General features: G+C 70.6%; 50 protein-coding genes and 2 pseudogenes (2 of these 52 running past the window's edge). 36 read left to right on the plus strand and 16 right to left on the minus strand.

What is annotated here, in order from left to right:
• The 6 genes from rpsA to aroD all read left to right on the plus strand — a co-directional run.
• A protein-coding gene (gene rpsA, locus BN4251_RS10740) for a 30S ribosomal protein S1 (RefSeq protein WP_087485111.1) crosses the window boundary here: on the plus strand, window positions 1–765 show its 3' portion. Its footprint begins 720 nt before the window's first position; only the last 765 of its 1485 coding nucleotides appear in the window; its start codon lies off the left edge, out of view; its stop codon occupies window positions 763–765.
• Window positions 766–863: 98 nt separating this feature from the next.
• Window positions 864–1694, plus strand: coding sequence for an HAD-IIA family hydrolase (locus BN4251_RS10745; protein WP_087485112.1), 831 nt, complete (start codon window positions 864–866; stop codon window positions 1692–1694).
• Window positions 1695–1757: 63 nt separating this feature from the next.
• The gene (gene aroC, locus BN4251_RS10750; RefSeq protein WP_087485113.1) at window positions 1758–3005 is read left to right on the plus strand and encodes a chorismate synthase; all 1248 of its coding nucleotides are present in this window, start codon (window positions 1758–1760) and stop codon (window positions 3003–3005) included.
• The gene (locus tag BN4251_RS10755; RefSeq protein WP_087485114.1) at window positions 3002–3544 is read left to right on the plus strand and encodes a shikimate kinase; all 543 of its coding nucleotides are present in this window, start codon (window positions 3002–3004) and stop codon (window positions 3542–3544) included. The genes aroC and BN4251_RS10755 overlap by 4 nt, the downstream gene beginning before the upstream one ends.
• Window positions 3541–4623: a 3-dehydroquinate synthase gene (gene aroB / locus BN4251_RS10760; protein WP_087485115.1), complete on the plus strand. Its 1083-nt coding sequence runs from the start codon at window positions 3541–3543 to the stop codon at window positions 4621–4623. The genes BN4251_RS10755 and aroB overlap by 4 nt, the downstream gene beginning before the upstream one ends.
• Before the next feature lie 8 nt (window positions 4624–4631).
• The gene (gene aroD, locus BN4251_RS10765) at window positions 4632–5531 is read left to right on the plus strand and encodes a type I 3-dehydroquinate dehydratase (protein WP_170931938.1); all 900 of its coding nucleotides are present in this window, start codon (window positions 4632–4634) and stop codon (window positions 5529–5531) included.
• A 7-nt stretch (window positions 5532–5538) separates the two neighbouring features.
• Here aroD and BN4251_RS10770 read toward each other — a convergent pair whose 3' ends face one another.
• Entirely contained in the window at window positions 5539–6456 is a 918-nt protein-coding gene (locus BN4251_RS10770; RefSeq protein WP_170931939.1) for a trimeric intracellular cation channel family protein, read from the minus strand.
• Between the two features lie 74 nt (window positions 6457–6530).
• Here BN4251_RS10770 and coaE point away from each other — a divergent pair, with 74 nt between their 5' ends.
• Both coaE and uvrB read left to right on the plus strand, forming a co-directional pair.
• A complete protein-coding gene (gene coaE / locus BN4251_RS10775; protein WP_087485117.1) occupies window positions 6531–7166 on the plus strand; it encodes a dephospho-CoA kinase in 636 nt (211 codons plus the stop codon).
• A gap of 50 nt (window positions 7167–7216) precedes the next feature.
• Complete coding sequence (gene uvrB, locus BN4251_RS10780) at window positions 7217–9319, plus strand: excinuclease ABC subunit UvrB (protein WP_087485118.1); 2103 nt, start codon at window positions 7217–7219, stop codon at window positions 9317–9319.
• A gap of 5 nt (window positions 9320–9324) precedes the next feature.
• Here the strand turns inward: uvrB and BN4251_RS10785 are convergent, their stop codons facing one another.
• From BN4251_RS10785 to BN4251_RS10795, 3 genes and pseudogenes are all read right to left on the minus strand, one after another.
• The gene (locus BN4251_RS10785; RefSeq protein ID WP_087485119.1) at window positions 9325–9648 is read right to left on the minus strand and encodes a HipA domain-containing protein; all 324 of its coding nucleotides are present in this window, start codon (window positions 9646–9648) and stop codon (window positions 9325–9327) included.
• Between the two features lies 1 nt (window position 9649).
• Window positions 9650–9817, minus strand: a pseudogene (locus BN4251_RS18990) (HipA N-terminal domain-containing protein); the annotation flags it as partial.
• Between the two features lie 87 nt (window positions 9818–9904).
• On the minus strand, window positions 9905–10351 hold the full coding sequence (locus BN4251_RS10795; RefSeq protein ID WP_087485120.1) for a pyrimidine dimer DNA glycosylase/endonuclease V: 447 nt from the start codon (window positions 10349–10351) through the stop codon (window positions 9905–9907).
• 170 nt (window positions 10352–10521) lie between these two features.
• Between BN4251_RS10795 and BN4251_RS10800 the strand changes: the two genes are divergently transcribed.
• A complete protein-coding gene (locus BN4251_RS10800) occupies window positions 10522–11256 on the plus strand; it encodes a hypothetical protein (protein WP_170931940.1) in 735 nt (244 codons plus the stop codon).
• On the opposite strand, the gene BN4251_RS10805 is transcribed toward BN4251_RS10800, so the two are convergent.
• Window positions 11231–12985, minus strand: coding sequence for a bifunctional 3'-5' exonuclease/DNA polymerase (locus BN4251_RS10805; RefSeq protein WP_170931941.1), 1755 nt, complete (start codon window positions 12983–12985; stop codon window positions 11231–11233). The genes BN4251_RS10800 and BN4251_RS10805 overlap by 26 nt on opposite strands.
• Entirely contained in the window at window positions 12982–13659 is a 678-nt protein-coding gene (locus BN4251_RS10810) for an MBL fold metallo-hydrolase (protein WP_087485122.1), read from the minus strand. Before BN4251_RS10810 ends, BN4251_RS10805 begins: the two co-directional genes overlap by 4 nt.
• Window positions 13660–13731: 72 nt before the next feature.
• Here BN4251_RS10810 and uvrA point away from each other — a divergent pair, with 72 nt between their 5' ends.
• The 9 genes from uvrA (at window position 13732) to secG (ending at window position 25278) form a co-directional block, all read left to right on the plus strand.
• Complete coding sequence (gene uvrA / locus BN4251_RS10815) at window positions 13732–16599, plus strand: excinuclease ABC subunit UvrA (protein WP_087485123.1); 2868 nt, start codon at window positions 13732–13734, stop codon at window positions 16597–16599.
• A 13-nt stretch (window positions 16600–16612) separates the two neighbouring features.
• Entirely contained in the window at window positions 16613–18541 is a 1929-nt protein-coding gene (gene uvrC, locus BN4251_RS10820; RefSeq protein ID WP_087485124.1) for an excinuclease ABC subunit UvrC, read from the plus strand.
• Window positions 18542–18585: 44 nt separating this feature from the next.
• On the plus strand, window positions 18586–19479 hold the full coding sequence (gene rapZ, locus BN4251_RS10825; protein WP_087485125.1) for an RNase adapter RapZ: 894 nt from the start codon (window positions 18586–18588) through the stop codon (window positions 19477–19479).
• Window positions 19476–20597, plus strand: a complete 1122-nt coding sequence (locus tag BN4251_RS10830; protein WP_087485126.1) for a gluconeogenesis factor YvcK family protein — start codon at window positions 19476–19478, stop codon at window positions 20595–20597. The genes rapZ and BN4251_RS10830 overlap by 4 nt, the downstream gene beginning before the upstream one ends.
• Window positions 20581–21579, plus strand: coding sequence for a DNA-binding protein WhiA (gene whiA / locus BN4251_RS10835; RefSeq protein ID WP_087485127.1), 999 nt, complete (start codon window positions 20581–20583; stop codon window positions 21577–21579). The genes BN4251_RS10830 and whiA overlap by 17 nt, the downstream gene beginning before the upstream one ends.
• Window positions 21580–21684: 105 nt before the next feature.
• A complete protein-coding gene (gene gap, locus BN4251_RS10840; protein ID WP_087485128.1) occupies window positions 21685–22689 on the plus strand; it encodes a type I glyceraldehyde-3-phosphate dehydrogenase in 1005 nt (334 codons plus the stop codon).
• A gap of 143 nt (window positions 22690–22832) precedes the next feature.
• Window positions 22833–24035: a phosphoglycerate kinase gene (locus BN4251_RS10845; protein ID WP_087485129.1), complete on the plus strand. Its 1203-nt coding sequence runs from the start codon at window positions 22833–22835 to the stop codon at window positions 24033–24035.
• Window positions 24032–24805 (plus strand): triose-phosphate isomerase, encoded by a 774-nt coding sequence (gene tpiA, locus BN4251_RS10850; RefSeq protein WP_087485130.1) that lies wholly within the window; start codon window positions 24032–24034, stop codon window positions 24803–24805. Before BN4251_RS10845 ends, tpiA begins: the two co-directional genes overlap by 4 nt.
• 230 nt (window positions 24806–25035) lie before the next feature.
• On the plus strand, window positions 25036–25278 hold the full coding sequence (secG, locus tag BN4251_RS10855; RefSeq protein WP_170932023.1) for a preprotein translocase subunit SecG: 243 nt from the start codon (window positions 25036–25038) through the stop codon (window positions 25276–25278).
• 89 nt (window positions 25279–25367) lie between these two features.
• Here the strand turns inward: secG and pgl are convergent, their stop codons facing one another.
• The 4 genes from pgl to tkt form a co-directional block, all read right to left on the minus strand.
• Window positions 25368–27086 (minus strand): 6-phosphogluconolactonase, encoded by a 1719-nt coding sequence (gene pgl / locus BN4251_RS10860; protein ID WP_087485132.1) that lies wholly within the window; start codon window positions 27084–27086, stop codon window positions 25368–25370.
• On the minus strand, window positions 27083–28636 hold the full coding sequence (gene zwf / locus BN4251_RS10865; protein WP_087485133.1) for a glucose-6-phosphate dehydrogenase: 1554 nt from the start codon (window positions 28634–28636) through the stop codon (window positions 27083–27085). Before zwf ends, pgl begins: the two co-directional genes overlap by 4 nt.
• Before the next feature lie 72 nt (window positions 28637–28708).
• Window positions 28709–29824 (minus strand): transaldolase, encoded by a 1116-nt coding sequence (tal, locus tag BN4251_RS10870; protein WP_087485134.1) that lies wholly within the window; start codon window positions 29822–29824, stop codon window positions 28709–28711.
• 155 nt (window positions 29825–29979) lie between these two features.
• A complete protein-coding gene (tkt, locus tag BN4251_RS10875; protein ID WP_087485135.1) occupies window positions 29980–32076 on the minus strand; it encodes a transketolase in 2097 nt (698 codons plus the stop codon).
• Between the two features lie 300 nt (window positions 32077–32376).
• Here tkt and BN4251_RS10880 point away from each other — a divergent pair, with 300 nt between their 5' ends.
• The 12 genes and pseudogenes from BN4251_RS10880 to BN4251_RS10940 all read left to right on the plus strand — a co-directional run bounded on the left by BN4251_RS10880 (window position 32377) and on the right by BN4251_RS10940 (window position 43561).
• Window positions 32377–33327, plus strand: a complete 951-nt coding sequence (locus BN4251_RS10880; protein ID WP_087485136.1) for a heme o synthase — start codon at window positions 32377–32379, stop codon at window positions 33325–33327.
• Window positions 33324–34310: a tyrosine recombinase gene (locus BN4251_RS10885; protein ID WP_087485137.1), complete on the plus strand. Its 987-nt coding sequence runs from the start codon at window positions 33324–33326 to the stop codon at window positions 34308–34310. Before BN4251_RS10880 ends, BN4251_RS10885 begins: the two co-directional genes overlap by 4 nt.
• A gap of 179 nt (window positions 34311–34489) precedes the next feature.
• Window positions 34490–35362, plus strand: a complete 873-nt coding sequence (locus BN4251_RS10890; RefSeq protein ID WP_087485138.1) for a ParA family protein — start codon at window positions 34490–34492, stop codon at window positions 35360–35362.
• The gene (locus tag BN4251_RS10895; RefSeq protein WP_087485139.1) at window positions 35359–36267 is read left to right on the plus strand and encodes a pseudouridine synthase; all 909 of its coding nucleotides are present in this window, start codon (window positions 35359–35361) and stop codon (window positions 36265–36267) included. Before BN4251_RS10890 ends, BN4251_RS10895 begins: the two co-directional genes overlap by 4 nt.
• Window positions 36264–37373, plus strand: a complete 1110-nt coding sequence (locus BN4251_RS10900) for a prephenate dehydrogenase (RefSeq protein ID WP_087485140.1) — start codon at window positions 36264–36266, stop codon at window positions 37371–37373. Before BN4251_RS10895 ends, BN4251_RS10900 begins: the two co-directional genes overlap by 4 nt.
• Before the next feature lie 20 nt (window positions 37374–37393).
• A complete protein-coding gene (der, locus tag BN4251_RS10905; RefSeq protein ID WP_087485141.1) occupies window positions 37394–39640 on the plus strand; it encodes a bifunctional cytidylate kinase/GTPase Der in 2247 nt (748 codons plus the stop codon).
• Window positions 39641–39694: 54 nt separating this feature from the next.
• Window positions 39695–40291 carry a TM2 domain-containing protein gene (locus BN4251_RS10910; protein WP_087485142.1) on the plus strand — a complete coding sequence of 199 codons (597 nt, stop codon included), beginning with the start codon at window positions 39695–39697 and terminating at the stop codon, window positions 40289–40291.
• A 34-nt stretch (window positions 40292–40325) separates the two neighbouring features.
• Window positions 40326–40619 (plus strand): hypothetical protein, encoded by a 294-nt coding sequence (locus tag BN4251_RS10915; protein WP_245810301.1) that lies wholly within the window; start codon window positions 40326–40328, stop codon window positions 40617–40619.
• A gap of 104 nt (window positions 40620–40723) precedes the next feature.
• On the plus strand, window positions 40724–41140 hold the full coding sequence (locus BN4251_RS10920) for an NUDIX domain-containing protein (protein WP_212647612.1): 417 nt from the start codon (window positions 40724–40726) through the stop codon (window positions 41138–41140).
• Window positions 41137–41763, plus strand: coding sequence for a hypothetical protein (locus BN4251_RS10925; RefSeq protein ID WP_087485143.1), 627 nt, complete (start codon window positions 41137–41139; stop codon window positions 41761–41763). Before BN4251_RS10920 ends, BN4251_RS10925 begins: the two co-directional genes overlap by 4 nt.
• A gap of 377 nt (window positions 41764–42140) precedes the next feature.
• A pseudogene (locus BN4251_RS10935) lies at window positions 42141–42506 on the plus strand (carbohydrate ABC transporter permease); the annotation flags it as partial.
• 116 nt (window positions 42507–42622) lie between these two features.
• On the plus strand, window positions 42623–43561 hold the full coding sequence (locus BN4251_RS10940) for an SDR family oxidoreductase (RefSeq protein ID WP_087485144.1): 939 nt from the start codon (window positions 42623–42625) through the stop codon (window positions 43559–43561).
• 16 nt (window positions 43562–43577) lie between these two features.
• Here BN4251_RS10940 and BN4251_RS10945 read toward each other — a convergent pair whose 3' ends face one another.
• Entirely contained in the window at window positions 43578–44474 is an 897-nt protein-coding gene (locus BN4251_RS10945; RefSeq protein ID WP_087485145.1) for a formyltetrahydrofolate deformylase, read from the minus strand.
• A gap of 56 nt (window positions 44475–44530) precedes the next feature.
• Complete coding sequence (locus BN4251_RS10950; protein WP_087485146.1) at window positions 44531–46735, minus strand: MMPL family transporter; 2205 nt, start codon at window positions 46733–46735, stop codon at window positions 44531–44533.
• Between the two features lie 97 nt (window positions 46736–46832).
• Between BN4251_RS10950 and BN4251_RS10955 the strand changes: the two genes are divergently transcribed.
• The 4 genes from BN4251_RS10955 (at window position 46833) to BN4251_RS10970 (ending at window position 51563) form a co-directional block, all read left to right on the plus strand.
• Window positions 46833–47438: a MarR family winged helix-turn-helix transcriptional regulator gene (locus BN4251_RS10955; protein WP_087486341.1), complete on the plus strand. Its 606-nt coding sequence runs from the start codon at window positions 46833–46835 to the stop codon at window positions 47436–47438.
• A gap of 270 nt (window positions 47439–47708) precedes the next feature.
• Window positions 47709–48968, plus strand: coding sequence for an aspartate aminotransferase family protein (locus tag BN4251_RS10960; RefSeq protein WP_087485147.1), 1260 nt, complete (start codon window positions 47709–47711; stop codon window positions 48966–48968).
• Window positions 48968–50173, plus strand: coding sequence for an ectoine hydrolase (gene doeA / locus BN4251_RS10965; protein ID WP_087485148.1), 1206 nt, complete (start codon window positions 48968–48970; stop codon window positions 50171–50173). Before BN4251_RS10960 ends, doeA begins: the two co-directional genes overlap by 1 nt.
• A gap of 13 nt (window positions 50174–50186) precedes the next feature.
• Entirely contained in the window at window positions 50187–51563 is a 1377-nt protein-coding gene (locus tag BN4251_RS10970; protein WP_087485149.1) for an NAD-dependent succinate-semialdehyde dehydrogenase, read from the plus strand.
• Between the two features lie 237 nt (window positions 51564–51800).
• Here the strand turns inward: BN4251_RS10970 and BN4251_RS10975 are convergent, their stop codons facing one another.
• Entirely contained in the window at window positions 51801–52898 is a 1098-nt protein-coding gene (locus tag BN4251_RS10975; RefSeq protein WP_140398429.1) for a tyrosine-type recombinase/integrase, read from the minus strand.
• 487 nt (window positions 52899–53385) lie between these two features.
• Here BN4251_RS10975 and BN4251_RS10985 point away from each other — a divergent pair, with 487 nt between their 5' ends.
• Complete coding sequence (locus tag BN4251_RS10985) at window positions 53386–53604, plus strand: helix-turn-helix transcriptional regulator (protein ID WP_087485152.1); 219 nt, start codon at window positions 53386–53388, stop codon at window positions 53602–53604.
• Between the two features lie 58 nt (window positions 53605–53662).
• Window positions 53663–54679: a tyrosine-type recombinase/integrase gene (locus BN4251_RS10990; RefSeq protein WP_087485153.1), complete on the plus strand. Its 1017-nt coding sequence runs from the start codon at window positions 53663–53665 to the stop codon at window positions 54677–54679.
• 49 nt (window positions 54680–54728) lie between these two features.
• On the opposite strand, the gene BN4251_RS10995 is transcribed toward BN4251_RS10990, so the two are convergent.
• The 3 genes from BN4251_RS10995 to BN4251_RS11005 all read right to left on the minus strand — a co-directional run.
• Window positions 54729–55058 carry a metal-sensitive transcriptional regulator gene (locus BN4251_RS10995; protein ID WP_087485154.1) on the minus strand — a complete coding sequence of 110 codons (330 nt, stop codon included), beginning with the start codon at window positions 55056–55058 and terminating at the stop codon, window positions 54729–54731.
• A complete protein-coding gene (locus BN4251_RS11000; RefSeq protein ID WP_245810302.1) occupies window positions 55055–57217 on the minus strand; it encodes a heavy metal translocating P-type ATPase in 2163 nt (720 codons plus the stop codon). Before BN4251_RS11000 ends, BN4251_RS10995 begins: the two co-directional genes overlap by 4 nt.
• Window positions 57218–57487: 270 nt before the next feature.
• Window positions 57488–57671, minus strand: partial view of a multicopper oxidase family protein gene (locus BN4251_RS11005; protein WP_087485155.1) — the 3' end only. It continues 1331 nt past the right edge of the window; only the last 184 of its 1515 coding nucleotides appear in the window; its start codon lies beyond the right edge, outside the window; the stop codon is at window positions 57488–57490.

Below are 57671 nucleotides of genomic sequence, written 5' to 3' on the forward strand. Positions count from 1 at the left end.
AAGCACATCGACCACCCGTCCGAGGTCGTCGAGGTCGGTCAGAAGGTCTCCGTCGAGGTGCTCGACGTGGACATGGATCGCGAGCGCGTCTCCCTGTCGCTGAAGGCGACCCAGGAGGACCCGTGGCAGCTCTTCGCCCGCACCCACGCCATCGGCGAAGTCGTCCCGGGCAAGGTCACCAAGCTGGTCCCCTTCGGCGCCTTCGTGCGCGTCGAGGACGGCATCGAGGGCCTGGTGCACATCTCCGAGCTGGCTCAGCGCCACGTGGATCTGCCCGAGCAGGTCGTCACCGTGGACCAGGACGTCTTCGTCAAGGTCATCGACATCGACCTCGAGCGTCGCCGCATCTCGCTGTCCCTCAAGCAGGCCAACGAGGGCGTGGATCCCGAGGGCGATGACTCGACCTTCGATCCGGCTCTGTACGGCATGGCCGCGGAGTACGACGCCAACGGCGAGTACAAGTACCCCGAGGGCTTCGACCCGGAGACCAACGAGTGGCTCGAGGGCTTCGACGCCCAGCGCGAGGAGTGGGAGGGCCAGTACGCGGCCGCCTACGAGCGCTGGACCGCCCACAAGGCCCAGGTCGCCGAGGCCATCAAGGCCGACGAGGAGTCCGCGAACGCTCCGGCCGCCGCGTCCACCAGCTCCTCGGACTCCGCGGCCCCGGCCGCGCAGGCCTCCTACCAGTCGAGCACCTCGGACGAGGGCACCCTGGCCTCCGACGAGGCCCTGGCCGCCCTGCGCGCCAAGCTCACCGGCAACTGATCGGTCGCTGATCCTCGGATCGGCGCACCGGGACGACGGGCGTCACCTTCGGGTGGCGCCCGTCGTCGTATGCCCAGCGGGTACGGCAGACTGGTGCCATGACCGATGCGCTCGAGACTCATCCGATCCACTCCTGGCTCACCGACATGGACGGCGTGCTCGTCCATGAGGATGCCGCGCTGCCCGGCGCCGCCGACTTCATCGCCGCCCTGCAGCAGTACGGCCGCCCGTTCCTGGTGCTGACCAACAACTCGATCTTCACTCCCCGGGACCTGCGGGCGCGGCTCGCCCGCAGCGGCATCGACATCCCCGAGGACGCGATCTGGACCAGCGCCCTGGCCACCGCTCGGTTCCTCGCCGAGCAGGCGCCCGGCTCCGCGGCCTACGTGATCGGTGAGGCGGGTCTGACCAGCGCCATGCACGAGGAGGGCTTCATCCTCGCCGACTCGGACGTCGAGTTCGTGGTGCTGGGGGAGACCCGCACCTACTCCTTCGAGGCGATCACCCGCGCGATCCGGCTGATCAAGAACGGCGCGAAGTTCATCGCCACCAACCCTGACGTCACCGGCCCCAGCGCCGAGGGGCCGCTGCCGGCGACCGGTTCGGTGGCCGCGATGATCACCGCCGCGACCGGGATCCAGCCCTACTACATCGGCAAGCCCAACCCGCTGATGATGCGCACGGCCCTGAACCGCATCGGCGCGCACTCGGAGACCTCGATCATGATCGGGGACCGCATGGACACCGACGTGAAGTCCGGCCTCGAGGCGGGCATGCGCTCGGTGCTGGTGCTCTCCGGCTCCACCCGCGAGGAGGAGATCAGGCTGTACCCGTACCGCCCCACCGTGGTGCTGGACGGGATCGCGGATGTGGTGCCGCTGGTGGCACGCCTCACCCCGCTCGAGTCCGTCGAGCTCGACGAGGACTGATCCTCCGGGGCGGCGCCTGGACAGGCGTCCTGCACCACGGGGCGACATGAGAGAATGACGGCCATGTTGCGCTGGCTCACGGCCGGGGAATCCCACGGCCCCTCCCTCATCTCCCTGCTCGACGGCGTCCCCGCCGGGATCGAGCTGACCAGTGACGATCTGAAGGACGCGCTCGCGCGCCGTCGCCTCGGGCACGGTCGCGGCAGCCGCCAGAAGTTCGAGCAGGATGTGCTGACCATCCACGGCGGCCTCCGCCACGGCCGCACCCTCGGCTCGCCCCTGGCGATCGAGGTCGCCAACTCCGAGTGGCCCAAGTGGGAGAAGGTGATGAGCGCGGACCCGGTCCCGCGCGAGGACTTGCTCATCGACGCCGGCACCGGTGATGAGCGCGAGATCGCCCGCAACCGCCCGCTGTCCCGGCCTCGGCCCGGTCACGCGGACCTCTCCGGGATGCTGAAGTACGGCTTCGACGAGGCCCGCCCCGTGCTCGAGCGCGCGAGCGCCCGCGAGACCGCCGCCCGCGTGGTCGCGGGCCGGGTCGCGGCGGCCCTGCTCGAGCAGGCCGCAGGCATCCGCCTGGTCTCCCATACCCTGCAGGTGGGCTCGGTGCGCGTCCCCGAGGACGCCGAGCTGCCCACCCCCGAGGACCTCGAGGCGCTGGACGCGGATCCGCTGCGCTGCTTCCATCGGGGCACCTCCGAGGCGATGGTCGCCGAGGTCGATGCGGCCAAGGCTGACGGCGACACCCTCGGCGGCGTGGTCGAGGTGCTCGCCTACGGTGCACCGGTGGGCTTGGGCTCCCACATCCAGTGGGACCGTCGGCTGGACGGACGCCTCGCTCAGGCGATCATGTCCATCCAGGCGATGAAGGGCGTCGAGATCGGTGACGGGTTCGCCACCGCCGGGCGCCGCGGCTCCGAGGCCCATGACGAGATCCTCGCTGCCGACGCCGCCGAGGGGGACACCTTCCCGCGCGTCACCAACCGGGCCGGCGGCCTCGAGGGCGGCATCACCAACGGGCAGATCATCCGGGTGCGCGGCGCGCTCAAGCCGATCTCGACCGTCCCGCGCGCGCTGCGCACGGTCGACGTCTCCACCGGCGAGCAGACCACCGCCAACCACCAGCGCTCGGACACCTGCGCCGTGGCCCCGGCCGCGGTGATCGCCGAGGCGGTGGTGGCCCTGACCCTGGCCGACGCGCTGCTGGAGAAGACCGGCGGGGACTCCGTCGCCGAGATCCGCGCCCACCTGGAGGGGACGAACGCTCTGCAGTCGGCACTGACCGACCGCCGACCGGACAGCGCACAGTGACGGGGCCCCTGGCGATCCTGATCGGCCCGATGGCCGCGGGCAAGACCAGCGTGGGACGCTCCCTCGCCGCCCAGCTCGACGTCGAGTTCGCCGACCTCGACGCCCTGATCGTCCAGGCCGACGGGCGCAGCATCCCCGAGCTGTTCGCCGCCGAAGGAGAGCCCGCCTTCCGCGCGCTCGAGGCGGAGACTCTCGAGCGCGCGCTGCGCGAGCACCACGGCGTGCTCTCTCTCGGGGGAGGGGCGCCGATGCACCCGCTCGCCCCCGAGCGGCTGCGGGGACGGCCCGTCGTGCTGCTCGAGGTGGCAGAGCGTGTCGCCGAGCGGCGGCTCTCCCATGGCGTCGGCCGCCCGATGCTCGAGGGCGAGGACCCGATGGCGCGCTGGCGCCAGATCGCCCAGGAGCGCGGCCCCCGCTATCGCGAGCTGGCCGCCTTCCGCATCGACTCGGGCCGCGGCAGCGCTGCGCACGTGGCCCGCACCATCATCCGGACGCTGCAGCTGGATCAGCGGACCGACCCCGACAAGGAGACCGCATGAGCACCACCGTGATCCCCGTGACCACCCCGACCGGAGGCTACGACGTCCACGTCGGCCGTGGGCTGCTCGCCCAGGTGCCCACGCTGCTGCCCGAGCGTGCCCGGCGCGTGGTGATCATCCACCAGCCGAGCCTGCGCCAGGTCGCCGAGCAGCTCCAGGAGTCGATCGGGCAGACCGGCCGCAAGGCCTTCGCCGCGGAGATCCCCGACGGCGAGGAGGCGAAGACCGCCCAGGTCGCCGGGTTCCTGTGGGGAGTGTGCGGTCAGGCCGAGATCGGCCGCACCGATCTGGTGATCGGTCTGGGCGGCGGCGCCGCCACCGATCTGGCCGGCTTCGTCGCCGCCTCCTGGCTGCGCGGGGTGGACGTGCTGCAGATCCCCACGACGGTCGCGGCGATGGTCGATGCGGCCGTGGGCGGCAAGACAGGCATCAACACCTCCGAGGGCAAGAACCTCGTCGGCGCCTTCCACCCGCCGGTCGCCGTGCTCGCCGACCTCGACGTGCTCGGCGGCCTGGGCGCGAACGATGTCGCGGCCGGGATGGCAGAGGTCGTCAAGGGCGGCTTCATCGTCGACGAGCGGATCCTGGAGATCATCGAGGAGGATCCCGCCGCGGCGCTCGATGTCACCTCCGACGCCTTTCGCGAGCTGGTCGAGCGGAAGATCCGGGTCAAGGCTGCGGTGGTCTCCGAGGACCTCACCGAGCAGGGCAATCGAGAGATCCTCAACTACGGCCACACCCTCGCCCACGCGATCGAGCGCAACGAGCGCTACCAGTGGCGCCACGGCGCCGCGGTGAGCGTCGGGATGATGTTCGCGGCCGAGCTCTCGCACCTGTCCGGCAAGCTCTCCGAGGCGGAGGTGGATCGTCACCGCGCGATCCTCACCTCCCTCGGTCTGCCCACCACCTACCGCGACCGCCAGTGGCCCAAGCTCGAGGACTCGATGAAGCGGGACAAGAAGACCCGCGCGGGCCTGCTGCGCTTCGTGGTCCTGGACCGCATCGGTAGCGTGTCCAGGATCGAGGGCCCGGACCCCGCCCTGCTGCTGTCCGCCTACGACGCGATCACCGAGGAGTGAGGATCGAGATGGATCACGAGACCACCCCTGAGCATCCCGCCGACGAGAACACCGCACCGGAGAACGCCGCACGGGAGAACACCGTGCTCGAGCACGGCGACCGGGAGACCGACGTGCGCCGGCGCACCGCCACGGTGCGCGGCATCGAGCTGGGCCGTGCGCGCCCGGAGATCATCGTGCCGCTGGTCGGCAGCGACCTGGACGAACTGCTCGCGCAGGCCCAGAAGGCGGTCGCCACCCGGGCACGGATCATGGAGTGGCGGCTGGACCGCTTCCGGCCCGACCTCGAGGACCCGCTCGATCACCGCGAGGCCGTGCTCGCCGCGCTGCCCGCGCTGCGTGGGGCGCTGGGCCCCGATCGCGGGCTGCTGGTGACCTTCCGAACCTCCCATGAGGGCGGATCCCGGCCGATCACGGACCGTGACCTGGGCATCCTGCTCGAAAGCCTGCTCGGCGGGCGCCGTGCCGGGACGCAGGCCGCCGTGGACCTGATCGACATCGAGACCGCACGCGATGCGGGCATGGTCGAGCGGGTGATCTCCTCCGCGCACCGACACGGCACCGTGGTGATCGGCTCCTTCCATGACATGGAGGCAACCCCCTCGGAGGAGACCCTGGTCCAGATCCTGCGCGAGCAGCGCCGGCTCGGGGCCGACGTCCCCAAGGTCGCGGTCACTCCGCGCACCCCGCGGGACGTGCTCACCCTGCTGTCGGCGAGCCTGACGGTGGCCGAGGAGCTCCGCGGGCCGCACATCGCGATCAGCATGGGCACCCTCGGCGCGAGCAGCCGGGTCGCGGCCGAGACCTTCGGCAGCGCGGCGACCTTCGCGACAGCCGGCGAGGGCTCCGCGCCCGGCCAGCTCGAGGCCGACGACGTCGCGCAGATGCTCGAGCTGCTGCGTCCCTGAGCAGCGCTCAGCGCGGCGAGCCGCCGCCCTCGCCGCCGTCCGTGCCGGATCCGCTCTCACCCTCGCGCTCGTGCTCGACGGTCCCGGGCAGATGCGAGGGATCGGTCTCGTGGAAGATCCGCTCCTCGTAGCCGGCCGCATCGAGGTCATCGGCCAGGGCGTCCTCGGCGAGGTCGTCGGTGCTCGCATCGATCACCGGGATCGTCCCAGTCTCGAGCGCGACGCGCACCCGCTCGTCCTTGCGGGTGCGGCGCACCAAACGCTTCAGCTGCGCCGCGGACATCGTCACCTGCCACTCGCTGTGCGCCGGCAGGGTCCACCGGCGCCAGGCCGCGATGCCGGCCAGCAGGGAGCCGACGGCGACCGCGACCAGCACCAGCGGGGACGGCAGGCCGAGCGCGACCACCAGCCAGGTCAGCACCGCCGTGACCAGCGCGCCGGTCGCGTACAGCGGGCCTCCGCCGAAGATCGCCGGTATCCGCCCCACCAGCACGTCGCGGATCACGCCGCCGCCCACGGCGCTGGTGATCCCCAGCAGGACCGCCGGCAGCACGTCCAGGCCGTAGCCGAGGGACTTCGCCGTGCCGGTCGCCGCCCACAGCCCCATCGCCGCGATGTCCAGCACCGTGACCAGACGGCGCCACCAGGGCCCGTCGGTCGATATGAGGAAGGAGAACGCTGCACCGCCCAGCGCGCAGGCGAGGTAGGCGGGCCCGGCGAAGGCCGCGGGCGTGCCGTAGTCCAGGATCAGGTCGCGGACGATGCCCCCGCCCAGTCCCGCGGCGATGCCGATGAACCCGAAGCCCACCGCGTCGAAGTTCAGGCGGGAGGCGAGAGCGCCCGCCGCGACGCCCATCACGAACACGCCCAGCAGGTCCATGATGCGCAGCACGTCGTTCGTGATCAGCAGCTCGAGAGGGTCCACCCCAGCACCGTACGTCCCGCGCGTCACCTGCGGGAACCGCCCCGTGACGGCTCTTACGGCCCTACCATCGGAGCATGGCTGCGCACATCGCTCCGCTCCGCCTCGGGCTGACCGGCGGCATCGGCTCCGGCAAGTCCACCGTCGCCTCGATCTGGCGGGAGGCCGGGCACCGGGTGATCGACCTCGACGCCCACTCCCGGGCCGTGCTCGACGTCCCCGGCGACGGGGTCGAGGAGGCGATCGCCCGGTTCGGGGAGGGCTTCCGCACCGAGGGCGGCACGATCGATCGGGCCGCGATAGCGCGCCTGGTGTTCGCCGATCCTGCGGCGCGTGCGGATCTGGAGCGGATCGTGCTGGGGCGCGTGGACCAGGCAGTCGCGCGCGAGGAGCAGGAGGCGCGGGATACGGGGGAGAGGCTCGTGATCCACGACAGCCCGCTGCTGCTCGAGAAGGGGCACGAGGCCGACTACCGAGCGGTCATCGCGGTCCTGGCCCGTCGCGAGGACCGCATCGGACGGGTGATCAGGGACCGCGGCAGGGACCGCCAGTACGTCGAGTCCATCATGGCCGTGCAGGTCAGCGACCTCGAACGCATCCGGCGCGCGGACCGCCTGGTGCTCAACACCGCAGACCGCCCCACCCTCGTCGCGCGTGCCCTGCACGCCCTGGACGTGGTGCTCGAGGGCTGCGCGGATTCCGCCCTGCGCTGATGGCCCCCGCGGGCGTGTCGTCCGTCGGCGCCGGGTCGTAGGCTCGACCCATGCGTCCCGTCACCGATCTGGTCCGCGCCGAACATCCCTTCGAGGTCGTCTCGGAGTATTCGCCCTCCGGCGATCAGCCCGAGGCGATCGCCGATCTCGCCCGTCGCATCAACGACGGCGAGCAGGACGTGGTGCTCCTGGGTGCGACCGGCACCGGCAAGTCGGCCACTACCGCCTGGCTGATCGAGCAGGTGCAGCGCCCCACCCTGATCATGGCGCACAACAAGACCCTCGCCGCGCAGCTCGCGAGCGAGTTCCGCGAGCTGCTGCCGAACAACGCGGTGGAGTACTTCGTCTCCTATTACGACTACTACCAGCCCGAGGCCTATGTCCCGCAGTCGGACACCTACATCGAGAAGGACTCCTCGATCAACGCGGAGGTGGAGCGGCTGCGGCACAGCGCCACGAACTCGTTGCTGACCCGGCGCGACGTGGTGGTGGTCTCCTCGGTCTCCTGCATCTACGGCCTGGGCACGCCGCAGGAGTACGTGGATCGGATGGTGCAGCTCAGCGTGGGCCAGGAGCTGGACCGCGACGAGCTGCTCACCCGCTTCGTGGACATGCAGTACGACCGCAACGACGTCGCCTTCGAGCGCGGCACCTTCCGCGTGCGCGGTGACACCGTCGAGATCATCCCGATGTACGAGGAGCTCGCGATCCGCATCGAGTTCTTCGGCGACGAGATCGATGCGCTCTACACCCTCCACCCGATGACCGGCGAGGTGATCCGGCAGGAGGAGCACATCCACATCTTCCCGGCCTCCCACTACGTGGCCGGTCCCGAGCGCCTGTCCCGGGCGATCGGCACCATCGAGGTGGAGCTCGCCGAGCGGCTCGAGGAGCTCGAATCGCAGAACAAACTGCTCGAGGCGCAGCGCCTGCGCATGCGCACCACCCACGATCTCGAGATGCTGCGCCAGATGGGCTCGACCAACGGGGTGGAGAACTACTCCCGCCACCTCGACGGCCGTGCGCCGGGCACCGCCCCGAACACCCTCATGGACTACTTCCCCGAGGACTTCCTGCTGGTGATTGACGAGTCCCACGTGACCGTCCCGCAGATCGGCGCGATGTACGAGGGGGACCGCTCCCGCAAGCGCACCCTGGTGGACTTCGGCTTCCGCCTGCCCTCGGCGCTCGACAACCGCCCCCTGACCTTCTCCGAGTTCACCGAGCGCACCGGGCAGACGGTCTACCTCTCCGCCACCCCGGCCGAGTACGAGCTCGGGAAGTCCGACGGCTACGTCGAGCAGATCATCCGCCCGACGGGCCTGGTGGATCCCGAGGTGATCGTCAAGCCCGTCAAGGGCCAGATCGACGATCTGCGCGAGGAGATCGAGAAGCGGGTCCAGCGGGACGAGCGCGTGCTGGTCACCACCCTCACCAAGCGCATGGCGGAGGACCTCACCGACTTCCTGCTCGAGAACGGGGTGCGGGTCCAGTACCTCCACTCGGATGTGGACACCCTGCGCCGCGTGGAGCTGCTGCGGTCCCTGCGCGTCGGCGAGTTCGACGTGCTGGTGGGCATCAACCTGCTGCGTGAGGGCCTGGACCTGCCGGAGGTCTCGCTGGTGGCGATCCTCGACGCGGACAAGGAGGGCTTCCTGCGCTCGCGCACCTCGCTCATCCAGACCATCGGCCGTGCGGCCCGCAACGTCTCCGGTCAGGTGCACATGTACGCCGACCGGATCACCGAGTCGATGGAGTCCGCGATCGAGGAGACGAACCGTCGCCGCGAGAAGCAGATCGCGTACAACACCGAGCACGGCATCGACCCGACCCCGCTGCGCAAGCGGATCGCGGACGTCACGGACATGCTCGCGCGCGAGGACATCGACACCGAGACCCTGATGGCCACCGAGTACCGCTCCGGCAAGGAGAAGGTGGCGCGGGATCGGGCGCGCGCGAACGCGGTGGAGGCCGTGAAGGGGCGCAGCGTGGACCTCGGGGACGATCCGGTGGGCGCGCTCACCGGCATGATCGATGAGATGACCCAGCAGATGCACCAGGCCGCCGAGACCCTGAACTTCGAGGTCGCAGCCCGGCTGCGTGACGAGGTGCAGGAGCTCAAGAAGGAGCTGCGGGCCGTGCAGCGCTCCTGACGCGCTCAGGACACGACACGCAGTCTCACCCCTCGAGCTCCGTGCGACGATGGCCGAGCTCCCGCAGTTCGCCGTGCAGCGGCCTTCGGCAGTCCGATCGAGGCGGCGAAGGCTTCCCGGTGACGCCGTCGGATCCTCGTCGTACGGCCATCGATCGTCAAAGCGGTGGAGAAGTCCTGATGAACGGCGGTGCAGGGGACGCCGTAGACAGGAGCGACGGTCCATCGCCCCTGCGAGGGGCCGAGGATCGAGACGTTCTTCGCGTGCAGGTCGCCGTTGCCGGTGAGCCATGCGAAGAGGAACTGCAGGTAGAGCGTCTCCCGGCGCATCGGCGCCCACCGCGAGCAGAAGCGTCGGCTCGTCGTCCGCCGCGGTCTCCACCTCACGGCGCAGCACGGCCAGGCGGCGCCCCTCGGGGAGGAGCCCGGCGAAGAACGGCGGCAGCCCTCCGCCCGGCCTGATCGTCGGAGCATCCGTGGGGACGAACTCGTAGTCCACCAGGGAGCGGAAGAATCCTTCCGATTATCGAGCTCGAGAGCCCGACCACCTCGCGGGGCATCCTCTCGATCGGGCGCTGAGCCCGTCTCAGGCGGGTTCTCGCTCCCACGGCTCGACGGGTCCCGGCACGACGGTGAACAGCGGATGCGGCTCCGGTCCGGGCTGCTGCCGCAGCCGGTGGTGGAGGTCGGGGCTGCGAACCTCGAGCTTGGCCAGCAGCTGCCGCCACTCCAGGGCGAGCTGCCCGTCGGTGACCGGGATCCTCTTCGAAGGCGCATCCACGTGCGGCGCGCGATCGATACGAGCGCGGTCGAAGCGGTATCCACGCGCCGTGGCCTCGACGGCCACGGCGTCGAGATAGGCGCCGACGGCGGCGAGCGGATCGCTCTGCGCACGGAAACGTTCCAGCTGCGGATGGCTGCGATAGCCCCGGGTGCGCCCCGCGAGCACCGCCTGAGCCAGCAGCGCTTCCCGCCAGCACCCCGTGAGGCCCTGGCGGTCGAGATGGCGGGGGTGCAGTGACCACAGACGCATCCGCACATACTGCCCCAGTCCCGGCCCTCCCGGCGAACGGCGATCCACCCGCAGGGATGACGCAGAGCCGACGATCGTCGGTGCATGCAGGACCATCCGGCTCGATACCGTCGACACGTCCCGCACCGCTGCGCCACCATGCATCGCACCCCACGCCGAGGAGGACGCTCTTGTCCCGCACCCCGCAGCAACGGATCATCTCTCTCACCACGGGCACCGTCATGGCGACCGGCCTCGGGATGATCCCCCTGCACCGGTTGCCGCGCGCCGTGAAGACCGGCTATATCGTGCTGCCCGCCGCCCTCGGGGCAGGAGCCATGCTCATCGCATTGCGCCGCCACGACTCCCAGCCCCTGGACAGCGACGGAGCCGCATCCTTCGCCGCCTCCTCCTCCCGCAGCAGGTCTCCCGCCGTGCACGCCACGCTGCCGCTCGCAGTCGGCGGCATCATCGCCGGCTCGAGCGTCCTCAGCCTGTGGATGGACAGAGGCATCGAAGAGTTCCTGCACCGCCGCGGCGTGCCCGCCCCGCGGCTGGCGATGGCCCTCGCCTCCGGTGCGCTCTCGCTCGCGATGGGCATCGCCGAGGAACGGCGCGAGGCGCGGGAGGCTCAGCGGACGCTCGAGGAGCGCGTCCTCGCCACGCTGTCCGAGGCCGATCCGATGCGTCTCGAGCCCGGGCACTGTGGGGGAGCCCCCGGTGACGCGTTCCTGCGGGAGGCGGAGATGATCGCCGTGATCCTCCGCCGCGACGGCGCCATCGACGCCGCGATGCTCGACCAGGTGTGGGAGGAATGGTTCGACCGGTCGATGACCGAGCTGGTCGGCGCGACCCGGACCGCGTCCCTGGCCGCGGAGCTCACCGCCGAGGCCGCACAGCTCACTTCTGCGCCGAGCGCTCGCTGATCTCCAGATCGAGCGGGAAGTCGATCGGACTGCCCGGGAACAGCAGCCGCCCCGCCGCCTGCGCGGACTCGCGGATCGCGGCGGCCGCGGCCTCTGCCTGACCCGCCGGGGCATGCACGATCACCTCGTCGTGCAGGAAGAAGGCGAGGTGCGCACGGCGGGAGAAGACCGGCCCGGAGGGGCCTGCCGCATGCTCCACCGGCACCGGCGTGAAGCGGGCGAGCCGCAGCCGCAGCGCCGCCATCCACGACAGCGCCCACTCCGCCGCGGTGCCCTGCACCACGAAGTTCCTGGTGAAGCGGCCGCGATCCCGCGCGGAGCGCCGGGCGGCCTCCTGCTGACCGGCCGAGGCCTCAGGCTGGTTCGCGCTGCGCTGCGCCGCCGTCCACGACTCCTCGACGGCGGGGGAGGAGCGGCCCAGCCAGGTGGTGACCGTTCCGCCGCGTTCCCCGGTCGCGGCCGCGCCGTCCACGAGCGCCATCGCGGCCGGGAAAGTCCGGCGCAGCCGCGGCACCACGCGCCCGCTGTCCCCGGTGGTGCCACCGTACAGTGCCCCGAGCACCCCGATCTTCGCCTCCTGACGCGTGGCGACGATGCCCGCCTCGACGATCCCCGAGTAGAGGTCTTTGCCGGCCCCCGCGGCGATCATCGCCGGATCCGCGGACATCGCCGCGAGCACGCGCGGCTCGAGCTGGGACACGTCGGCGCTGACCAGCCGCCAGCCCGGATCGGCACGCAGGGCAGGCCGCAGCTGCCGGGGGATCTGCAGCGCCCCGCCGCCGCTGCTGGCCCAGCGCCCGGTGACCACCCCGCCGGGCACATAGACGGGCCGGTAGCGGCCCTCGTGCACCCATTCGTCCAGCCAGGTCCAGCCGTTGGCGGTGAGCAGGCGGGACATCTTCTTGTACCGCAGCAGCGGGGCGATCGCCGGGTGGTCGTGACCTTGCAGCTCCCACTGCGAGGTGGAGCTGACTTCGATACCCGCCCGGTGCAGGGCTCGCAGCAGCCGGGGGTGGGAGTCGAGCGGCACCAGCGGGTCGTCGAGGGCGGTGCGCACCTCGGCGGCCGCCTCGACCATGAGCGCGGGAGGGGTGCCGGGGGAGGGTCGCGGCCCGAGCGCCGCGGTGAGGATCCGGTCATGCTCGGCGACATCCCACGGGATCCCGGCCCTCTGCAGCTCCGCGGCGATCAGCGCCCCGGCCGACTCCGCCGCCACCAGCAGGCGCAGCCGCGCAGGATCGTGGGCGGCGTCGATCGCGGTGCGCTGGCGGGCCAGCTCGGCGAGTGTCTCAGCATGGTCGGAGGGCACGGCGCCGGGGCGCCGGGCAGCTGCATCGAGATCGAACAGCGTCGCTCCGGCATCGCGCTCGGGCTCCCGCGGCTCCAGGGGCGTGTCCCAGTCGCTCGCCGCCCGCAGCGCTCCGGCATCGCGCACCAGCTCGGAGTGGGCCAGGATGCGGTGGATCAGTCGCAGGTCGTGGCAGCGTTCGAGAGTCACGCCCGCCGCCAGCAGGCCGGGATACCAGGAGGCCGCATCGCTCCACACCCAGCGCGGGGAGTGCTCGGCCTCCCAGCGGCCGACGAGCGCGGGGAGGGCGGCCGGATCGGCCTCGTCCTGCCCGAGCACGGCCCCGTCCGGCCCGAGGGACGTCAGGCGGGTGCGCCCTCCCTCGCCGTGGCCGAGGACGCACCAGGCGGGCGGCGTCGCGGAGGGGCCGGGTGCGGTCACCAGCCCCGCTCGCGCCAGGCCGGCAGCGAGCCGCGCTCCGCACCGAGGGTGGTGTCGTCCCCGTGCCCGGGGTAGACCCAGGTCTCGTCCCCGAGCCGGTCGAAGATCCGCTGTTCGACATCGTCGATCAGCTGGGCGAAGCGCTGGGGGTCCTGCTGCGTGTTGCCCACCCCGCCGGGGAACAGGGAGTCGCCGGTGAACAGGTGGTCGCCCTCGTCGCCGCCGCGCCAGAGCACCGCGACCGAGCCGGGGGTGTGGCCGCGCAGGTGGATGATCTCCACCCGCTGCTCGCCGAACTCGAGCACGTCGCCGTGCGCGAGGGGCTCATCGATCGGTTCGGCGATGTCCTTCGCGTCGGCGGCGCCGGCGGCGGTGCGGGCACCGGTGGCGCTGATCATCTCCGCGAGCGCGCCCACGTGATCGTGGTGGCTGTGCGTGGTGACGATGAGGTCCAGCGCGTTGTGCTCGGAGCCCGCGGCGATCATGCGGCGCAGCGCGTCGGCATCCGCCGCGGCGTCGATCAGCAGCTGCGCACCGGTGGACCGGCAGGTCAGCAGATAGGAGTTGTTGTCCATCGGGCCCACGGAGATCTTGCGGATCTGCAGTGTGCGGAGGTCCCGCGTCACGGGCTCGCCTCCGGGGTCGACGTGTCCGGTGTACTCGTGATCAGCCATGGGGACAGTATGTCGCCCACCTCTCCTCCGAACAACTGTTCGAAGGTGGGGTCCCGCCCCTAAGATGGCCCGGTGACTGATTCTCTCGTCGTCCGCGGTGCGCGCGAGCACAACCTCAAGAACATCGACATCGACATCCCCCGCGACAAGCTGGTGGTGTTCTCGGGCCTGTCCGGGTCCGGGAAGAGCTCCCTGGCGTTCGACACGATCTTCGCCGAGGGGCAGCGTCGGTACGTCGAATCGCTCTCCGCCTACGCCCGTCAGTTCCTGGGGCAGATGGACAAGCCCTCGGTCGATCTCATCGAGGGTCTCTCCCCGGCGGTGTCGATCGATCAGAAGTCGACCAACCGCAACCCGCGCTCGACCGTCGGCACCATCACCGAGATCTACGATTACCTGCGCCTGCTGTTCTCGCGCACCGGTGAGCAGCACTGCCCGGTGTGCGGCGAGAAGGTCTCGTCCTCCTCGGCCGAGCAGATCGTGGACACCCTGCTCGACGAGCCCGCCGGCACCCGCTTCCAGCTGCTCGCGCCGGTGGTGCAGGGCCGCAAGGGCGAGCACGCGGACCTGCTGAGCTCGCTGCGCTCCCAGGGCTACGCCCGCGCCCGCATCGACGGCGAGAACCGGCGCCTGGACGAGGAGATCACCCTCGACAAGAAGTTCAAGCACACCATCGAGGTGGTCGTGGACCGCCTCGCGGCCAAGCCGGACTCGCGCCGCCGCCTGACCGACTCCGTGGAGACCGCGCTGCGGCTCGCCGAGGGCATCGTGGTGGTCGACTTCGTGGATCTCGACCAGGACGATCCCGGCCGTATCCGTCGGTTCTCCGAGAAGCGGGCCTGCCCCAACGACCACCCTCTCGCCATCGATGACATCGAGCCGCGCACCTTCTCGTTCAACGCCCCCTACGGCGCATGCCCCGAGTGCACGGGCCTGGGACAGCGCCTCGAGGTCGATCCCGAGCTCGTGGTCCCCGACGAGGAGCTCACCCTCTCCGAGGGCGCGATCGCCCCGTGGGCGATGGGGCACTCCGACCGTCACCTCGAGGTGATGGCGGGACTGGCCCAGGAGCTCAGCTTCTCGATGGACACGCCGTGGCGGGCCCTGCCCGAGCGCGCGAAGGAGGCGCTGCTGCACGGCAAGGACCACAAGGTCCACGTCAAGTACCGCAACCGCTTCGGGCGCGAGCGCACCTACTCCACCGGCTTCGAGGGCGTGATGCACTTCCTCGAGCGCCGCCACGGCGACACCGAGTCGGACTGGGCCAAGGATCGATACGAGCAGTTCATGCGTGAGGTCCCCTGCCCCAGCTGCAAGGGCGCCCGGCTGCGCCCCGAGGTGCTGGCCGTGACCGTCGGCGGGCGCTCCATCGCCGAGGTGTGCGAGATGTCCCTGGGCGAGGCGCTCGAGTTCCATCAGGGTCTCGAACTGGGTGTGCGCGAGGCCGCGATCGCCGACGAGGTGCTGCGCGAGATCCGCTCCCGCCTCGGCTTCCTGCTCGACGTGGGACTGGACTACCTCACCCTCGCGCGCGCCGCGGGCACGCTGTCCGGCGGTGAGGCGCAGCGCATCCGCCTCGCCACGCAGATCGGCTCCGGCCTGGTGGGCGTGCTGTACGTCCTGGACGAGCCCTCGATCGGTCTGCACCAGCGGGACAACGAGCGCCTGATCGGCACGCTCGAGCGGCTGCGGGACCTCGGCAACACCCTGATCGTGGTCGAGCACGACGAGGACACCCTCAACGCCGCCGACTGGGTGGTGGACATCGGCCCGCTGGCCGGCGAGCACGGCGGGCGCGTGGTGTACTCCGGCGACGTCGAGGGCCTCAAGCGGGAACCCGGCAGCCTCACCGGCCGCTACCTCTCCGGCGAGCTCGAGATCCCGCTGCCGACGCAGCGCCGTCCGATCGACCGCCAGCGGATGCTGAAGGTCGTCGGCCCGCGAGCCAACAACCTCACCGGGCAGGACGTCTCCTTCCCGCTGGGCGTGCTCACCGCGGTCACCGGGGTGTCCGGGTCGGGGAAGTCCTCCCTGGTCAACGACATCCTCTACACGGTGCTCGCGAAGGAGCTCAACCGCGCCCGCCTCGTGCCCGGGCGGCACAAGCGCGTCACCGGCCTCGAGCACCTCGACAAGGTGGTCCACGTCGACCAGTCACCGATCGGCCGCACCCCGCGCTCGAACCCCGCCACCTACACCGGTGTCTGGGACCGCGTGCGCACCCTGTTCGCGCAGACCAACGAGGCGAAGATCCGCGGCTACACCGCCGGGCGCTTCTCCTTCAACGTCAAGGGCGGCCGCTGCGAGGCCTGCTCGGGCGACGGCACGCTGAAGATCGAGATGAACTTCCTGCCCGACGTCTACGTCCAGTGCGAGGTCTGCAAGGGCCAGCGCTACAACCGCGAGACCCTCGAGGTGAAGTTCAAGGACAAGAACGTCGCCGAGGTGCTCGCCATGCCGATCGCCGAGGCGCTCGAGTTCTTCGATGCGGTCCCCGCGATCCGCCGCCAGATGCAGACCCTCGTGGATGTGGGACTGGGCTACGTCAAGCTCGGCCAGAGCGCGACCACCCTCTCCGGCGGCGAGGCCCAGCGCGTCAAGCTCTCCTCCGAGCTGCACAAGCGCTCCAACGGCCGCACCATCTACGTGCTCGACGAGCCCACCACGGGCCTGCACTTCGAGGACGTCCGCAAGCTGCTCGAGGTGCTCGGCGGCCTCGTGGACAAGGGCAACTCGGTGATCGTCATCGAGCACAACCTCGACGTCATCAAGACCGCCGACCACGTCATCGACCTGGGCCCCGAGGGCGGCTCCGGAGGCGGCAGGATCGTCGCCACCGGCACCCCCGAGCAGGTCGCCGAGACCCCCGGCTCCTACACCGGGCACTTCCTCGCCCCGATGCTCGCCAGCGGACGGTCGGGACGCGTCCGGACGCGCTGAGGGAGATCACCTGATGGCCGACCCCACCACCTACCGTCCCGCGACCGGCAGCATCCCCACCACCCCGGGGGTGTACCGGTTCCGGGACGAGCATGGCCGCGTCATCTACGTGGGCAAGGCGAAGAACCTCCGCCAGCGTCTGTCCAACTACTTCCAGGACCTCACCGCGCTGCACGAGCGCACCCGGCGGATGGTCACCACCGCCGCCGGGGTGGAGTGGACGGTGGTCAGCACCGAGGTCGAGGCGCTGATCCTCGAGTACACCTGGATCAAGGAGTTCGATCCGCGGTTCAACGTCAAGTTCCGCGACGACAAGTCCTACCCCTACCTGGCGATCACCATGGGGGAGGCCGTGCCGCGGGTGCACATCACCCGTCGGCCCCGCCCCAAGGGGGACCGGGTCTTCGGGCCCTATCCCCAGGTGGGCGCGATCCGCGAGACCCTCGATCTGATGCTGCGGGTGTTCCCGATCCGCTCCTGCACCGCCGGGGTCTACCGGCGCGCCGAGCGCTCCGGCCGACCCTGCCTGCTGGGCTTCATCGGCAAGTGCGCCGCGCCCTGCGTGGGGGACATCTCCGAGGACGAGCACCGGCGCCTCGCCGAGCAGTTCTCCGACTTCATGGCCGGCAACACCTCGACCTACACCCGCCGCATCGAACGGCAGATGAAGGACGCCGCCGCCGCGATGGACTACGAGCGGGCCGCGAGCCTGCGTGATGACCTCAAGGCCCTCGAGAAGGTGATGGAGAAGAACTCGGTGGTGCTCTCCGACGCCACCGACGCCGACCTCATCGGTCTCGCCCAGGATCAGCTCGAGGCGTCCGTGCAGGTCTTCCACGTGCGCGGCGGGCGGATCCGTGGTCAACGCGGCTGGACCGCCGAGATCCTCGACGACAGCACCGCCCCGGACCTCATCGAGCGCGCTCTGGCCACCCTGTACTCCGAGGGCGATGCGCCCAAGGAGGTGCTGGTGCCGGTGATGCCCACGAACCGGGCGCAGCTCCAGGAGCTGATGGGCCGGCGTGTGGACCTGCGGGTGCCCCAGCGCGGCGAGAAGAAGGACCTGCTGCGCACGGTGGGGGACAACGCCACCGAGGCGCTGCGCCTGCACCGCCTCAAGCGCACCGGTGATCTCACCGCCCGCACCAAGGCGCTCGAGGACCTCGGCGAGGCGCTCGACCTCGCCGAGCCCCCGCTGCGGATCGAATGCTTCGACATCTCCCACTCCCACGGCACCAACGTGGTGGGCTCCCAGGTGGTGTTCGAGGACGGGCTGCCCAAGAAGAGCGAGTACCGCCGCTACTCCGTCAGCGGCGCGGCCGCGCGCGATGACACCGCCTCGATGCACGACGTCATCTCGCGCCGGCTCAAGCACCACCTCGATCCGCCCGAGAAGAGCGACGAGGACAGGCGCCGCTTCGCCTATCCGCCCTCGCTGATCCTGGTCGACGGCGGCCCGCCCCAGGTCGCCGCCGCGCAGCGCGCCATGGACGATCTCGGTATCACCGATATCGCCCTGGCGGGGATCGCCAAGCGGCTCGAGGAGATCTGGCTGCCGGGGGACGACTACCCGGTGATCCTGCCCCGCACCAGCGAGGCGCTGTTTTTGGTGCAGCGCCTGCGGGACGAGGCGCACCGCTTCGCGATCAGCTATCACCGTTCCAAGCGCGGGCGCGCCATGCAGTCCAGCGCACTGGACGGGATCCCTGGGCTCGGGCCGGCGCGCCGCCGCGCCCTGCTGGACCGCTTCGTGACCGTGCGGGCGATCCGCGAGGCCTCCGAGGAGGAGCTGGTCGAGGTCGAGGGGATCGGGCCCGCATTGGCCGCGCAGATCGCCGCCGCGCTACGATCCGACCAGGGGGATACGACGCAGACCGTCCTCGAGGACGACGAGCTCGCCGTCACCGTGGACATGGCGACCGGCGAGATCCTCGACCGCTGAGCGGACTGCTGCGACCCCATCCCGCCGACCCGGAAGGAGCGCTCGTGACCGAGGAGCCCTCACCGCCCCGCGCTGACAGCAGGGGCGACATCGTGATCATCACCGGCCTCGCCGGTGCCGGGCGCGAGACCGCCGCCCATGCCCTGGAGGACATGGGCTGGTACGTCGTCTACAACATCGCCCCGCAGCTCATCTCGACGCTTTATGAGCTGCGCGCCTCGGCCGTGGGCCGGGAGAACCGCTTCGCCGTGGTGGTCGATCCCCGCTCCGGCCCCTTCTTCAACGAGCTCTCCGACGTGGTCGCGGAGCTGCGCCGCTCCGACATCCGGCTGCGGCTGCTGTTCCTCACCGCCGACGAACCGACCCTCGTGCGCCGCTTCGACTCGGTGCGCCGCCCCCACCCGCTGCAGGGGGAGGAGGGCGTGCTCGAGGGCATCCGCCGCGAGCGCGAGATGCTCGCCCCCTACCGGCGGATGGCGGACCTGGTCATCGACACCTCTCCGCTGAACGTCCACCAGCTGACGATGAAGATGCGCAGCGTCTTCGGCACGCACGACGAGCAGCGGCTGACCGTCACGATGCTCTCCTTCGGCTTCAAGTACGGAATCCCGCTCGAGGCCGATCACGTCAGCGACGTGCGCTTCATCCCCAACCCGTACTGGGTCCCGGAGTTGAAGCCCAAGCGCGGCACCGACACCGAGGTGGCCGACTTCGTGCTCGGCGACGCCAACGCCGGCGAGTTCGTGGACCGCTACCTCGAGATGATCGCCCCCGCGCTGCGCGGCTACAGCGCCGAGAACAAGCACTTCACGACCCTCGCGATCGGTTGCACGGGCGGCAAGCACCGCTCTGTCGCGATCGCCGAGAAGATCGGTGACGAGCTGCGCCGCATCGGTCACCCGGTGCGGATCCGCCACCGGGACCTGGGGCGCGAATGAGCATCGCGCCCCGCTCCCGAGGCCGCCGTCTGCGCGGCGTCGACCTCTCAGCCCGCGCCCGGCGAGGGCGGCGCGACGACCCCCAGCGGCCGCTGCGCGTGGTCGCGCTCGGCGGCGGGCACGGCCTGGCCGCCAACCTGCGCGCGCTGCGCTTGCTCACCGACGACATCACCGCCGTGGTCACGGTCGCCGACAACGGCGGCTCCTCCGGCCGGATCCGCACCGAGATGCCCGTCCTGCCGCCCGGGGATCTGCGCATGGCGCTCGCGGCGCTGTGCGAGGACTCCGACTGGGGATCGATCTGGGGGGATGTGATCCAGCATCGCTTCGCGACCGAGGGCGAGCTGGACGGCCACGCTCTGGGCAATCTGCTGATCGTGGCGCTCTGGCAGATCCTCGAGGACCCCATCGAGGGTCTCGACCAGATGGCCGAGCTGCTGGGCGCGCGGGGCCGGGTGCTGCCGATGGCCCTGGAGCCGCTGGACATCGAGGCCCAGGTGCGCAGCGCCGATGGGCGCAGCCGCACCATCTCGGGCCAGTGGCAGGTGGCGACCTCCGAGGGGCGGGTCGAGAGCGTGCGCCTGATCCCGGAGCGGCCCGAGGTCCCGCAGGACGTGATCGATGCGCTGATGCAGGCCGACTGGATCATCGTGGGGCCCGGCTCCTGGTACACCTCGGTGCTGCCGCACCTGATGATCCCCGAGATCGCCGAGGCGATCCGCACCAGCCCCGCCCGGCGCTGCATCACCACGAACCTCTCGGTCGGTGCGCAGGAGGCGGAGGGTATGACCAGCCTGGACATGCTCGAGGTGCTCATGGAACGGTCCCCGGACTGCCAGTTCGATGCCCTGCTGGCCGATCCGACCACCCTCGAGGACGCCCTCGAGCTGTCCGAGGCGGCGCAGGCGAGGGGCATCCGCACCCTGCTGCGCCAGGTGAGCGTGGGCGACGGTACACCGCACCACGACCCGGTCCGGCTCGCGGCCGCGTACCGTGATCTCTTCGACGACGCCTACGGCGACGTCGAACCCGCCCATGCCCGGCAGGGGCGCACCCAGCACACGACGTCGGGAACGGACGCTCCCGCGGAGGAGGACTCGCATGGCTCTGACGGGTGAGGCGAAGGAGGAGCTCTGCCGCCTCGAGGTGAGCCGGCCCTCTGCACGCAAGGCCGAGGCCGCCGCGATGCTCCGTTTCGCGGGCGGACTGCACCTGGTGGCCGGACGCGTGGTGGTCGAGGCGGAGCTGGACTCCCCGGCCGTGGCGCGCAGGCTCCACGCGATCATCGCCGACATGTACGGGCACCGCGCGGATCTGGCGATCCTCGCGCCCTCCGGGATCCGCCGGACCACCCGCTACATCGTGCGGGTGGACCGCGAGGGCGGGATGCTCGCCCGCCAGACGGGTCTGCTCGATGCCCGCGGACGCCCGGTGCGCGGGATGCCGCCGTTCGTGGTGGGCGGTGCGACCGTCGACGCGGAGGCCGCCTGGCGCGGGGCTTTCCTCGCCCGCGGCATGCTCACCGAGCCGGGCCGCTCCTCGGCGCTCGAGCTGTCGTGCCCGGGCCCCGAGGTGGCTCTCGCGATGGTGGGCGCCGCCCGCCGGCTCGGCGTCGCCTCGAAGGCGCGCGAGGCCCGCGGCACCGATCGTGTGGTGCTGCGCGACGGCGATGCGATCTCGCTGCTGCTGACCCGCATGGGCGCGCACGAGACCGTCAGGAGCTGGGAGGAGCGCCGCACCAAGCGCGAGGTCAAGGCGACTGCGCACCGGCTGGCGAACTTCGACGACGCGAACCTGCGCCGCTCCGCCCGCGCCGCGGTGGCCGCCGGCCAGCGCGTCCAGCGGGCCCTGGAGATCCTCGGCGACGACGTGCCCGAGCATCTGCAGGCCGCAGGGCAGCTGCGCCTCGAGCACCGTCAGGCGAGCCTCGAGGAGCTCGGCCGGCTCGCGGATCCGCCGCTCACCAAGGACGCCGTGGCCGGCCGGATCCGGCGTCTGCTCGCCACCGCGGACAAACGCGCCGAGGAGCTCGGCATGCCCGGGACCGACCACGGAGTGGACGAGGACCAACTGCCTCCGTCACCTGATCCCGGTCGTTGATAGGATCATCACGGTCGTCGGTCACATCCGGCGCCGTCCGAGCGTACGAGGGCGTGCGCGCCAAGTCCATATTTCGCAGATCCCCTGTGAATCTAGGAGGAAACCGTGACCATCAAGGTCGGAATCAACGGATTCGGTCGCATCGGCCGCAACTTTCTGCGCGCAGCACTCGAGCAGAAGGCTGACATCCAGATCGTCGGTGTGAATGACCTCACCGACAACGCCACGCTCGCGAACCTCATCAAGTACGACTCGATCGGCGGGGTCCTGCCCTACGACGTCTCCTACGACGACGAGTCCCTCACCGTCGGCGAGAACACCTTCAAGGCGTACGCCGAGCGCGATCCGAAGAACATCCCCTGGGGCGAGATCGGCGCGGACGTCGTCATCGAGTCCACCGGCATCTTCACCGACGCCGAGAAGGCCAAGGCCCACATCGAGGCCGGCGCCAAGAAGGTCATCGTCTCCGCTCCGGCGAAGAACGAGGACGCCACGTTCGTGATCGGTGTGAACGAGGGCGACTACGACCCCGCGAACCACCACATCATCTCCAACGCCTCCTGCACCACCAACAGCCTCGCGCCGGTGGCGAAGGTGCTGAACGACGAGTTCGGGATCGTCAAGGGCCTGATGACCACGATCCACGCCTACACCTCGGACCAGGTGCTCCAGGACGGCCCCCACAAGGACCCGCGTCGTGCACGCGCCGCCGCGCTGAACATCGTCCCCACCACCACCGGTGCGGCCAAGGCCGTGGCGCTGGTGCTCCCGGAGCTCAAGGGCAAGCTCGACGGCTACTCGCTGCGCGTGCCGGTCCCCACCGGCTCCATCACCGATCTCACCTTCGAGGCCTCCCGCGAGGTCTCCGTCGAGGAGGTCAACGCTGCGGTGAAGAAGGCCGCCGAGGGCCCGCTCAAGGGTGTTCTGCGCTACACCGAGGACCCGATCGTCTCCAAGGACATCGAGGGCGACCCGCACTCCTCGATCTTCGACGCGCAGCTGACCAAGGTCAACGGCAACCTCGTGAAGATCTTCGCCTGGTACGACAACGAGTGGGGCTTCTCCAACCGCCTCGTCGAGCTCTCGCAGCTCGTCGGCAAGTCCCTCTGATCCCCCGGCCGTCGTAGGACGGCCAGGATCGCCCCGGAGCCCGCCGGTCACCACCCCGAGGGGTCGGTGTCGGCGGGCTCCGGTCGTCCTCAGAGCGTGCGCCGCATCGCGGCGCGCCCACCAGACCACGAAGGAGCACCACAGTGCTGAAGACCATCGACTCGCTCGGCGAGCTGCGCGGCAGGCGCGTGCTCGTCCGAGCTGATCTGAACGTCCCGCTGGATGGCACCACGATCACCGACGACGGCCGCATCCGCGCCGCCCTCCCGACCCTGACGCGCCTGGTCGAGGCCGGCGCACGGGTCGCCGTGATCTCCCACCTCGGCCGCCCCAAGGGCGCCCCCGAGGAGAAGTACTCCCTGAAGCCCGTCGTCGGCCGTCTCGGCGAGCTGCTGGGCCAGGAGGTCGCCTTCGCGACCGACACCGTCGGCCCCTCCGCCCAGGAGGTCGTCGCCGGTCTCGCCGACGGCCAGGTCGCCGTGCTCGAGAACCTGCGCTTCAACCCGGGGGAGACCTCGAAGCAGGACGAGGAGCGCCTCGCCTTCGCCCGTGAGCTCGCCGCCCTCGGGGATGCCTTCGTCTCCGACGGCTTCGGCGTCGTCCACCGCAAGCAGGCCTCGGTCTACGAGCTCGCGACCCTGCTGCCGGCGGCCGCGGGCGCACTGGTGCTCGGCGAGGTCGAGTCGCTGCGCAAGGTCACCGACTCCCCGGAGCGCCCCTTCGTGGTGGTCCTGGGCGGTGCGAAGATCGCGGACAAGCTCGGCGTGATCGACAGCCTGCTGGACAAGGCCGACCGCATCCTGATCGGCGGCGGCATGGCCTACACCTTCCAGAAGGCCAAGGGCCTGGAGATCGGCCGCTCGCTGCTGGACGAGAGCAAGCTCGACGTGGTGCGCGAGTACATGGAGCGCGCGGAGGCGAACGGCGTCGAGCTGGTGCTGCCCGTGGACACTGTGGTCGCACCCGACTTCGCCGCTGACGCCCCGGCCACCGTGGTCGCGGTCGACCAGATGCCCGCCGACCAGGAGGGCATGGACATCGGCCCGGAGACGGCGAAGCTGTTCGGCGAGAAGATCGCCGATGCCGCGACCGTGTTCTGGAACGGACCGATGGGCGTGTTCGAGTTCGAGAGCTTCGCCAAGGGCACCACGTCCGTGGCCGAGGACCTCTCGAAGGCCGACGGGTACACCGTCGTCGGCGGTGGAGACTCCGCCGCCGCGGTGCGTACGCTCGGCTTCGACGAATCCCTCTTCTCGCACATCTCGACCGGCGGTGGTGCGAGCCTCGAGCTCATCGAGGGCAAGGAACTGCCGGGAATCTCGATCCTCGAGGAGGACAGCAAGTGAGCACCCGTACCCCGCTGATGGCGGGCAACTGGAAGATGAACCTCGACTGGAAGCAGGGCCTGGCCCTGGTCGAGGAGCTCGGCGAGCAGCTCAAGGACGTCGACACCTCGATCGTCGAGACCGTCGTGCTGCCCCCGTTCGTGGACCTGCGCACCGTCCAGGTCGCGGTCGACTCCGGCAAGCTGCCCATCGCCTACGGCGCGCAGGACCTCTCCGCGCACGAGTCCGGCGCGTACACCGGTGAGGTCTCCGGCCCGATGCTGAAGGCCCTGGGCTGCAGCTACGTGGCCGTCGGCCACTCGGAGCGCCGTCAGTACCACGGCGAGGACGAGCAGGTCACCAACGCGAAGGTGCGCGCCGCCTTCGCCGCGGACCTCACCCCGATCCTCTGCATCGGCGAGCCGCTCGAGGAGCGTCAGGCCGGCACCCACGTCGCCTACACCCTCGCGCAGCTCGAGGGCGGCATCGAGGGTCTGGACGCCGCACAGGCGAAACAGATCGTCATCGCCTACGAGCCCGTCTGGGCGATCGGCACCGGCGAGGTCGCCAGCGCGGACGATGCGCAGGAGGTCTGCGCCGCGATCCGTGAGGCGCTGCGCACCGCCCACGGCGACGAGGTCGCCGACGCCGTGCGCGTGCTCTACGGCGGCAGTGTGAAGTCCTCGAACGTGGTCGAGCTGATGGGCAAGGCCGACGTCGACGGCGCGCTCGTCGGCGGCGCCTCGCTCAAGGCCGAGGAGTTCGCCAAGATCGCGGGCTTCCAGGGCTGATCAGCCCAGCTGAGCGACGTGCTGCGAGCGTGCGAGCGGTAGGAGCGCAGCGAGTCAAGCACTGCTGAGCGACGTGCTGCGAGCGTGCGAGCGGTAGGAGCTCAGCGGGTCCTGCGCTGCTGACAGCGACGTACCACGCACCACACGGGCCGGGTCCGGAGCGGACCCGGCCCGTGGCGTATGCTTGCTCGGTACTCCGAACTCCGTGGAAGGTGTCTGCCCTCGTGGATCTGCCCCTGCTGAAGCTCGTCCTCCAGATCGCGCTGGCCGTCCTCGGCCTGCTCACGATCATGCTCGTGCTGCTGCACAAGGGACGTGGAGGCGGCCTGTCGGACATGTTCGGCGGCGGCGTCTCCTCCTCGGCCAGCGCCTCGGGCGTGGCCGAGCGGAACCTGAACCGCATCACCGTCGGCGCGGCGGTGCTCTGGGCGGCGTGCGCCGTGGGACTCGGCATCGTCGAGCGCTTCCTCTGATCTCTCGCGCGCGCCGACGGCGCTGAGCGCGTCAGAAGGGCCGGTCACCCTCAGGTGACCGGCCCTTCTGCTGTGCGGCGGCGAGCGGCTCAGGCCCCTGCGGAGCGCCCTGCAGCAGCCTCGTCCAGGAACCAGGTGGTCGACTCCAGACCGCGCACGGCGGAGGCCGGGACCGCCCAGGGATCGATCCCCTCGTGCCCGTCCCGCACGGCACCGGCCTTCTCCTCGCCGGCGACCAGCAGCGCCACATGGCGGGCCGAGTTCAGCACCGGCCAGGTCAGCGAGATCCGCTCGGGCGGCGGCTTGGGCGAGTCGGTGACCGCGCAGGCGCTCGCGCCCACTTGACGCTGGTCCCGATGCTCGGGGAACAGCGAGGCGACGTGGCCGTCCGGACCCACGCCCAGCATCAGCACGTCGAAGAACGCCCGGCCGCGGGTGCGGAACGGCTCGTCGCCGCCCATCTGGTCCAGCTGCTGCCCGTACCAGGCGGCGGCCTCGTCCAGGGACATGCCGTCGGCGGGGGAGGGCATCACGTGGATGTTGCGCACGGGCATGCCGGCGCGCTGCAGCGGCTCGAGCAGCGTGGCGCGCACACCCACTTCGTTGCGCTCCTCGGAGTCGGGGCCGACGAAGCGCTCATCGCCCCACCACAGGTGCACCCGGGTGACGTCCACGCCGGCCTTCTCGAGCGCGTCGGGCAGCGCCGCCGCGGTCTTCGTGCCGACGGTGCCGCCGGTGAGCACGAGGTGCGCCAGTGCGCGCTCCTCGAGGGCTGCGGCGAGCTGCTGGGCGCTGGCCTCGGCGGCCGCGGCGGCGACCGCCTCCGCGTCGGAGACCACCAGATCGGTGGGCTCGGGCTTGCCGTCGGCGAAGGTCGCGGCATCGGAGATGCTGCTGTACGTGGTGGCGAGGACCTCGCCGTACACCTCATCGGGATCCAGTCGGCGCAGCTCCTCGGTGAGGAGCTCGGCCAGGGTGCGGCGCGGCATCGTGACGTGTTGGCCGGTGTTGTCGCCCGGCAGCTTCATGACGATCGAGGCGTCATCGACCCGGGTGAGGTCGATCGTGCCGTCGGTGCGGACCAGGCGCACGCTGTGCACGCCCGCGAAGTCGCTGTCGTCGGCCGGCGGCGCCAGCACCTCGGCCTCGACGCCGAGGGTGTGCTCGAGCCACCCGGCCATCAGGGCCACGGAGGGGTTGTCGACGGTGCCGGAGACCTCGATCCTGGTGGGGGTCGAGATCGGAGGGACCTCGTAGGCGCTCGCGACCAGCCCGCGCCAGCGGGTCAGTCGCGCCCAGGCGAAGTCCGAGTCGCCGCTGGCGTAGCCGCGGCGCAGACGCTTCAGGGTCGCCAGCGGATCCGCGCAGGCGGCGGAGTCGGTGATGCGGCGCTGGGACATCGAGCCCAGCACGTCGTGGACGGGGGAGCCGGGCGCGTTCTCCGGCCACCAGGTCACGATCGGCGCATCGGGCAGCAGCAGGGCCATCACCAGGGTGTCCAGCGCCCACAGCACGTCGCCGCGAGCATGCAGGATCACGATCTCGCCGGCGCCGGCATCGCGGCCCACGCGGATCTCCGCGTCGAGGCCGGAGCTGTCCGCCTCGGGGTCCGCGTCGACCACGATCACCCGTGCGGGGTGCTCGTGGCTCGCGGCGATCGCCGCCTCGAGGGGCTCCTCGATGTCGCCGGTGGCAATGATGATCAGCGTCAGGACCCGCCCGATGGTGTTGGCACCGAAGGTCTCCCGCATCTCGATCATCTGCTTGTCGATCGCCGATGCGGTGGTGTCGGTCAGGGTGGTGATCACGGTCGCCTCCAGGTACGCCCGTCACGGGCGAGCATCTCGTGCGCGGTATCGGGGCCCCAGGTGCCGGGGCGGTACGGGGACGGGTCCAGGTGCTGTGCCCAGTGCTCGGTGATGGGGTCGAGGATCTGCCAGGACAGCTCGACCTCCTTCTGCCGGGGGAACAGCGGCGGGTCGCCGAGCAGCATGTCCAGGATCAGACGCTCGTAGGCCTCAGGGGACTCCTCGGTGAAGTTCATGCCGTAGGCGAAGTCCATGGTCACGTCCCTCACCTCCATCTGGGTGCCGGGCACCTTGGAGCCGAAGCGCATGGTCACGCCCTCGTCCGGCTGGACGCGGATCACGATCGCGTTCTGTCCCAGGTCCGCGGTGTCCGTCGAGCGGAACGGCAGGAAGGGTGCACGCTTGAACACCACGGCGATCTCGGTGACCCGCCGGCCCAGGCGCTTGCCCGCGCGCAGGTAGAACGGCACGCCCGCCCAGCGACGGGTGGCGATGTCCAGCCTCATCGCGGCGAAGGTCTCGGTGGTGGAGTCGGCGGGGATGCCGTCCTCCTCGATGTACGGGCGCACCTCCTCGCCGCCCTGCCAGCCGCCCACGTACTGGCCGCGGGCGGTGTGCGCGGAGAGATCCTCGGGCAGCTCGACGGCGGCGAGCACCTTCTCCTTCTCGGCCCGCAGATCGGAGGCGCGGAAGGTGACCGGCTCCTCCATCGCGGTGAGCGCGAGCAGCTGCAGCAGGTGGTTCTGGATCACGTCACGGGCGGTGCCGATGCCGTCGTAGTACCCGGCGCGGGAGCCGATGCCGATGTCCTCGGCCATCGTGATCTGCACGTGGTCGACGTAGTTGGCGTTCCAGATCGGCTCGAACAGCTGGTTGGAGAAGCGCAGCGCGAGGATGTTCTGCACCGTCTCCTTGCCCAGGTAGTGGTCGATGCGGAAGACGTCCTCGGGACGGAACACCTTCTCGACCACGTCGTTGAGCTCGCGGGCGGACTCGAGATCGTGGCCGAAGGGCTTCTCGATCACCACGCGGCGCCAGGAGCCGTCCCGGGGAGTGTTCAGCCCCGAGTTCGCGAGCTGGCCGCACACCTTCGGGAAGGCGTCCGGCGGGATGGAGAGGTAGAAGGCGTGGTTGCCGCCGGTGCCGCGGGTGCGGTCGAGCTCGCCGACCACCTCGGTGAGCTTCTCGAAGGCGGCGGTGTCATCGAAGGTGCCGGTGACGAAGCGCAGACCGCCGCGCAGCTGCTCGAAGACGCTCTCGTCGAAGCCGGTGCGGGAATGCTCGGAGACGGACTTGCGCACGTACTCGGCGAAGTCGTCGTCGGACCAGTCACGGCGGCCGAAGCCGACCAGCCCGAAGCTCGGGGGCAGCAGCCCGCGATGGGTGAGGTCGTAGATCGCCGGCAGCAGCTTCTTGCGGGCGAGATCGCCGGTGACGCCGAACATCACCATGGAGCTGGGGCCCGCGATCAGGGGGAGTCGACGGTCGCGCGGGTCGCGCAGCGGGTTCGGCGCGTCGGTCCCGGCGAGGGGAGTGGGGGAGTCGGTCACGTTCGTCCTTTCTCGGACACGGAACGGAGGAGCACGGCCCGCCACAGCGGCGCGGCCGTGCTCCTCGGTGAATCAGGCGCGGGCGGCCTCGACGGAGGTCGAGACGGTGGCGATCAGCTCGTTCCACGCCTTCTCGAACTTCTCCACGCCCTCGCGCTCGAGCAGCGCGAAGACCGCGGGGAGGTCCACGCCGGCGGCGGCGACGCGCTCGAGCGTCGCCGCGCCCGCGGCGGCGGCCTCGGCGTCCAGTGCGGCCTTCGGCGCGGAGTGGTCCGCGGCGGCGTCGAGAGTCTTCTCGGGCATGGTGTTCACCGTCGGGTCGGCGACCAGGTTGTCGACGTAGAGGGTGTCCGGGTAGTCGGGGTTCTTCACCCCGGTGGACGCCCACAGCGCACGCTGCACGTTCGCGCCCTGGGCCTTGAGCGCCGCGAAGCGCTCGGAGCCGAAGGCCTCGAGGTAGGTGCCGAAGGCGGCCTGGGCGTTGGCGACACCGGCCTGGCCGCGCAGTGCCAGCGCCTCCTCGCCGCCGAGCTTCTCGAGCCGGCCGTCGATCTCGGCGTCCACGCGGGAGACGAAGAACGAGGCGACCGAGTGGATCTTCGAGAGGTCCCTGCCGGCCGTCGCGGCCTGCTCGAGACCGGCGAGGTAGGCGTCGATGACGGCCCGGTAGCGGTCCACGGAGAAGATCAGGGTGACGTTGACGCTGATGCCCTCGGCGATCACCGCGGAGATGGCCGGCAGGCCCTCCTCGGTGGCGGGGATCTTGATCATCACGTTCTCGCGGCCCACGACCTGGTGGAGGTGCTGCGCCTGCTCGATGGTCTTCTCGGTCTGGTGCGCGAGGCGGGGATCCACCTCGATGCTCACGCGGCCGTCGAAGCCTCCGGAGGCGCTGTGCACGTCGGCGAACAGGTCGGCGGCGGCGCGCACGTCGTCGGTGGTGAGCACCTCGATGACCTCGTCGACGCTCCTGCCCTCGCCGGCGAGGCGGGTGATGTCGGCGTCGTACTCGTCCGAGCCGGAGATCGCGGCCTGGAAGATCGAGGGGTTCGTGGTCACGCCCACGATGTTGCGGGAGGCGATCAGCTCGGCGAGGTTGCCGGTCTGCAGGCGGCCGCGGGAGAGATCGTCGAGCCAGATGGAGACCCCGGCGTCGGAGAGGGCCTGCGTGCGGGTGTTCTGAGTCATGTCCGTTCCTTCCGGGCGCCGAGCGCCCTGTGTCGAACTGAGGTCGTCGGGATCAACGCGACGGGGCCGTTCTCTCTTCCCGGAGCAGGGAGAGGGCAGAGGGAGCGGCGGTGCGGTGCGGGGGCGGGGCCATGCGGACCCGCCCCCGCGACCGATCAGGCTCCGGCGGAGGCGAGGGACGCCTTCGCGGCCTCGACCACGGCCTCGGCCGTGAAGCCGAACTCCTTGAAGAGGGTCTTCGCATCGGCGGAGGCGCCGTAGTGCTCGAGCGAGACCGCACGGCCGTGGGTGCCGAGGAAGCGGTGCCACGGCATCGCGATACCGGCCTCGACGGTGACGCGCGCGGCGACCGAGGAGGGCAGCACCGACTCGCGGTACTCCTCGTCCTGCTCGTCGAACCACTCCACCGACGGCATGGAGACCAGGCGGGTGGGGGTGCCGGCGGCCTCGAGCTGCTTCTGCGCCTCGGCCGCGTACTGCACCTCGGAGCCGGTGGCGATGAGGATCACCTGCGGCTCCGCCGAGGCCTCCTTCATGATGTAGCCGCCCTTGACGAGGTTCTCCGCACCTGCGTACTCGGTGCGGTCGAAGGTGGGCATCGCCTGACGGCTCAGGATCAGGCCGACGGGGCCGTTGTCCCGCTCCAGCAGCGCCTTCCAGGCCTGCGCCGTCTCGTTGGCGTCCGCCGGGCGCACGATCGAGAGGTTCGGGATCGCGCGGTAGGCGGCGAGGTGCTCGACCGGCTGGTGCGTGGGGCCGTCCTCGCCCAGGCCGATGGAGTCGTGGGTCCACACGTAGGTCGCGGGCACCTTCATCAGCGAGGCGAGGCGTACCGCGCCGCGCATGTAGTCGGCGAACTGGAAGAAGGTGCCGCCGTAGGGGCGGGTGAGCCCGTGCAGCGAGATGCCCGAGAGGATCGCGCCCATGCCGTGCTCGCGGATGCCGAAGTGCAGCGTGCGGCCGTAGACGTCGCCGCTGAACTCGGAGGAGCTGATCTCCTTCGGGAGGAAGGAGGGCTCGCCCTTCATGGTGGTGTTGTTCGAGCCGGCGAGGTCGGCGGAGCCGCCCCACAGCTCGGGCATGACCGGGGCGAGGGCCTCGAGGACCTTGCCGGAGGCGGCGCGGGTGGCCAGGCCCTTCTCATCGGCCTCGAAGGTGGGGAACGCCTCGGCGAAGCCCTCGGGCAGCTCGCGGGCGCTCAGGCGGTCCAGCAGCGCCGCCGCCTCCGGGTTGGCGGAGCGCCATGCCTGGTAGCCCTTGTCCCACTCGGCCTTCGCGGCGGCGGCGCGCTCTGCGAGGCCGCGGGTGTGGGCGAGGACGTCCTCGTCGACCTGGAACTGCTGCTCCGGGTCGAAGCCGACGGCCTTCTTCAGACCCGCGACACCCTCGGGGCCGAGCTTGGCGCCGTGGACGGTGTGGCTTCCGGCCAGCTCCGGGATCGGCCAGCCGATCACGGTGCGCAGGCGGATGAAGGTCGGCTTGTCGGTGACCTTCTGCGCCTCGAGGATCTCGGCCTTGAGCTGGGCGACGTCCTCCTTGTACTCCGTGCCGCCCTGGGTCCAGTCCACGGTGCGCACGTCCCAGCCGTAGGACTCGTAGCGCGCGGCGGTGTCCTCGGTGAACGCGATCGAGGTGTCGCCCTCGATGGAGATCTCGTTGTCGTCCCACAGCACGATCAGGTTGCCCAGCTGCTGGGTGCCGGCCAGCGAGCTGGCCTCGCTGCTGACGCCCTCCTGCAGGTCACCGTCGGAGGCGATCACGTAGGTGAAGTGGTCGAAGGGGCTGGTGCCCGGTGCGGCCTCGGGGTCGAGCAGGCCGCGCTCGCGGCGCTGGGCCATGGCGAAGCCGACCGCGGAGGAGATGCCCTGGCCGAGGGGGCCGGTGGTGATCTCGACGCCGTCGGTCACGAAGTTCTCGGGGTGGCCCGGGGTCTTGGAGCCCCAGGTGCGCAGCTCCTCGATGTCCTTCTTCTCGAGGCCGAAGCCGCCGAGGAACAGCTGGATGTACTGGGTGAGGCTGGAGTGCCCGGCGGAGAGCACGAAGCGGTCACGGCCGATCCAGGTCGGATCGGTCGGGTCATGGCGCATGAGGTCCTGGTAGAGCAGGTACGCGGCCGGGGCGAGGCTCACGGCCGTGCCGGGGTGGCCGTTGCCCACCTTCTCGACGGCGTCCACGGCGAGGACGCGGGCGGTGTCGACCGCGCGCGCGTCCAGCTCGGTCCAGCCCTCGGGGGCCTTGAAGTTCTCGGTCATGTGCAGTGCAACCTTTCACCGGAGTGCGGCCATCCCGGCCGCGCGGATCGACGAACCCCGACGCGCGGTGACCGGCATGTCCGAGAACATGCGGGAGCCCGGCGCGGGGCGACGGGACCACCTTAGTCGTGCCGTGCCCGGCGACGCTCGTCCGTCCAGCCTGTTGCCGGTGCGCACGCACGGGCGCGACACGGTGCGGGTTCTCACCTCCGCGCATGGTGCCGACGAGCGCCCTCAGCACCTAGACTGGCGTGGTTCACGCGGCCGCTGTGTCGCGCTCAGGAGGAAGGACGGTGGGCGGTGACCGCCACCCAGGGAGCTTCGGTCCAGGACGCACACCAGGGCGGTGGGCGGGCCCCCCGCTCGGCACGCTCCGTGATCGGCAGCTACGTGGCGCTGACCAAGCCGCGGATCATCGAGCTGCTGCTGATCACCACGATCCCCACCATGTTCCTCGCCGCAGGCGGGTTCCCCTCGCTGTGGCTGATCCTGAACACCATGATCGGCGGCTATCTCGCCGCCGGCGGCGCGAACACGCTGAACATGTACCTCGAGCGCGACATCGACTCGAAGATGAAGCGCACCCGCAACCGGCCGATCCCCTCGGGGGCCGTCTCCCCGCGTGCTGCGCTGATCTTCGGCATCACCATCTCGATCGTCTCGGCGCTGTGGCTCGGCCTGCTGGTGAACTGGGCGTCCGCCGCACTCGCCGTCGGTGCGATCCTGCTCTACGTCGTCTTCTACACGATGCTGCTCAAGCGCCGCACCAGCCAGAACATCGTCTGGGGTGGGGTGGCCGGCTGCATGCCGGTGCTGATCGGCTGGTCGGCCGTGACCGGCACCGTCTCGTGGACTGCGGTGCTGCTGTTCCTGGTGATCTTCTTCTGGACCCCGCCGCACTACTGGCCGCTGGCCGAGAAGTTCTCCAAGGACTACGCCGCCGCGGGCGTGCCGATGCTGCCGGTGGTCGCTTCGCGGATGTCGGTCGCGCGCCAGATGATCATGCACACCGCGCTGATGATCGCCTCGAGCCTCGCGATCATCCCGCTGGGCGCGACCGGCTGGGTGTACGGCGTCGCCGCCGTGGCCTCCGGTCTGTGGTTCGGCTGGCTGGTGATCCGCTATGCGCTGCGTGTGCGCCGCGGTCTGAGCGGCAAGGCGCTGGGCCCGATGACCGTGTTCCACGGCTCGATCACCTATCTGACGGTCCTGTTCGTCGCCCTCGCGATCGATCCCTTCGTCACCCTGTGACGCCGGGCGATCCGCGGTCGCACGAGCAGGCACCGCTGCGCCCCGGTGACCGCAGGATCCTCGAGCAGTACCTCAGCCATCTGCGCATCGAGCGGGGGCTCGCGGAGAACACCCTCGGGGCCTACCGCCGCGACCTCACCCGCTATCTCGCCGATCTCGCGCGCCGGGACATCGATCCCTCCGCCGTGGATCCGGAGCAGCTCGGCGCCTGGCTGCAGGAGTTGCGCACCGGTGCCGACGGAGGCAGCGCCCTCTCCGCCGCCTCGGCCGCCCGCTCCCTCGCCGCAGTGCGAGGACTGCACTCCTTCCTGGACGCCGAACGCGCCTCGAGCACGGGCGACCCCTCCCGACTGGTCCAGCCCCCGGCGCTGCCCAGACGCCTCCCGCATCCGTTGAGCATCGACCAGGTCGAGGCGCTCATCGACGCCGCCGGTCGACCCGGCACCGGCCGGGACGCGACCGAGCGGGCGCTGCGCGACCGTGCACTGCTCGAGGTGCTCTACGGGCTCGGCGCCCGCATCTCCGAGGCGACCGGACTGGACATCGACGACATCGACCAGGCCGAGCGCGCCGCCGTGCTGCGCGGCAAGGGCGACAAGCACCGCGCAGTACCCGTGGGCCGCTTCGCGCTCGAGGCTCTCGAGGCCTACCTGACCCGGGGACGGCCGACGCTCGCCGCGCGGGGGAGCGGCACCCCGGCGGTGTTCCTGGGCTCCCGCGGCACCCGGCTGACCCGCCAGGCCGCCTGGCAGGTGGTCGCCGGTGCCGCCGAGGCGGCCGAGCTCACCGACCTGCCCGAACCCGTCAGCCCGCACACGCTGCGTCACTCCTATGCCACCCACCTGCTGCACGGCGGAGCGGATGTGCGCTCCGTGCAGGAGCTGCTGGGTCACGCCTCGGTGACCACCACCCAGCTGTACACGCAGGTCACCGTGGACACCCTGCGCGAGACCCACGCCGGTGCCCACCCTCGGGCCCGGTGAGGGGCTTAGACTTGTGCGGCGCGACGTCCCCGCACAGACCGGCCCCGCGGGGGGCGTCCTGTGCGAGATGATGACGGCGCAGGTGCGGCCGACGCCCCGCGCGCCGCGAGGATCCTCCGGTCCTGCGCGGGACGTCCCCCGCCCCACCCCGACCACGACTCCGACGACAGGACACCGACGTGAGCCCGACCTCCTCCCAGCAGCTGGACATCGATCTCGGCCCGACCGGCCGACCGATGCCGGAGCTCCCGGAGCCGGCACCGCTCGACTCCCACGGCCCGGCACGGATCATCTCGATGGTGAACCAGAAGGGCGGGGTCGGGAAGACCACCAGCGTCATCAACCTCGGCGCGGCCCTCGCGGAGCTGGGCCGCAAGGTGCTGCTGGTGGACCTGGACCCGCAGGGCGCGCTCAGCGCCGGCTCGGGGGTGAACCCGTACGAGCTCGACGTGACCGTCTACAACCTGCTGATGGAGCGCGGCCACGACGTCCACGAGGTCATCCAGGAGACGCCGACGGAGAACCTCGACGTCCTGCCCGCCAACATCGACCTCTCCGCCGCGGAGGTCACGCTCGTCAACGAGGTCGCCCGCGAGATGGCGCTGGCCCGTGTGCTGCGACCGGTCGCGGACGAGTACGACGTGATCCTCATCGACTGCCAGCCCTCGCTGGGACTGCTGACCGTCAACGCCCTCGCGGCCAGCCACGGCGTGATCATCCCGCTCGAGGCGGAGTACTTCGCGCTGCGCGGCGTGGCGCTGCTGGTGGAGACGATCGAGAAGGTCCAGGACCGGATCAACCCGCGCCTCGAGCTCGACGGCATCCTCATCACGATGTTCGATCCGCGCACCCTGCACGCCCGCGAGGTGTGCCAGCGCGTGGTGGGCGCCTTCCCCGACAAGGTCTTCCACACCACCATCAACCGCACGGTGAAGTTTCCCGACGCCTCCGTCGCGGCCGAGCCGATCATCTCCTTCGCCTCCTCCACCAAGGGCGCCGAGGCCTACCGCCAGCTCGCCCGGGAGCTCATCTCCCGCGGCGCCGCGGCGTGACGGGCTCTGCGCGCGCCGGCGCAGGATCCTCCGGCGGCCGCCGGAGCGGGGGCGGTCGCCCGCAGCGTCGACGCAGCGCCTTCACCCCGCCGAAGCAGGTGCGGCTGCGGGACGGGACGGGCAGGCCTCTCGCCCCTGCACCTCAGGACGAGGACGGCCCGGACCTCCACCGTGAGGACGGAGAGCGCCTGCAGAAGGTGCTCGCCCGTGCCGGCTTCGGCTCTCGCCGGGCCTGCGAGACGCTGATCTCCTCCGGCCGCGTCCGCGTGGACGGCGAGGTGGTCCAGGAGCAGGGGATCCGCATCGACGTGGGCACCCAGGTGGTGCATGTGGACGGTCGCCGCCTCCAGCTGGACGAGAGCAAGCTGACCGTCGTGCTGAACAAGCCGCGCAAGGTGGTCTCCGCGATGAGCGATCCGGAGGGCAGGCGTGATCTCACCGAGTTCGCCGAGCGCTACCCGCACCGGCTCTACCACGTGGGACGCCTGGACTACGAGACCGAGGGCCTGCTGCTGCTGACCAACGACGGCGAGCTCGCCCACCGCCTCACCCACCCCAGCTTCCAGGTCGAGAAGACCTACGTATGCCGCTTCGACGCGCCCGGCGGCCCTCCCCGCGGTCTGGTCAAGGCGCTGCGCGAAGGGGTCGAGCTCGAGGACGGACCCGCCCGCGCGGACCGTGCCCGTGTGCTCGCGCAGGACGGCCATGAGGCCGTGGTCGAGGTGACCCTCCACGAGGGCCGCAACCGGATCGTGCGGCGCATGTTCGCCTCCCAGGGCTTCGAGCTGACCTCGCTGATGCGCACCCGCATCGGCCCGGTGCTGCTGGATGATCTCGAGCCCGGCGGCACCCGTGAGCTCACCGACCGCGAGCTCGGCACCCTGATGTCGGAGCTCGGGCTGTGAGCGGTCTCGTGCCCGCGACGGTGCGGATCATCGGCACCGGCCTGATCGGCGGATCGCTCGGGATGGCGCTCGGCGCCGCGGGCGCGGACGTACAGGTCCAGGACATCTCCCCGGGCACCACCGCCCTCGCCGTCGAGCTCGGCGTGGGCCGCGTCCCCGCACCCGGCGACCCCGATCCCGAGTTGGTGATCGTCGCAGCGCCCCCGGACGCCGCCGCCCAGCTGATCGCGGAGGCGCTGCGCACCTGGCCGAATGCGCTGGTCACCGATGCCGCGAGCGTCAAGGGGATCGTGCTCGACGGCGTCGCCCGCGCCGTCGACCCCGAGATGCTCACCCGCTACATCGGCGCCCACCCGATGGCGGGACGGGAGATCTCGGGCGTGATCGCCGCACGCGGAGACCTCTTCCGCGGCCGCCCCTTCGTGGTGGTCCCGCACGCCACCACCGATCCCGAGGCAGTGGCCCTGCTGCAGGGGATCGCCACCGCGATCGGCTCCGTGCCGGTGGTGCTGCCCGCCGCCGAGCACGACACCGCCGTCGCCCATGTCTCCCACGTCCCCCAGGTGCTCTCGAGCCTGCTGGCCACCACGCTGCTGGATCCTGACGAGCGCGCCCTCGCGCTCGCGGGTCAGGGACTGCGCGACACCACCCGCATCGCGGATTCCGATCCGCGGCTGTGGGTCGAGATCCTCGGCGCCAACGCCGCGGCGGTGACCGCGGTGCTCGAGGGCGTGCGCGAGCGCATGGACGACGTCCTGGCGGCGCTCGCGACGATGCCCGGGGATCCTGACCCCGCCGTCGGTTCGAGGCGTGCCCTCGCGGAGCTGATCAGCGACGGCAACCGGGGCGTGCGCCGCATCCCCGGCAAGCACGGCGGCGCCTCGGACGCCTTCGCGACCGTCACCGTGCTGGTGCCCGACCGTCCCGGTGAGCTCGGGCGCCTGTTCACCGAGATGGGCGAGATCGGGGTGAACCTCGAGGACTTCCGTCTCGAGCACAACTACGGCCGCCAGGTGGGCCTCGGGCACCTGTCCGTGGACGCCTCCCGTGAGGAGCTGCTCACCCGGGAGCTCTCCGCGAGGGGCTGGACCGTCGCGGAGTCCTGAAACCCCCGTATCCTTGCCGGATGCACACCAGCGCGCCGCACGACCCCACCTCCCCGGAGAGCACCGGCCCGGGCATCGCCATCGCGATCGACGGGCCCGCCGGATCGGGCAAGTCCACCGTCTCCCGGCTCCTGGCCGAGGCGCTCGAGGGCGGCATCCTCGATACCGGGGCGATGTACCGCGCTGTCGCCTGGTACTGCCTGGACCGCGGCGTCGATCTCACCGACCGTGAGGCCGTCGCGCAGGTCGCCGAGCAGCTGGACCTCGAGCTCGGCACCGACCCTGCCGGCGCGACCGTGGTCGTCTCCGGCACCGACATCACCTCCGAGATCCGCACCGAGCGGATCTCGCAGCAGGTCTCGGCCGTCGCCACCAACACGCTGGTGCGCGCGATCCTCCAGGAGCGCCAGCGCGAGCTGCTGCACGCCACCGCCGCCGAGCGCGGCTTCTGCGTGGCCGAGGGACGCGACATCACCACGGTGGTGGCCCCCGACGCGCAGGTGCGCGTGCTGCTCATCGCCTCCGACGAGGAGCGGATGCGTCGCCGCGCCGCCGAGCTCCAGCTCGAGGACACCGAGGAGACCCGCCGGCGCATGGCCGATCAGGTGCTGCGCCGCGACCGTGACGACTCGACCGTCTCGGAGTTCCTCACCGCCGCCGAGGGCGTCGAGACCGTCGACACGACCGGTCTGAGCATCCCCGAGGTCGTCGAGTCGATCCTGATGCTGGTCGCCGCGGCGGAGACCGCCCAGGAGGAGGCCGAGCACGGCGAGGCCGAGCCCTATGCCGCTCCCGCGCGCGCGGCCGCGCCGTCGTCGGATTCCGACGGCGGCCCCACCGACGAGGAGATCGAGGCCGCGCTGCGTGCGGGCCTGCGCGACTACCAGCTCGACGACGAGGACCTGGCGCTGCTGACCGGGGAGGAGAGCGAGGAGCTCCTGCCCGAGGTCCAGCGCAATCTGCCCGTCGTCGCGGTGGTCGGCCGCCCCAACGTCGGGAAGTCCACGCTCGTCAACCGCATCCTGGGCCGTCGCGAGGCCGTGGTCGAGGACCGTCCAGGCGTGACCCGCGACCGCGTCTTCTACGAGGCCGAGTGGACCGGCAAGGACTTCTGGCTGGTGGACACCGGCGGCTGGGAGGATCGCGTCCAGGGGATCGCCTACCGCGTCGCCGAGCAGGCCGAGGTGGCCGTCTCGCTCGCGGACGTGGTGATGTTCGTGGTCGATGCGAACGTCGGCATCACCACCACCGACGAGCAGCTGCTCAAGGTGCTGCGCAAGTCGAAGGTGCCGATCGTGCTGGTCGCCAACAAGGTCGACGACCAGCGCGGCGAGCTCGAGGCCGCGGCCCTGTGGAACCTCGGCCTGGGCGAGCCGTTCCCGGTCTCCGCGCTCCACGGCCGCGGCTCCGGCGACCTGCTGGACGCCGTGCTCGCGGCGATGCCGGAGGAGGGGCGCGGCGCCCCCGCGGACCACGGTCCGCGCCGGGTGGCCCTGGTGGGCCGGCCCAACGTGGGCAAGTCCTCGCTGCTGAACCGCCTGGCGGGGGAGCGGCGCGTGGTGGTCGACGAGGTCGCCGGCACCACCCGCGATCCCGTGGACGAGAAGATCACCCTGGGAGGTCGCGAATGGACCTTCGTGGACACCGCCGGGATCCGTCGCCGCGTGCTCCAGTCCCAGGGCGCGGACTACTACGCCTCCCTGCGCACCCGTGCGGCGCTGGACCGCGCCGAGGTGGCGGTGGTGCTGCTCGAAGCCTCCGAGCCGATCTCGACCCAGGACCTGAAGATCATCGACATGGTGCTCGAGTCCGGGCGAGCCCTCGTGCTGGCCTTCAACAAGTGGGACCTGCTGGACGAGGAGCGCCACAAGGCCCTCGAGCGCGAGATCGAGCGGGACCTCGGCCACGTCGCCTGGGCTCCGCGGGTGAACATCTCCGCGCAGACGGGCCGTCATGCCGACAAGCTCGTGCCAGCGCTCGAGACGGCGCTGGAGTCCTGGGACCGGCGCATCGCCACCGGGCGCCTGAACGCCTTCCTGGGCCAGCTGGTCGCCGCCCATCCGCATCCCGTGCGCGGCGGCAAGCAGCCCCGGATCCTGTTCGCGACGCAGGCCCGCACCCGTCCGCCGCGCTTCGTCATCTTCGCCAGCGGATTCCTCGAGCACGGGTATCGCCGCTTCATCGAGCGCCGCCTGCGCGAGGACTTCGACTTCCCCGGTTCCCCGATCGTGATCGGGGTGCGGATCCGGGAGAAGCGGCGCCGCTGAGACGCGCAGCGCCCAAGGTGCGAGGGCCCCTTGCGACGACGTATCGTGGGGTCCATGAGTACTCCCGGTGACAACGGCTCCTGGAACCCCCAGGGCCACGAGAACGGCGCCCCGCAGGACCCCTACGCGCAGCCGCAGCAGGACCCGTGGGCCCAGCCGCCCGGCGCACAGGACGCCTACGGCCAGCAGGATCCGTACGGTCAGCAGCCCGCCACCGGGCAGGCCCCCTTCGGCCAGCCGGATCCCTACGGCCAGCCCTCGGTGAACTCAGCCTCGGACCCGTACGGCCCGGGCCAGCAGGCCTGGTCCCCGGCGCCGGGCTCCGGCCCCTCGGCCTCCGACCCCTACGCCCAGGACGGCGCCGCCTACGGCCAGCCCAGCGCCGGTCAGCAGCCCTATGCCGAGGGTGCGACAGCTCCTGCGGGAGAGCCGCAGAGCCGGCTCGTCGTCGGCCTGCTCGGCATCTTCCTCGGCGGCTTCGGCGTGCACCGCTTCCTGCTGGGGTACACCACGATCGGCATCATCCAGATCGCCGTCACGGTGCTCACCTGCGGCTTCGGTGCCTGGTGGGGCCTGGTCGAGGGCATCATGGTGCTCGCCAAGGCACAGGCCTTCGAGCGCGATGCGCACGGTCGCCCGCTGAGGGACTGACTTCTCCCACCGATCGAGCGACAAGGATCCCGGAATGATGAGCTATCAACCCCAGGCACCGCTGAAGGACCGCGGCTCGCTCCAGACCAGCGCCATACTCCTGATCGTCGTCGGGTTCCTGTGCGGCGGCACGGTCCCGGCCATCTTCGGCATCATCGCCCTGGTGCAGCTGGACTCCGATCCGCACATGGCGCAGAAGATGAACAAGGTGGGTTGGATCATCTTCTGGGTGACGTTCGCCCTGATCATCTTGTTCCTGATCGTGTACGTGGTGTTCATGGTGATCATCTTCGGCGCGGCCACCCTGCCGTTCCTGATGGGCGGCTGACGCCCCACCTCCCCGACACGTCCGTCCCGCACCGAGGAGCAGCGATCACCGCCCCCGACTTCGTCCTCTCCCTCCGCGAGCGCATCGGGCACGACCTGCTGTGGATGCCCGGCGTCTCCGCCGTGGTCATGGACCGTTCGCGGCGCAGGGTCCTCGCGGTGCGTCGCAGCGACAACGGCACCTGGACCCCCGTCACCGGGATCATCGATCCCGGTGAGCAGCCCGCCCAGGCGGCGGTGCGCGAGGTCGCCGAGGAGGCGGGCATCGACTGCACCCCGCTGCGCCTGCTCGAGGTGCGCAGCCTCCCGCCCGTGGTGCACCCCAACGGCGACCATGCCCAGTACCTCGACCTGTGCTTCCTGTGCGAGGCGCAGGACGATGCGGCGCCCTATCCGGCCGACGGCGAGAACACCGAGGCGCGCTGGTTCCCCCTCGAAGCCCCGCCTCCGATGAACGAACGCTTCACCGCACAGCTGGCGCTCGCCCTCGAGGACCGGCCCGAGGCGCGCTTCCGGCGATGAGGCGCCCCGATCCCCTTCCCGGCACCAGGGTGCGGATCGCTCTGAGCGACGCCCCCGGCGACAGCGCCGAGGTGCGCGTGATCGCCGCGCCGCGCCGGGACATGGCGCGCGCGGGAGCTCTCAGCCGGCCCCTGCAGCCCTTCGCCGACGCCCTCCTGGTGGATGTCCGGGTGGGGGAGCAGGTGCTGCTCCCTGGCGCCTGGGTGCAGCCCGAGGTGCTCGAGAGGGGCACCCCGCTCGCCCCCACGACCGTCACCGCCGCGGATCTGCGACCGCCTGCCGTGATCGCCGGACCCGCCGAGGACGCCGCCCTGCACTGGGGGGAGACGGTCTGGCCGCTGGACCTCGGGGGCGTCGTCTCGATCCCCGAGGCCGCCCGCGCGGACCCCCATCCGCTCTCGCGGCTGCGGCGCCTGGTCATGGTCGCGGCCGGTCGGCGCGATGAGGTGGGGCTGACGCTGTGGCGCTCGGAGGACTTCGAGATCCCGTGGCAGGACGTGCGTCTGCTGCCGCGCGCCACCTCCTGGTTCGAGCTCGCGCAGGTGCCCGCAGGCATGCGCTACGCCGACGCGGAGCGGGCCCAGGCGGTGGGCAGGGCTCGGACCCGACGGTCGGCGCTCTGACCTCACTTTCTGCCGACTCGCCGAGGCCGACAGCGGAGGATCCCGGAACCCGGGCACCATCCGGATCGCCTTCCAGCAGTTCGGCTCCGGCACGATCAAGCAGGAGTGGATCTCCACCGCCGCCCAGGAGTTCTCCGCCGAGCACCCCGAGCTCGTGGTCGAGCTGGTGCCGATCGTGGCCTCGGAGAACGACTACTTCACCAAGAACGAGCTGCTGATGAGCTCTCCCCGCACGAGCCCGGATCTGGTCTACGAGGACTCCTTCATCCTGCTCTTGGACGTGGGCGCGGGATACCTCCAGCCGATCACGGACCTGGTGGAGGGCTTCGAGCACTGGGACGACATCGCCGAGGCGTCCAAGGACGCGGTCACCGGCGAAGGGGTTCATGGACGGTGTTCCGGTGGAGATCGAGGAGTCGGCCTGGACCGAGGGGGCGGGGGTGCTGCGGGCCCTGTGGTCGGTGGTGCTGCCGCTGATGCGCTCGGGCCTGGCCGTCGCCACGATCTTCACCTTCGTGACCATGTGGGGGAACTTCTTCGTCCCCTTCATGCTCCTGCTCAGCCCGGAGAACCTGCCCGCAGCGGTGACGCTGTACACGTTCTCCTCCCAGTACGGGCAGGTCGCCTACGGCCAGCTCGCCGCCTTCTCGATCTTCTACTCGATCCCGGTGGTGGTGCTGTACCTGTTCCTGGGCCGCACCCTCGGCCAGGGCTTCGCCGCCGCGGGCGGTGTGAAGGGCTGACCCGCGCACCATGCGGCCCTCGGGCGCCGTGCCGCCGACCGTTCGTACGGATCACGGCGGCACGGCGCCCGCAGGCCATATCGTGAAACGGTCACGTCGGCCATGAAGGAGCTGAGATGAGCGAGCCCGCACCCACGCCGAGCACCCTGTCCCCGGAGGTCGCGCAGGCGGCCCGAGACCTCTCCACGCGGGACGGAGAGCCCGCCTTCCCCGAGCAGGACCAGCAGCCGCCCGGCCTGACCGCGCCGATGGAGCCGGTGCCCGACCACGGCGAGCGCAGCTATGTCGGGCACGGCCGCCTGGAGGGGCTGACCGCCCTGATCACCGGCGGGGACTCGGGCATCGGGCGCGCGGTCGCGATCGCCTACGCCCGGGAGGGCGCCGACGTCGCGATCTCCTATCTCCCCGAGGAGCAGGAGGATGCCGAGCAGACCCGGCACTGGATCGAGGAGGCCGGCCGGCGCGCCCTGTTGCTGCCCGGGGACATCCGCGACGAGCAGCTGGCCCGCTCGCTGGTGACACGGACGGTCGAGGAACTGGGCGGGCTGGACATCCTGGTCAACAACGCGGCCTTCCAGTGGGGACGTGCGGAGCCCGCAGGTCTGGACGGCATCGAGTCCGCCCGCCTGCACCGCACGCTGACCACGAACCTCGAGGCGCTGTTCTGGATCACCCAGGAGGCGGCGCGCCACCTGGGGGAGGGAGCGAGCGTGATCAACTGCTCCTCGATCCAGAGCTACGATCCCTCGGTCCCGCTGATGGACTACGCCGCCACGAAGGCCGCGATCAACAACGTCACGGTCAACCTCGCCTCCGATCTCGGGCCGCGAGGCATCCGGGTGAACGCCGTGGCGCCCGGACCGATCTGGACGCCGCTGAACGTGGCGACCCGGGTGAGCGAGGACTACGTCGAGTTCGGGGCCAACACGCCGCTGGGACGCGCCGGGCAGCCGTCGGAGGTGGCGGGGGCGTTCGTGTTCCTGGCCAGCCCCGCCGAGGCGAGCTACGTCTCCGGCACCGTGCTCGGCGTGACGGGCGGCCGCCCGGTCTTCTGAGCGCGGTCGGCGGCGGTCAGCGGAAGATGACCGTGCGGGTGCCGTCCAGCAGCACCCGCGACTGCGCGAACCAGGCCACGGCCTGGCGCAGGGTGCGCGCCTCCGCGTCCTGGCCGATCGCCATCAGCTCCTTGGGCGAGCGGGTGTGGTCCACCCGGATCACGTCCTGCTCGATGATCGGGCCCTCGTCCAGGTCGTCGGTGACGAAGTGGGCCGTCGCGCCGATCTGCTTCACGCCGCGCGCATGCGCCTGCCGGTAGGGGTTCGCCCCCTTGAAGCCGGGCAGGAAGGAGTGATGGATGTTGATGCAGCGCCCGGCGAGCTCCGCACAGAGCTCGGGGGAGAGGATCTGCATGTAGCGGGCCAGCACCACCAGCTCGATGTCGTGCTCGATCACGGCCTCGCGGATCCGCGCCTCGAACGCCTCCTTCGCGCCCTCGCCCTTGGTGGGCAGGTGCTCGAAGGGGACCTCGTAGAACGCGGCCAGACGCTCCAGGGTGGGGTGGTTGGCCAGGATCAGCGGCACCTCGATCGGAAGGTTCCCGGAGTCGACCTGGAAGAGCAGGTCGTTGACGCAGTGCTTCGCCGTGGAGCCGAGCACGAGGGTGCGCACCGGGCGGCCCACCAGGTCGACCCGATGCTCGAGGTCGAAGCGTTCGACCACCGGGGCCAGCGCCTGCTCGAACTCCTCGAGGCTCGCCGCCGTGAGCACCTGCAGGCGCAGGTAGAAGCGGTGGGTGGTGCCGCTCTCGAACTGGCGGGACTCGGTGATGTTCCCCTCGATCTCCACGATCGCTCCGGTCACCGCGTGGACGATGCCGGGACCGTCCTCGCACACCACCGTGAGGACGTACTCGTTGTGCGCCGATGACGAGGCGGGAGAGGTCTGGGGGAGAGGGGTCGCACTGCTCATGAGGACATCCTAGGAACTGTGCGAGCCGCGCTGCGCCTCCGTCCGGGCGGGGTTGCTCACGCTCGCCCGGACCGCCACAGCTTCGAGGGCCACCAGATGACCTTGCCCAGGTCCAACGCGAGCGCCGGCACCAGCACGGTGCGCACCACGAAGGTGTCCAGCAGCACGCCGAAGGCGACGATGAAGGCGATCTGTGCGAGGAACAGGATCGGGATCACCCCGAGCGCCGCGAAGGTCGCGGCGAGCACCAGGCCGGCCGACGTGATCACTCCGCCGGTGACGGCCAGTCCGCGCACCACGCCCTCCTGGGTGCCGTGCTGGAGCGACTCCTCACGCACCCGTGTCATGAGGAAGATGTTGTAGTCGATGCCCAGCGCCACCAGGAACACGAACCCGAACAGCGGCACGGCCGGATCCGCGCCGGGGAAGTCGAACAGGTGGTTGAACACCAGCGCGGAGACGCCCATCGCGGTGCCGAAGGAGAGCACCGTGGTGGCGACCAGCAGGATCGGGGCCAGGATCGAGCGCAGCAGCAGCATCAGGATCAGCACGATCACGGCGAGGACCACCGGGATGATCAGCGCCCGATCGTGCGCGGAGGCGTCGTTGGTGTCGATCGAGGTGGCGGTGGGGCCGCCCACGAGCGCGGCGATGTCCTGAGAGGCGAAGCTCGTGCGGAGCTCGCGCACCGTCTCGGCGGCGGCGGGGGAGTCGGCGGCGTCGGTGAGCGTGGCCTGCAGCATCACGTCGCCGTTCACCACCGTCGGCTCGGGGGCCGGGGTCCCGGGCGGGCCCTGCGCCTGGATGCCCTCCTCGGTCACCGGGGCGGAGCCGCTGGGGGAGTCCTCGGCGGTGACGGTCACCGAGTCCACGCCGTCCTGGGCCAGGAGCAGGTCCGCGGTCTCCTGCAGCGAGGTCTCGGCCACGAGCACCTGCGCGGGGGATCCGGCACCGGCGGGGAAGTGCTCGCCCAGGGCGGCCTGTCCGTCGCGGGCGGTGGACTCGCCGAGCACCAGATCGGACTGCGGGACGCCGTCGGCCTGGAGCTGGGTCACGCCGAGGCAGCCCACGGCGAGCACGATCGCGGTGAGGATCCACAGCGGGCGGGGGCGGCGTCGCACGGCCACCGCGATCCGGCCCCACAGGCCGTGAGCGGAGGGATCGGCGCCGGCATCCGGGGCGTCGGGGTCGAAGCGAGGGCGTCGCGGCCAGAACGCGACGCGGCCGCACGCGTAGAGCACCGCGGGCAGGAAGGTGAGCGCGGCGGCCATCGCGAACACGATGCCGATCGCCGCGACGGGTCCGAGGGTGGAGTTCGACTTCAGGTCGGACAGCAGCAGGCACAGCAGGCCGGCGATCACGGTCCCTCCGGAGGCGAGCACCGGCTCGATCGTCCCCTTGAGCGCCGTGAGCGTGGCGGGCCAGCGGTCCCGCGTGTGGCGCAGCTCGTCGCGATACCGCGCGACGTACAGCAGCGAATAGTCGGTGGCCGCGCCGATCACGAGGATGAACAGGATGCCCTGGGTCTGCCCGGACAGCAGCAGGATGTCCGCCGCGGCCAGGTACCAGATCGTCAGCAGCGCCACGCACAGCGCGAACACGCTGGTGGACAGCACGATCAGCGGGAGCAGGAAGGAGCGGTAGACGATGATCAGGATGACGAACACCGCGCCCAGCGCGACGCCCAGCAGCAGCCCGTCCAGGCCGGTGAAGCCCTCGGCGAGGTCCGCGGAGAGACCGGCAGGGCCGGTGACGTACGAGGTCAGGCCATCGGGCAGGTCTGCGGCGAGCGATTCCTCGATCTCGGTGCTCGCCTCTCCGAGGTCCGCCTCCGAGTCGATCGGGACGAACACCTGCACCGCCAGCCCGTCCTCCGAGGGGATCGCGGGGGAGATGTCGTCGTTGACCGAGCTGACCTCGGCGAGCGCCTCCGCGGCCTCGCCGATGCGCGCGATGGTCTCCTCGTCGAGCTCCTCCTCCGAGGTGATCACCACGATCGCCGGGATCGACGAGGACCCGGTGAACTCGGCGGAGCGCTCGGAGACCTGCGTGGCATCCGCGGAGTCCGGCAGATAGGCCGCCTGATCGTTGGAGGAGACCTCGTCGACGCGTCCGAAGTAGGGGCCACCGATCCCGGCGGCGACCAGCCAGCCCAGGATCAGCAGCGCCGGCAGCAGGATCCGCAGCGCGCGCGGGAGGCGGGGGACCGGCCGCCGATGGGTGTTCTCGGTCGGGGCCGGGGACTGCGCCGGTGAGGCCATGATGCTCCTTTGAGGACGGGTCTGAGCCGGACCAGTCTCGCACACATTGTTAGCTTGGCAAGATATCTGAGCGGTGAGAAGTTCTATGATGGTGGTCATGAGCTCGCCCCATCCCGGCGAGGGCGATCATGAGCAGCCCTCCGCACCGCCCTCCCTGTTCTCCCTCGACTCGAGCGATCGCCACCAGGAGCTGGTGGACCGCACCGGCATGAGCGAGTCGGACATCGCGCAGGTGGATGCCCTGATGGGGGCGCTGTCGCGACTGCGTGCCGCGGAGCAGGAGCTGTCCGAGGCCTCCCTGCGCTACATGAAGCTCGGCGAGACCGACATGAGGGCGCTGCACTTCCTCATCGTCTGCGAGAACACCGGCACCATCGCGACCCCCGGCGCGATCACCCAGGCGCTCGAGATCTCGAGCGCCTCGACCACCAAGCTGCTGGATCGCCTCGAGCGGGCCGGCCACATCCGGCGAGCGCCCCACCCCTCGGATCGCCGCGCGCTGGTGATCACCATCGAGCCCGCCACTCGGGCGTCCGCGATCCGCACCGTGGGAGCCACGCAGGCACGCCGCGTCGATGCGGTGCGTCGCCTCACGCACGCCGAGCGGGAGACGGTGATCCGCTTCCTCGAGGACATGGCCTCCGAGATCTCCCTCGCCGACGCCGAGTGGATCCGCGAGGACCCGGCGGGCGCGCGGGACTGAGCAGGACGAGCGGAACCGAGCGGGGCCGAGCGGGACCGAGCGGGCCAGGGTAGGACAGCGCCGTGCGGAGCCGACGCGCCTTACCGGGCGGTCGGGCCGGTGACCTGCATCGGGAGGATTCGCGAAGCGGCCCGCCACGAGGTGCTTGACGGGGCGAGCACCCCCGGGTGAGGGTCAGCACACCGGCACCTACTTGCCAGACGGGGTGATCTTCGCTATCCGGCCGGGCGTGTGCAGCGAAGCGCCCTGCACCGCGACGGGAGGACCCCCATGGACACCACCATCTTCGAGCAGCATGAGTCCGAGATCCGCGGGTACTGCCGCGCCTATCCGACGGTGTTCGCCTCCGCCTCCAATGCGCGCCAGGTCGATGAGGCGGGCACCAGCTACATCGACTTCTTCGCCGGCGCCGGGGTGCTGAACTTCGGGCACAACAACCCCCGGATGAAGGAGGCGATGATCGCCTTCCTGCAGGCCGACGGGGTGGCGCACAGCCTGGACACCTACACCACCACCAAGCGTGACTTCATCGCCCGCTTCCAGGAGGTGGTGCTGGCACCCCGCGGCATGGACCACCGCATGCAGTTCATGGGGCCGACGGGCTCGAACGCGGTGGAGGCGGCGCTCAAGCTCGCCCGCCTGGCGACCGGACGGCGCGAGATCGTCGCCTTCAGCCACGGCTTCCACGGGATGACGCTGGGCTCCCTGGCCGCGACCGCGAACCACGCCTTCCGCCAGTGGGCAGGCGTGCCGCTGACGGACGTGGTGCGGCTGCCCTTCGAGACCGCTCCCGGCGGCCGCACCGGCATCGCGGACTACGCCGCCGCTCTGCGCGACCCCTCGAGCGGTGTCACCGCCCCGGCGGCCTTCCTGGTCGAGCCGGTCCAGGCCGAGGGCGGGGTGAACATCGCCAGCCGTGAATGGTTGCACGAGATCCAGGACCTCGCCAAGGAGGTCGGTGCGCTGTTCATCATCGATGACATCCAGGCGGGGGTGGGCCGCACCGGCGGCTACTTCTCCTTCGACGGCATGGACCTGGATCCGGACATCATCACGCTCGCCAAGGGGCTGGGCGGCTTCGGCACCCCCATCGCGATGAACCTCAACAAGCCGGAGGTCGATGCGCACTGGTCGCCCGGCGCCCACACCGGCACCTTCCGCGGCCAGGGCCTGTCCTTCGTCGCGGGCACGGTCGCGCTGGACTACTTCACCGATGAGTCCTTCCTGGCCGACGTGCTGGCCAAGGGCGAGCAGATGCGCGAGGCGCTCCAGCGCATAGCCGCGAGCCACCCGGACCGCGGCTGGGAGGTGCGCGGCCGCGGGATGATGCAGGCGCTGGACACCGGTGACGGCGCCTTCGCCAAGCAGGTGCAGCAGGAATGCTTCGACAGAGGGCTGCTGATCGGTCCATGCGGCAGCGGGGGCAAGGTGATCAAGCTGATCCCGCCGCTGACGATCCCCGAGGCGGATCTCACCGAGGGGCTCGACCTCCTCGCGCAGGCCCTCGACGCTGCGGTGAGGACGCACTGATGCGCCGCCGCTCCAGCATGACGTTCCCGGCCGAGGAGTACGAGCGCCGGCTCCGGGAGTTGCGCGAGAGGATGGCGCAGCGGGAGCTCGACGCGGTGATCATCACCGATCCCGAGAACCTGATGTACCTCACCGATCATCAGACCACGGGGTACTCCTTCTTCCAGGCGCTGATCGTGCCCCTCGAGGCGGATTCGGTGATGATCACCAGAGCGCTCGAGGAGTCCAACGTGACCGCCCGGACCTGGCTCGAGCACTCGAGGGCCTACGCCGATGACGGCGATGCGATCCTCGAGCTGGTCAGCACCCTGCGGGACCTGCGCCTGGGCGATGCCCGGGTGGGCTACGAGCGCAACAGCTACTACTTCCCCGCCTACCAGCAGGATCGCTTCCGCGACGCCTTCGGTGAGGGACTGGTGGACTGCTTCGGCATCGTCGAGGACGGCCGGGTGCGCAAGTCCTGGGCCGAGATCGAGGTGATGCAGCTGGCCGCGTACGCCGGGGAGGCGGGGATGGCCGCCGGGCTGCATGCCGCGGTCGCCGGTGCCACGGAGAACGACGTGGCCGCCGCGATCGCCGCGGCGATGTTCCGGGCGGGCGGCGAGTTCCCGGCGGTGATGCCGTACGTCGCCTCCGGACCGCGCTCGATGATCGGTCACTCCACCTGGGAGGGGCGCATGATCCGGCCGGGCGAGCACGTGTTCCTCGAGGTCGGCGGGTGCTACCGCCGGTACCACACCGCCATGATGCGCACCGTGGTCAACGGTGCGCTCTCGCCCTCGATGCGCTCCGCCCAGGACCTCATGAAGGAGACCCTCGCGGAGCTGCGGGAGCTGATGAAGCCCGGCGTGACCGTCTCCGAGGTCGCCCGCCTCACCCGCATGCGGATCGAGAGCAACGACGTGGGGGCGCAGCTGGTCACGCGCGCCGGCTACTCGATCGGCATCGCGTTCCCGCCGTCCTGGGACGAGGGGTACATCATCTCCCTGCTCGAGGGGGACGAGCGCCCGCTCGAGGAGGGCATGACCTTCCATCTGCTGCCGTGGATGTGGGGTGTGGACGGCACCAAGACCGTCGGCATCTCTGACACAGTCCGCATCACCGAGGACGGCTGTGCGCCCTTCTTCACCCTGCCGGAGGACTTCACCGTCCACGCCAGCTCCGTCCGATCCGTCCCCCGCGCCGCCGTCGCGCCGAGCTTCTGAGAGGAGCACCAGCATGACCACGCTGACAGCCATCGATCCCACCACCGGCGCCGTCGTGAGGGAGGTCCCCGCCGCGACCCCGCAGGAGATCACCGAGATCATCGACCGCGCGCAGGAGGCGTTCACCACCTGGGGGAGCACCAGCATCGCCGAGCGCGCCGCGGTGCTGCGACGCGTCGCGACCCATCTGCGCGAGCACACCGACGAGCTCGCCCCGCTGATGACGGAGGAGATGGGCAAGCCCGCCGGCGAGGCGCACGGCGAGGTCGCGAAATCCGCGTGGGCCGCCGAGCACTACGCCGAGCACGCCGAGAGCTACCTCGCCGACGAGCATCTGGATTCCGATGCGACCTCGTCGTACGTGCAGTACCTCCCGCTGGGGCCGGTGCTCGGGATCCTCCCGTGGAACGCCCCGTTCTGGGTCGCCTTCCGTTTCTGCGCCCCGGCGCTGATGGCCGGGAACACGTGCGTGATGAAGCACGACCCGCACGTGCCCGGCTGCGCCGCGGCGCTCGAGGAGGTGTTCCGGGCCGCCGGCGCCCCTGAGGGCGTGTTCCAGACGCTGCTGGCCGCCACCGAGGACGTCGAGCAGGCGATCCGCGACCCACGCATCCGGGCGGTGTCCTTCACCGGCTCCGACCGGGCCGGGGCGACGGTCGCCTCGATCGCGGCGAGCGAGATCAAGCCCGCGGTGCTCGAGCTCGGCGGCTCGGACCCCTGCATCGTGCTCGCCGACGCGGACCTCCACAAGGCCGCCGAGGTCTCCGCGCTCTCGCGGATCATCAACGCCGGGCAGTCCTGCATCGCCGCGAAGCGGGTGATCGTCGAGCGCTCGGTGCATGACGAGTTCGTCGAGCTGCTCGCCGCGCAGCTGCGGGAGCTCGTGGTCGGGGATCCGCGCGACGAGGCCACGAAGGTGGGTCCTATCGCGCGGAAGGAGCTGCGAGAGAACCTCCACCGCCAGGTCACCTCGAGCGTCGAGGCCGGTGCAACGCTCGTGATGGGCGGCGAGATGCCCGAGGGGGAGGGGTACTTCTATCCCGTCACCCTGCTCACAGGGGTCGAACCCGGCATGGCAGCCTGCACCGAGGAGACCTTCGGCCCGGTCGCGGTGGTGATCGCGGCGGACGACGCCGAGCATGCGCTCGCGATCGCCAACGACACCCCCTACGGGCTCGGCGCCGCGATCTGGACCGAGACCGAGCGCGGCGTCGAGATGGCGCGCCGCATCGAGGCCGGACAGGTCTCCGTCAACGGGATCGTGAAGTCCGATCCGCGCCTGCCCTCGGGTGGCATCAAGCGTTCGGGCTACGGTCGCGAGCTGGGACCGCACGGCATCCGTGAGTTCACCAACGCCCAGCAGATCTGGGTGGGTCCCGTGCGCAGCTGAGAGGGCACGGACAGGCAGGAATGCCGAACGGGCGCTCCCCGCATCTCGCGGAGAACGCCCGTTCGGTCTTTCGGTCGGGCTGACAGGATTTGAACCTGCGACCCCTTGACTCGGAGCGAACTAGGGGTAGGTGCCCAGGTCGGACGACGAATGCGCTGGCAGTGAGTGGATACTTGCAGCCACATGCTTCACGAGGTTCCGGGATGTGACCGCCAAATACCGCCGCTAGCGGTCACTCTAGCGGTCACTTTCGAACATGGCGGCTGCCGCAGAGACCACAGCCTCCGTGCTCGTGACCGCCGTGTACCGCTGCCGATTCACGGCTGCCGTATGCCCGAACAACCGAGTGCGGGTCGCCTCCGGCAGCACGTCGCACAACAGGGTGTTGTTCGTCGTGCGCCACGAGTGCCCGCGCTCATTCTCGAACATCTCGATGTTCAGCTTCTCGGCTAGCTCCTTGTACATCGCCGCGAGCTTCCTGTCCCGGTTGCGCGGATCCCACGGCTTGGCCGGGTCCGTCGGCGACGGGAACAGCCACGGAGACCCCGACTCGAGCCTCGCCGCCAACCGCTTGCTCACCGCAGGGGCGAGGACAGGGACTGGGCGACCCGTTCGCGTCTTCGTGGCCTCCGGCGACAACTCAACGATGAACGTGCCCGAATCGTCCACGCGGCAGTCCTCCGTGGGCCTCATGCACAGCTCAGAGGTCCGCAGCCCCGTCGTCGCCTGCGCGAGCACGATGTCGATGCACGCGGCCCGCTCGACCACCCGCTGTCCGTGCGTCCACCGTCCACGCTTCGGCGCCTCCACGTCCTCCGGATCGGCGGCCAGCAGGTACTCGATCGCCGCGCGGTACTGCTCCGCGGTCAGCGCCCGGCCGCCCCGCGCGTATGCGGGCCTCTTCGCCCCGGACAGGTCGAGATCCAGCTCGATGAGGGGGTTGTACTCGATCACCTCATCCACGCGCAGTGGCGCCGCCAGGTACTTCTTCGCGACCGTCTTGGCATGTTTCGCGTTGACCGCACCGTGCAGCCTCCCCATCTCCTCCAGGCACGAGATCAGGGCTCGAGGCCGCATCGCCTCTCGTAGCGACAAGCCGGCCAGAGAATGGGTGTGCTTGCATGCCTCGTCGCCGCACACCCCGCGCAGAAGCCGGTACGCGAGCTCGTAGCGCCGGGTCGTCGTGTCGGCCAGTCGCTCGGCTCGGATGGCCGGGAGCGTGACCTTGTCCAGATAGTCGAGGGTGTCGCTGGTGCCCTTCCACCTGCCGTCGCTGGAGCTGCTGAGCAGGTCTGCAGCCCGCGCCCTCGCTCGAGCCCTCACCTTGCCCTTCATTAGACCCTGCGTGAGCGGGCGCGTGAGCCGCCCGTTGTTGAGTCGAATCGACCATCGGATGGCGAAGCCGTCGCGGTACGGGAATACCTGAGCCCGGTCGATGCTGTGCTCTCCAGGTTCCAACCTGGTGGTCGCGGCGCGAGACGCGCACGCACCTCCTCTCGCCGATCACATCAGCCTACGGTCACCGCGTCCTCGAGCGAAGTCCGTCCGATGACTTCCCAGCCCAGCGAAGGTCGACGCGGTCTGAGCCCTCGTCGCCCTCTGCACCTCCTGCACGGACATCGCGTGCGTCCCCCCCCCCCGCGTGGCCGTATCGACGCACTCCTGCTGGTTCACGAGCAGGTCGGACCAGACGCACATCGCGTGACGCACAGTGAGCCCGCCTGCGTGCGCCGTTACCTCCGCGACAGGTTCCGTGAGCCCCCGCCCACTGTCGCGGAGCACAAGGGCCGGACCGCGGCCCCGCTCGAATCCGGAGGACACGATGCCCCGCAAGCCCGCACCCCGCGATGTCGTCACGCTCGACGAACTGATGACCGCCAACGACGTCGCCGACGTCCTCGGCCTCGCCGCCGGAACCCTCGCCAACTGGCGCAGCCTCGGCATGGGGCCCACCTACGTCAAGCTCGGTGGACGTGTCCGCTACCGCGTCTCCGGAGTCAACTCCTGGGTCGCCAGCCAGGAACACGAGAGCGCCGTCTGACCCCCGTGGCCCGGCACCGCGGGAGACCACGTGCTCTCGTGCGACAGAGGGAGGGCACATGAGCAGAGCCATCCAGAAGCGGACGCCACTGCCCACGCTGGTCAGGCTCGAGGACGCCCAGAACGTAGGCACTCTCCTCGCGGGCAGACGCTCCGCCGAGACCAGGCGCTCCTACGCCTCCGCCATGCGCATCTTCACGGCCTGGTGTCAGGAGCGCGGTTACCCGGCTGTACCCACAGGCCCGGAAGTCGTCGCGTCCTACATCGCGAACTGCTCCACGTACGTCGCACACTCGACGATCTCCCGCGACGTCGCCGCCATCTCCGCCGCCCACCTCGACACCGGTCTCGATGACCCCACGGCTCACCACGGAGTCCGCCAGGCACTCCGCTCTGCCGGCAGGACGCTCGGGACCGCACCGTCCCGTCGAGCAACACCTCTGACCACCACCCTGATGCGTCAGATCGTCGACGCGATGGACGATCTCGAGACCGCGACCGGCAAGCGTGACCGTGCGATCCTCCTCCTCGGGCTTGCCGCCGCACTGCGTCGCCGCGAGCTCGCTGCCCTCACCACGAACGACATCGCCCGCCACGACGACGGCCTGCTACTGCGGATCCGTCGCTCGAAGGCCGACCAGACCGGGAGAGGCGACCTCATCGGCATCCCACTCGGAGCCCACCCCGAAACCTGCCCCGTCCTCGCACTCGAAGCATGGCTCGAAACCAGCAGCAGGAAGCTGGGGGAGGGGAGTCCAGTCTTCTCCCGCATCTACAACCACTCCCGTATCGCCGACACCGCACTGTCGGACCGCTCGATCTCACGCATCATCCAGGCCCGCGCCGCAGCCGCCAACATCAACGAGAAGGACAACGCCCACATCGCAGGAGTCGACCAGACCTGGGTCTCGGGACACTCCCTGCGCGCCGGACACGCGACATCTGCCGCAGAGGAGGGCGTCGACCCGATGGCGATCTCCCGCACCACCAGACACCGTCGACTGGACTCCCTCGCACGGTACGTGCGCCCCGCCAGCGCCTTCGAAGACTCAACAGCGGGCAAGATCGGCCTGTAGGTGCGCAGCCATTCGAGCTGACAGAGGGAACGCAAGCCCCCGGTTCTCTTCACGACTTGACGAGGCGCCTTACCGCGTCAGAGGCCTCACTTAGCTTGATCTCGGCCTCGTCTCCTCCTTCGCGGGCGGCATCGAGTACGCATTGGTGGAGGTGGTCGCCGAGTAGGCCCAGCGCAACGTTCTCCAGCGCGCTGTCCAGGGCAGAGATCTGGGTGAGGATGTCGATGCAGTAGACGTCTTCGTCGATCATTCGGGAGATCCCGCGGGCTTGGCCTTCGATGCGCTTGAGGCGGTTGAGGTAGCGGGGCTTGTCCTGGATATATCCGTGAGGCCCGCTGTGACAGGCATGGCCCTCCGCGGTTTTGGGGACTGTGTTCATGAGTGATTCCGCTCGGTGAGACTGGGTCCGCGGCGAGCGCGGACGGCGCCGACGGTCGCCTCCGGGCGAAGGTCGAGGCGTCGCAGGAGCTGGGCGTTCAGGGCGACCACGATGGTGGACAGGGACATCAGGATCGCTCCGACGGACATCGGCAGCACGAACCCGATGGGGGCGAGGATGCCCGCCGCGAGCGGCACAGAGATCAGGTTGTAGCCGGCAGCCCACCAGAGGTTCTGCTTCATCTTCCGGTAGGCGGCGCGGGAGAGCTCGATGACCGAGAGCACGGAGCGTGGATCGGAGCTGGCCAACACGACCCCGGCGGAGGCGATCGCGACATCGGTGCCGGCACCGATGGCGATGCCGACATCGGCCTGAGCAAGGGCAGGGGCGTCGTTGACGCCGTCGCCGACCATCGCGACCTTCATGCCCTCCTTCTGGAGCTGGGCGACCTTCGAGGACTTGTCCTCGGGTCGCACCCCGGCGAAGACGCGGTCGATGCCGAGCTCGCGGCCGACGCTGTTCGCGACCGCCTCGGCGTCGCCGGTGATCATGACGACCTCGACGCCCAAGCTGTGCAGGGCATCGATGGCGTCGCGAGATTCGGGGCGCACCTCATCGGTGAGCTTGAGACCGCCGATCACCTCGTCGTCGCGGAGGACGTGGAGGATGATCGCGCCCTCCTGGCGCCAGGCCTCGGCTTCTTCGACTTCGCTCACTCCGGTCTCCTCGAGCAGTCGAGGACCGCCCACGCGGATCTCGTGCCCATCGACCTGGGCACTCACGCCCAGTGCCGGGGTGGAGCTGACGTCAGAGCCCGCAGGAATCTGCGCTCCCTCGGCCTGTGCCTTGGCGACGATGGCGCGGGCGAGCGGGTGCTCGCTCTCCGCCTCGGCGGCAGCTGCCAGGGCCAGCACCTCGGTCTCGTCCGCACCGCGGGTGATGATCTCGGCGAGGACGGGCTCACCCTTGGTCAGGGTGCCGGTCTTGTCGAACAGGACGGCGTCAACGGTGCGCATGGCCTCCAGGGCCAGACGGTCCTTCACCAGCACACCGCCGCGGGCAGCCCGCTCCGTCGCGATCGAGACGACCAGCGGGATCGCGAGCCCCAGCGCATGGGGGCAGGCGATGACCAGGACCGTCACCGTGCGCACCACGGCGTCATCGGGCATGCCGAGCAGAGACCAGGTGATCGCGGTGATCACAGCGGCACCGAGAGCGAACCAGAAAAGCCACGCCGCGGCGGTATCCGCGATGCGCTGTGCCCGGGACGAGGAGTTCTGCGCTTCGGTCACCAGGCGCTGGATACCGGCGAGGGCGGTGTCGTCGCCCGTGGCGGTGACTTCGATGCGGAGACTGGAATCGGTGGCGACGGTGCCAGCCACGACAGAGTCTCCGGTGGAGCGCGTCACTGGGCGGGACTCGCCGGTGACCATGGACTCGTCCACGTCGGCGCGGCCTTCCCGGATCGTGCCGTCGGCCGGGACGCTCGCGCCGGGGCGGACGAGGATGAGGTCGCCGCGCTGCAGCTCGTTGGGCGAGATGCTCACGAGCTCGTCGTCTTCGATGCGTTCTGCCATGTCCGGCAGCAGTGCGGCCAGAGAGTCGAGCGCGGAGGTGGTCTGGGCGAGGGAGCGCATCTCGACCCAGTGGCCCAGCAGCATGATCACGATCAGCAGGGCGAGCTCCCACCAGAAATCGAGCTGGTGGTCGAGGATCCCGAGAGTCGCACCCCAAGAGGCGATGAACGCGACCGTGATCGCGAGCCCGATCAGGAGCATCATCCCGGGCTGACGGGAACGGATCTCGGAAACGGCGCCGGTGAGGAACGGGCGGCCGCCCCAGATGTACATGACGGTGCCGAGAACCGGGGCGATCCATAGAGCGCCGGGGAACTCGGGAACGCTGTACCCGAGCAGCATCGCGAACATCGGCGAGAACGCGACAACTGGGACCGCGAGGATCAGGTTGATCCAGAACAGCCGCCGGAACTGTGCGACGTGGTCGCCATGGCCTGCGTGCCCACCGTGCCCGGCGGCGTGGCCCTCGTGTCCCGAATGGTCTCCGTGAGTTCCGTGGCCGTGATGCGCGTCGGGAGCGTCGTGCTCAGCACTGCCGGAGTGGGCGTCCTGAGGCGTGGAGGAAGGATGAGCGTGCTGCATGCCGGGTCCTCCGTGGTCTCGACCGTGTGTCTGGTTGCCAGCGTTCATGCGTCCGACAATATACCCCTAGGGGGTATGCGTCAAGGGGTCGGAATCCGCTGTGACCATCGGCGTGATCGAGGCGCGGAGGGGTGGCATGACATCCCTCAAGTCGGCGCCAGAATCCAAGCCGCTGACTCCGACCAGATGGCCCGCTCGCTTTTGATCGAGGCCCAGGAGGGCGACACCAATGTCGACCTACTTCGGCGCCGGGGGCCGGAACCCACGGCGTCAGGGCGCGTAGTCGATGCCGGTCATCATGCCGACCTCCTGGTGGTACGCGTTGTGGCAGTGCGCTGCCCACCGGCCCGGATTGTCCGCATCGAAGTCGAGAGCGAACGATTCCATGGGTGCCATCATCACCGTGTCCTTTCGGAGCCCCGATGGCAGGGCGATGGTATGCCCGTGGATGTGG

Source organism: Brachybacterium massiliense, from assembly GCF_900184245.1.
GTDB lineage: Bacteria > Actinomycetota > Actinomycetes > Actinomycetales > Dermabacteraceae > Brachybacterium > Brachybacterium massiliense.

What these genes read in the sequence shown, in the direction of transcription:
- BN4251_RS10925 (WP_087485143.1), top strand. Translation starts at nt 41,137, where the DNA reads ATGAGGCGCCCCGATCCCCTTCCCGGCACCAGGGTGCGGATCGCTCTG.
- BN4251_RS10950 (WP_087485146.1), bottom strand. Translation starts at nt 46,735, where the DNA reads ATGGCCTCACCGGCGCAGTCCCCGGCCCCGACCGAGAACACCCATCGG.
- BN4251_RS10795 (WP_087485120.1), bottom strand. Translation starts at nt 10,351, where the DNA reads ATGCGTCTGTGGTCACTGCACCCCCGCCATCTCGACCGCCAGGGCCTC.
- coaE (WP_087485117.1), top strand. Translation starts at nt 6,531, where the DNA reads ATGGCTGCGCACATCGCTCCGCTCCGCCTCGGGCTGACCGGCGGCATC.
- BN4251_RS10745 (WP_087485112.1), top strand. Translation starts at nt 864, where the DNA reads ATGACCGATGCGCTCGAGACTCATCCGATCCACTCCTGGCTCACCGAC.
- BN4251_RS10970 (WP_087485149.1), top strand. Translation starts at nt 50,187, where the DNA reads ATGACCACGCTGACAGCCATCGATCCCACCACCGGCGCCGTCGTGAGG.
- BN4251_RS10810 (WP_087485122.1), bottom strand. Translation starts at nt 13,659, where the DNA reads ATGGCTGATCACGAGTACACCGGACACGTCGACCCCGGAGGCGAGCCC.
- BN4251_RS10975 (WP_140398429.1), bottom strand. Translation starts at nt 52,898, where the DNA reads ATGAAGGGCAAGGTGAGGGCTCGAGCGAGGGCGCGGGCTGCAGACCTG.
- uvrB (WP_087485118.1), top strand. Translation starts at nt 7,217, where the DNA reads ATGCGTCCCGTCACCGATCTGGTCCGCGCCGAACATCCCTTCGAGGTC.
- BN4251_RS10915 (WP_245810301.1), top strand. Translation starts at nt 40,326, where the DNA reads ATGATGAGCTATCAACCCCAGGCACCGCTGAAGGACCGCGGCTCGCTC.
- BN4251_RS10910 (WP_087485142.1), top strand. Translation starts at nt 39,695, where the DNA reads ATGAGTACTCCCGGTGACAACGGCTCCTGGAACCCCCAGGGCCACGAG.
- der (WP_087485141.1), top strand. Translation starts at nt 37,394, where the DNA reads ATGCACACCAGCGCGCCGCACGACCCCACCTCCCCGGAGAGCACCGGC.
- aroC (WP_087485113.1), top strand. Translation starts at nt 1,758, where the DNA reads ATGTTGCGCTGGCTCACGGCCGGGGAATCCCACGGCCCCTCCCTCATC.
- BN4251_RS10995 (WP_087485154.1), bottom strand. Translation starts at nt 55,058, where the DNA reads ATGAACACAGTCCCCAAAACCGCGGAGGGCCATGCCTGTCACAGCGGG.
- BN4251_RS10920 (WP_212647612.1), top strand. Translation starts at nt 40,724, where the DNA reads ATGCCCGGCGTCTCCGCCGTGGTCATGGACCGTTCGCGGCGCAGGGTC.
- BN4251_RS10990 (WP_087485153.1), top strand. Translation starts at nt 53,663, where the DNA reads ATGAGCAGAGCCATCCAGAAGCGGACGCCACTGCCCACGCTGGTCAGG.
- aroB (WP_087485115.1), top strand. Translation starts at nt 3,541, where the DNA reads ATGAGCACCACCGTGATCCCCGTGACCACCCCGACCGGAGGCTACGAC.
- BN4251_RS10985 (WP_087485152.1), top strand. Translation starts at nt 53,386, where the DNA reads ATGCCCCGCAAGCCCGCACCCCGCGATGTCGTCACGCTCGACGAACTG.
- BN4251_RS10785 (WP_087485119.1), bottom strand. Translation starts at nt 9,648, where the DNA reads ATGCGCCGGGAGACGCTCTACCTGCAGTTCCTCTTCGCATGGCTCACC.
- tal (WP_087485134.1), bottom strand. Translation starts at nt 29,824, where the DNA reads ATGACTCAGAACACCCGCACGCAGGCCCTCTCCGACGCCGGGGTCTCC.
- BN4251_RS10960 (WP_087485147.1), top strand. Translation starts at nt 47,709, where the DNA reads ATGGACACCACCATCTTCGAGCAGCATGAGTCCGAGATCCGCGGGTAC.
- BN4251_RS10830 (WP_087485126.1), top strand. Translation starts at nt 19,476, where the DNA reads ATGAGCATCGCGCCCCGCTCCCGAGGCCGCCGTCTGCGCGGCGTCGAC.
- tkt (WP_087485135.1), bottom strand. Translation starts at nt 32,076, where the DNA reads ATGACCGAGAACTTCAAGGCCCCCGAGGGCTGGACCGAGCTGGACGCG.
- whiA (WP_087485127.1), top strand. Translation starts at nt 20,581, where the DNA reads ATGGCTCTGACGGGTGAGGCGAAGGAGGAGCTCTGCCGCCTCGAGGTG.
- BN4251_RS11000 (WP_245810302.1), bottom strand. Translation starts at nt 57,217, where the DNA reads ATGCAGCACGCTCATCCTTCCTCCACGCCTCAGGACGCCCACTCCGGC.
- BN4251_RS10955 (WP_087486341.1), top strand. Translation starts at nt 46,833, where the DNA reads ATGAGCTCGCCCCATCCCGGCGAGGGCGATCATGAGCAGCCCTCCGCA.
- BN4251_RS10940 (WP_087485144.1), top strand. Translation starts at nt 42,623, where the DNA reads ATGAGCGAGCCCGCACCCACGCCGAGCACCCTGTCCCCGGAGGTCGCG.
- doeA (WP_087485148.1), top strand. Translation starts at nt 48,968, where the DNA reads ATGCGCCGCCGCTCCAGCATGACGTTCCCGGCCGAGGAGTACGAGCGC.
- BN4251_RS10945 (WP_087485145.1), bottom strand. Translation starts at nt 44,474, where the DNA reads ATGAGCAGTGCGACCCCTCTCCCCCAGACCTCTCCCGCCTCGTCATCG.
- aroD (WP_170931938.1), top strand. Translation starts at nt 4,632, where the DNA reads ATGGATCACGAGACCACCCCTGAGCATCCCGCCGACGAGAACACCGCA.
- uvrC (WP_087485124.1), top strand. Translation starts at nt 16,613, where the DNA reads ATGGCCGACCCCACCACCTACCGTCCCGCGACCGGCAGCATCCCCACC.